Here is a 57,671-nt window from a genome sequence, read left to right on the forward strand (position 1 = left end):
CGATCCTGCTGCTTTTGTTAAATTCATTTTTTATCCTTTTAGCATCGTTAAGGCTTTGATAGTCGCACGAACCACATTTGCCGAATTATTTGAACCTAAAGATTTTGTTAAAATATCTTTAATCCCAGCAAGCTCTACAATAGGACGCGTAGAACCACCAGCGATAACACCCGTTCCCTCACTAGCAGGCTTAAGCAAAATGCGACTTGCATTATACTTAACCTCAACATCGTGAGCTATGGTAGAGCCTTTAGTCTTAACCTCAACCATATTTTTAAAAGCATCATCAACAGCCTTGCGAATCGCATCTGGGACTTCCTTAGCCTTGCCATAGCCTACGCCGACAAGCCCTTTTCTATTACCCACAATCACTAAAGCAGTAAAGCGAAATCTCCTACCACCTTTAACGACCTTAGTAACTCTACCTATATCGACAATGACTTCTTCAAATTCTTCTCTATTATACTTTTCCATAAACTCTCCTTATAGCCTAATGCCATTTTCTCTTAAAGACTCTGCTAAAGCTGCAATCACTCCGTGATATACATAGCCATTTCTATCAAAAACGCCTTGTTCTATTTTCTGTGCTTTAAGAACTTTTGCAAATTCTGCACCGATTTTCTTTGCGCCGTCTTTATTTGCCTTAATGCCTAATTTATGCCCATCAGCTGCTGCTAAGGTAATATTTTTTACATCATCAATGGCTTGGATATATAAGGTTCTATTAGACTTAAACACAGAAATTCTAGGAAGAGTAGCACAACCTGAAATTTTAGCCCTAATTCTTCTTTTTCTTTTAATTCTAAGACTGATTTTTCTCTTTAATACATTTGCTCTCATACCCTATCCTTACTTCTTAGATGTCTTACCAGCTTTGCGGATAATACGCTCATTGGCATATTTCACGCCCTTACCTTTGTATGGCTCTGGTGGTCTAAATTCGCGGATTTGCGCGGCGACCTGTCCAACGACTTGCTTATCGCTTCCTTTAACAATTACATTATTTTTATCTACGCTAATCTCAATTCCTGCTGGAATTTCGTAATCAATAGGATGAGAAAAACCAAGATTTAATTCCAAAACCTTGCCCTTTAAAGCCGCCTTATAACCTACTCCATTAATCTCAAGTGTTTTAGAAAACCCTTCCGTCAAGCCTACAATGACATTATAAGCTAAAGCTCTATAAGTTCCCCAATAAGCCCTACTTTGTCTATCTTCACCTTTTGGAGAAAAAAGAATCTGATTATCTTTAATCTCAACATTAACATTTGCCTTAGTGTCTAAGTCCTTTGCCAAATTTCCTTTTTTAAATTTAAGCAAAGTTCCTTCTAATTTTACCTCTACGCCATTAGGGATAGAGATAGGTTGCTTACCTATACGAGACATATTTTTTCCTTTTTATTTGTCTAGGATATTTCTACTTTTATAAAGAATGGATACCCAATGCCATAAAAAGCAGATTTACCAAATGGTGCATAAAATTTCGCCACCAACACCAGCTTTAAAAGCTTCATCGTTAGCTAAAACGCCACGACTAGTGCTAACTACGATAGTACCATAACCATTTTTAAAGCGTTTAATTTCATCTTTGCCTTTATAAACGCGGCGACCCGGCTTAGAAATTCTCTTAAGCTCATTAATAACGCTTTTGCCTTTTTCATCATATTTCAAAACAACATTGATAAATTTTTTCTTGTCTTCCTCGACAACATTAAAGCTATCAATATAACCCTTAGCTTGAAAAATCCCTACCAAAGCTTCCACAACCTTAGAGTGCAAAAGCTTAGTCGTTTCAAGTCTTCTCATACCTGCATTACGAATTCTTGTAAGAGAATCTGAAATTATATCATTAATCATATTTTATCCTTACCAACTTGCTTTTTTAAGACCCGGGATTAAGCCTTCATTGCCCATTTTTCTAAGGCAAACTCTGCAAATTCCAAAATCTCTATAAACTGAATGCGGACGCCCACAAATTTGACATCTTGTGTAGCCACGAACTTTAAATTTAGGCTTGCGTGCTGCTTTTGCGATCATTGATTTTTTAGCCATATTACTTTCCTTTTGCAAATGGCACACCGATAAGCTCTAAAAGCTTTTGTGCCTCTTTATCATTTTGTGCAGTTGTAACGATAGAAATATTCATTCCGTGAGTGCGTAAAATTTTATCATACTCTACTTCTGGAAACATTAACTGCTCATTAAGTCCAAAATTATAATTTCCCCTACCATCAAAACCATCACGACTTAGCCCTCTAAAATCTTTCACCCTTGGAAGTGCAATAGAAATAAGCTTATCTAAAAAGGCAAACATATTGTCCTTTCTTAAAGTTACCATCACACCCACAGGGAATCCCTCACGCACCTTAAAGCCTGCGACAGACTTTTTGGCTTTAGTAATCACAGCTCTTTGTCCGGCGATTAAAGAAATCGTATCTGCTACATTTTGTAATACTTTTTGATCCTTAGCTAATTCTCCAGCACCCACACTAATCACAACCTTTTCAAGAGCAGGGATAAGCATAGGATTTTTAATATCAAATTCCTTAACTAAAGCCGCTTTAATATCTTGACTATATTTTTCTTTTAATCTCATAGCCTCTCCTAAATTTTTGCCACATTAGAAATATCCATAGGCATTTCTTTATTAACAAAGCCTCCATTTGGATTTTTCTCACTCGGCTTAATAGCTTTTTTTGCGATTTTACAACCTTCAACCACAACCTTAAGTGTTTTAGGATACACCGCTAAAACTTTACCTGTTTTACCCTTATCATCACCTGTGATAATCTTAACGCTATCACCTTTTTTGATTTTTAATTTTATTGCCATTATAATACCTCCGGTGCTAGTGAAACAATTTTCATAAAGCCACCATATCTAACTTCTCTGCCAACAGGTCCAAAAATACGCGTTCCCACAGGCTCTCTTTTAGCATCAAGTATAACAGCCGCATTTTCATCAAAACGAATCAAAGAACCATTATCTCTATGAATTTCTTTTTTTGTTCTAACAATCACTGCTTTAACAACCTGACCTTTTTTCACTTTTCCATTAGGCAAAGCCTTCTTAACCGATGCGACTATCACATCACCTACGGTAGCATAGCGTCTTTTACTACCTCCTAAAACCTTAATACACATTAGCTCTTTTGCGCCACTATTATCAGCTACCGCAAGTCTTGTAAAACTTTGTATCATGACTCAGCTCCTGCTACTAATACAGATTTTAAGCGAAATGATTTTCTTTTTGAAATAGGTCTGCACTCTACTGCCGCAACCACATCTCCCACTTTAGCTTCATTTCTTTCATCGTGAATTAAATATTTTTTAAAGCGTTTAACAATTTTTCTATATCTTGGATGAACGACCTTTCTTTCTACCAAAATACTAGCTGTTTTATCTCCAGCAATTTTCACAACAACGCCTTGAATTTCTCTTTTAAATGTCATACTCAATCCTTATCTTAAAGCGCTAATTGCTGTATTTATTCTAGCAATGTCTTTTTTAACTTGACTAATTTCTTTAGGATTAGTCAATTGCATTGTTTTTAGCTTTTGTTTCAAGGTAAATAAAAGCAACTTTTTTTCTTTTAGCATAGCATTAAGCTCAACAGCTGTTTTATCCTTAATCTCAGTATATTTCATTTTGACTCTCTCTTGTAACAAACTTTGTCTTAAATGGCAATTTATGCATAGCTAAAGTTAGTGCTTGTCTAGCCATATCTTCGCTTACGCCAGCCATTTCGTAGATAATACGACCAGGCTTAATATTCATCACCCATTCTTCAACGCTACCTTTACCCTTACCCATACGCGTTTCTAAAGGCTTTTTTGTCAAAGGCTTATCAGGAAAAACTCTAATCCAAGTCTTACCCTGTCTTTTAACAAAACGCGTTAAAGCAATACGAGCCGCTTCTATTTGACGAGAATTAATACGCCCAGCCTCCGTTGCTTTTAAAGCATATTCACCAAAAGTAAATTCCGTTCCTCTATTTGCGTAACCTCTATTACGACCCTTCATCATTTTACGATATTTTGTTCTTTTTGGCATTAACATAGTTATTTACCCCTTCTTGTGCGTCTTGGCTTTTTCGCAGGTGCATTGTCTTCATTTTTTTCTGCTTGAAAGCCCTTTTGTAAAACTTCGCCTTTAAAAATCCACACTTTAACGCCTATATTTCCATAAGTTGTTCTTGCTTCTGCAAAACCATAATCAATCTTTGCTCTTAAAGTATGAAGCGGAACACGCCCTTCAAGATACCATTCTGTCCTAGCCATTTCAGCTCCACCCAAACGACCAGAAACAGAAACTTTAATCCCTTTCGCTCCAGCTTTTTGTGCACCTTGAATAACTTTTTTCATCGCTCTTCTAAAAGCAATTCTTTTTTCAAGTTGAGTGGCTACACTTTCAGCAGCAAGTTGAGCCGAAGAGCCCGCTTTTCTCTCTTCTTTAATGTTAATATTGACATCTTTTTTAATCAAATCTTGCAATTCTTTTTTCAAAATATCAACATCACTTCCTTTTTTACCAATAATAATGCCCGGTCTTGCAGCCACAACGGTAACGCGAAGTTTTTTAGCCGTTCTTTCTACTAAAATTTGAGAAATTCCAGCATAATAAAGCTTTCTCTTTAAAAAAGCTCTTATTTTATAATCCTCACCGATATTTTCTACCAAATTTGCTTTGGCAGGAAACCATCTTGACTCCCAGTTTCTATTAATTCCTAATCTTAGACCAATTGGATTTACTTTTTGTCCCATTTAGCTTTCCTTTTTTGCTGTTGCTTTTTTAGTGCTTGTAGTTTTCTTCACTACTTTAGCTGGAGTTTTTTTCTCCTCTTTTTTCACTTCAAGCTTTGCTACCTCAACCATAATATGAGAAGTAGGCTTTCTAATGCGACTTGCACTTCCTCTAGCACGCGGACGAAATCTCTTAAGAACCGCACCAGCATCAACACGGCAGCTTTTTACCACAACCTCATTAGCCTCAAAGCCTCCATTTGCCACAGCACTTGATATAGCATTAGCAATATATTTAGCACCCTTATTTGGCATAAATTTCAAACTCGCCATAGCAAGTTCAGCGTTCATACCCTGAACTTCTCTTGCAATGAGTCTTGCCTTAGTAGGAGATAATCTTATGAATTTAATCAATGCTTTACTCATACCGCTTCTCCCTTACTTACCAATTTTCTTTTGCACAGAGCCTTTATGACCCTTAAAAGTTCGTGTTGGCGCAAATTCGCCAAGCTTATATCCTATGTGATTTTCCGTGATATAGACAGGGATAAAAACCTTGCCATTATGGACATTAAAGGTTAGTCCTATCATATCAGGGATTATGGTGCTTCTACGCGACCAAGTTTTGATAGGTTTATTGTCATTAGTCTTTTTTGCTGCGATGACTTTTTTCATTACATGGTCATCTACAAAAGGACCTTTTTTGAGTGAACGAGCCATCTTATTTTCCTTTTCTTCTTGAAATGATTAATTTATCACTAGCTTTTTTACGACGAGTTTTCGCACCTTTAGTTGGTTTGCCCCAAGGCGTTACAGGATGACGACCTGAATTTTTCTTACCTTCACCACCGCCGTGTGGGTGATCGACTGGGTTCATTGCCGAACCTCTTGTTTGAGGGCGAATTCCCCTATGGCGATTGCGTCCTGCTTTACCTATGGTAATATTTGCCCATTCTTCATTGCCCACTTCGCCTATGCTAGCCATACATTCCGCTAAAACCTGTCTCATCTCACCGCTTGCAAGTCTTAAAATGACATATTTTTCTTCCTTACCCATAAGCTGTGCATAAGCACCAGCTGAACGAATCATTTGACCGCCTTTACCCGGTTTTAATTCGACATTATGCACGATAGTTCCCACAGGGATATTCTTAAGCTTCATTGCATTACCCGGCTTAATATCAAGCCCACTTTCTGCCGCCATAATCACATCGCCGACCTTTAAGCCTCTTGGCTGTAAAATATATCTTTTCTCACCATCTTTATAGGAAATCAAAGCAATACGACAATTTCTATATGGATCATATTCTATCGCCTCAACTCGACCTTCAATACCAAATTTACGGCGTTTAAAATCGATAATTCTATAAAGCTTCTTTGCACCAGCTTCTTTATGGCGACTTGTAATGCGACCATAGCTATTACGCCCTGCGTGTGCTGGAAGCTTGATAAGGAGAGAACGCACACTAGGCTTTGCTGTAATATCTTCTGAGCTTACACCAGTAATGTATCTTCTACTTGGAGTATAAGGTTTATAAGTTTTAATTGCCATCTTAAGCCTCCGCACTTTCTAAGCTAACTCCCTCAGGTAGCTTTACATAGAATTTCTTATAGTCGTTTCTTTGTCCCAAACGCCCTCTAAAACGCTTCACTTTTCCATTTATCTTTAAAGAATTAATACTTTGAGGCGTTACACCAAAATATTCTTTTAACACAGCCTTTAAGCCTGTTTTTGTCATTTTAGGAGAGGTTTGAATCACAACCACACCAAGTTCCTGTAAATTGAGGCTTTTTTCTGTATAAAGTATTGTTTTTATATCCGTAATATCTGCCATAATCATCCCTCTTTTGTAATTGATTCTAACGCTGATTTTTCTATAATCACAGCATTAAATACAGATACTAAATAAGCATTAACTTCCGTTACATCAACAACATAGCAATTTGCTAAATTTCTATATGCAAGAAGTGTTTTTTCATCTAGTAAATCTTTAACAATAAGTGCGTCTTTTACGCCAAGCTTCTTAATAACCGCATTTGCGTCTTTTGTTTTACCACTTTCTATATTTAAAGAATCTGTCATAAAAAGGGTGTTTTTAATCGCCTTATCGGCTAAAGCTCTTTCAAGTGCTAGTCTTTTTTGCTTTTTATTAACCTTTTGAAAATAATTTTTTTCATTTTTAGGACCAAAAGCCACAGCACCGCCTACCCAAACATTTGTTCTCGTAGAGCCAGCTCTTGCACCACCACGACCCTTTTGTCTCCAAGGCTTTTTACCTCCACCGCTTACATCACTTCTACCTTTAGTATGTGCGGTATTTGCCCTTAAACTTGCAAGATAAGATTTCACATACAAATAAAGATTATGTGGATTTACCTCAGCATATTTAGCAGGAAGTTCAAGCTCACCTGATTTTTCAAACTTTTCGTTTAAAACAACTACCTTACTCATTTTGCAATCCTTACTCTACCCATAGCACCATTAAAACCCGGCACTGCACCTTTTAAGACCAAAATTTTATTTTCCGCATCGTAAGATACAAGCTCGTTTTTAACGCTTACTTTTGTGTTTCCATAATGTCCAGCCATTTTCATACCCGGTTGCACACGACCAGGCCACTCTCTATTACCGATAGAGCCGTGTCTTCTATGAAATCTACTTCCGTGGCTTGCAGGTCCTCCGCCAAAATTATGTCTTTTCATCACACCGCTATAACCACGACCTTTGGAATTAAAGCTTACTTTTAGAATTTTTGCTTCGTTTAGTGGGCTTTCATCTAAGTCTCCAGCTTCTGTATTTGCAACCTCTAAAGTGGCAAATTTATTAAATTCTGCCGATAAATTATATTTTTTCTGCATACCAGCGATGCACTTATTATTTGCTTTTCCTTTAGAATAAGCGACCAAAGCCTTACCGCCCTCTTGCACTTCACAAACCTTAGCGCCTACAACTCTAAGTAAGGTTACGGCTATGCTTGGATTACTTACGGTTCTACTCATTCCTATTTTCTCTACGATATATTCCATATTTTATCCTTTATTTTCCCATAGCTCTAACTTCGACACTTACTTCTGGCGCTAAATCAAGCTTAGTTAAAGAATCAACCGTATCTGGAGTCGCTGCGACTATATCAAGCATACGCGCGTGAATTCTTATCTCAAATTGCTCACGAGAATCTTTGTTGATATGTGGAGATTTTAACACCGTATAGCGTTTAATCTTTGTAGGCATAGGCACAGGACCTCTTATATCCGCACCTGTTCTTTTAACAGCTTCTACTATAGCTGCAACTGTTCTGTCTAGTACTCGATGGTCATAAGCCTTGAGCTTAAGCCTAATTCTTTCCATAAATTTTCCTTTGTATAAAGAACTCGTTAGTTTGACTAACCAAAATAAAAATGGGAGTATAGTAAAATCGCCCTTCAAAAGTCAAGTAAATTGAGAATTTTTTGCTATTTTTTTCCTTTTATAAAGGATAAAAATCACATTTTAACCCTTTAAAATCCTCCCAAAATTTTTCCTTTGAGCTTATATCAAATTTTTTTGCTTTGTATGTAAAATACAATCTTTGAGAGTGCAACATTAATCTTTTTGCACCTGTAAGTTTAATCCTTTCATCTTGGCTTAGTTTTCCATCTAAAATTTGCTCGATTTGTTCTTTTTTTAAACCATAAAGAGGCTCACCTAAAATTTGATGACCGCTATGAAAAAGATGCAAACGAAGCTGATGTTGCCTACCCGTAAAGGGCTTACAAAGCACCAAACTAGCATTTAAGTCTGGGTAAAATCGCACTCTTTTAAAAAAACTTAAAGCTCTTTTTCCATCTTCACAAATTTGCATTCTTGTTTTAACATCATCATAATTTTGCGTTAAACGCATAGGCAAATCGACCTCAAATTCCTCCTTTATCAAGCCTTGCGTTAGAGCCAAATACTCCTTTTGAATTTCTCTTTTTTCAAACATAGTCTTAAATTCCACTTGTGAATTTTTAGTTTTAGCGACTAAAATTAGTCCGCTTGTTTCCCTATCAAGTCTATGGACCACACAAGCCTCCATTCCCCAAAGCTCCCAAATTTCATCACACAAGCTATACGCACAATGACGACCATTTGGATGGCTCAACACTCCACTTGGCTTTTCAAGCACAGCAAATTCCTCATTTTCATAAACGATTTTAACGCCTTTTGGAGCATTTTCATAAACGATTAATTCCACCACACCCTGCAAAATTTCATTTTTTTTCTTTACCAAATTTCCATTGCAAAAAAGTCTTTTTTTATCGATGAGTTTTTGAGCCTCATTTATGGGAATTTTTAAACTTTGCATAAGAAATAAAAATGCCTTTTTTTCGGCATTTGAAGGAATTTCTAATTTAATTTTTTTATAAGGCATTTTTTAACCTTTTTTAAAACTTGCTTTGCTACAATTTCACTTTTTTTAAATTATAACAAAAAAGGTTTATAGGCTATGGTTGAAAGATACAGCAGAGAGATTATGGCAAAAAAATGGGACTTAAATGCAAAATATGATGCTTGGCTTAAAGTCGAATTAGCCGCTGTAAAAGCGTGGAATAAACTTGGTCTCATCAATGATGAAGATTGCGAAAAAATTCAAAAAAATGCCAAATTTGACATTGCTAGAATTGATGAAATAGAAAAAACAACCAAACACGATGTAATCGCCTTTTTAACAAGTGTAAGTGAAAGTTTAGGCGAAGAAAGTCGCTTTGTGCATTATGCGATGACAAGCTCTGATTGTATCGATACGGCAGTAGCTTTACAAATGAAAGAAAGCCTAGAGCTTATCTTAGAAGATGTCGAGCTTTTACTAAAGGCTTTGAAAAAAAGAGCAAATGAGCATAAAAATACCTTGATGGTCGGCAGAAGCCACGGAATTCACGGAGAGCCTATTACCTTTGGGCTTGTTGTGGCGATTTGGTATGATGAGATTAAAAACGCTAAAGAGCTTTTACTTCACGCTAAAGAAACTATAAGCTATGGTAAAATAAGCGGTGCTATGGGGAATTTCGCTCACGCTCCACTAGAATTTGAAGAAGAAATTTGTAAAAATTTAGGCTTAAAACCAGCCCCCATTTCTAATCAAATCATACAAAGAGATCGCTACGCACAAGTGCTTTCAGCCCTTGCTATTTTAGCTGCAAGTTGTGAGCAAATCGCCGTTGCGATAAGACATTTTCAACGCACCGAAGTGTATGAAGCGGAGGAGTATTTTAGTGAGGGACAAAAAGGAAGCTCGGCTATGCCACACAAAAGAAATCCCGTGCTTAGTGAAAACATCACAGGACTTTGCAGAGTGTTACGCTCCTTTGTAACTCCAGCCCTTGAAAATGTGGCTCTTTGGCACGAAAGAGATATTAGCCACTCAAGTGTAGAAAGATTTATCCTTCCCGATGCTTTCATTACGGCGGATTTTATGCTAATGCGTCTTACAAATTTGATAGAAAAACTTCTTGTTTATCCTCAAAATATGATGAAAAATTTAAATCTTACTGGCGGACTTGTCTTTTCGCAACGCGTACTTTTAGAACTTCCTTTTAAGGGGTTAAGTCGTGAAGAAGCTTACAAAATCGTCCAAAGAAACGCTATGAGAGTATGGAAAGATTTACAAGAAGGCAAATCAGCACTAAATGAAAAAAACGAAAGCTTATTTTTACTCGCCTTACTTGACGATGAAGACTTAAAGGCTAAATTAAGCGAAGAAGATATACGCAAATGCTTTGATTATGCGTATTACACAAAAAATATTGATTCAATTTTTAATAGAGTATTTAAATAAAAAGGCAGATGATGAAAGTTATAAAAAGAAATGGTCGCACAGAAGAGCTTAATGTCTCTAAAATCAAAAAATGCACTATGGACGCGGTGAAAAATCTTGAAGGCGTCAGTTTAAGTGAGCTTGAGCTTGACGCAAAAATTCAGTTTCGTGATGGCATTACCACAGAGGAAATTCAAAAAACTCTCATTAAAACAGCGGTCGATAAAATCGACATTGATTGTCCCAACTGGACCTTTGTAGCGGCTAGGCTTTTTTTATTTGATTTATACAAAAAAGTCAATGGTATGAACCGCTATAATCATTTACGCGAGTATTTTGAAAGAGGTGAAAAAGAGGGGAGAATTTTACTAGGCTTAAAAGAAAAATACGACCTTGACGATTTAAACGCCTACATTAAACCAGAAAGAGATTTACAATTTACTTATCTTGGTATCAAAACTCTTTATGATAGATATTTGATAAAAAATTCTAAAGCCGAGCCGATAGAATTACCTCAACAAATGTTTATGGCTATTGCTATGTTTTTAGCACAAAATGAATTTGACCCTCAAGAATGGGCAAAGAAATTTTACGATCTCATCTCTAAATTTGAAATGATGTTAGCCACGCCAACCCTTTCAAACGCTAGAACAACGCGTCATCAACTAAGCTCTTGTTATATAGGAAGCACAGCGGATAATATTGAAGGCATTTTTGATAGCTATCAAGAAATGGCTTTGCTTTCTAAATTTGGTGGAGGCATAGGCTGGGACTGGTCTAAGGTGCGTGCTATGGGAGGAAGCATTGATGGGCATAAAAATGCTGCGGGAGGCATTATCCCCTTTCTTAAAATCACAAATGACATCGCTGTGGCGGTGGATCAGCTTGGCACAAGAAAAGGAGCTATCGCCGTTTATATCGAGCCTTGGCATATGGACATTAATGACTTTATCGATTTGCGTAAGAATTCAGGTGAGGAAAGGCGTAGAGCGCACGAGCTTTTCCCGGCACTTTGGATTAATGATATTTTTATGAAAAGAATTAAGGCAAATGATAAATGGACGCTTTTTGATCCTGCTGATACACCTGATTTATGCGATTTATATGGAGAAGCCTTTGAAAAGCGTTATGAAGAATATGAAAAAGATGACAGCATAGTAAAAGAAATTATTGACGCGAAAGAATTATGGAAAAAAATTCTTCTTAATTATTTCGAAACAGGATTGCCATTTTTATGCTTTAAAGACAATGCCAATAGAGCAAATCCAAATTCTCACACAGGCATCATAAGAAGTTCAAATTTATGCACAGAAATTTTCCAAAATACAGAGCCAAATTATTATCAAATCAAAGTTATTTTTGAAAATGGGGAAGAATTGCATTATGATGAGGAAGAGAGAGTTGTAATTGACGGCGGATACGAGAAGCCAGCTAAGAAAATTTCAACCTTAGATAGCATCAATGGACAAAAGGTTTTCATCGTAGAGAAATTTAAAAATGACGGAAAAACCGCCGTTTGTAATCTTGCTAGCATTAATCTTAGCAAGGTGCATACTAAGGAAGATTTAGCTAGGGTCGTGCCAATAGCAATTCGTATGCTTGATAATGTGATTGACCTTAATTTTTATCCGCACATTAAAGTCAAAAATACCAATTTAAAATCCCGTGCCATAGGGCTTGGAGTAATGGGCGAAGCACAAATGCTAGCAGAAAATCAAATTTTTTGGGGTAGCGAAGAGCATTTCAATAAAATCGATGAAATAATGGAATGTCTTAGCTATGAAGCCATTTTAGCAAGTTCAAATTTGGCTATTGAAAAAGGCTCTTATCCTGATTTTAAAGGCTCAAAATGGAGTGAGGGGATTTTCCCTATTGATGTGGCGAGTGAAAAGGCTAAGACTCTTACTTTAAGAGACGGACTTTTTGCACAAAGCTCTTGCGATTGGGATCAATTACGCCAAAAAGTCAAAAATGATGGTATGCGTAATGGCTACTTAATGGCGATAGCACCGACCTCAAGCATATCCATACTTGTAGGCACAACTCAAACTATAGAGCCTGTTTATAAACGCAAATGGTTCGAACAAAACTTAAGCGGTATGATCCCTGTTGTTGTCCCAAATTTAAATCTAGAAACTTGGCAATATTACACCCCAGCCTATGAGCTTGATCAAAAAATTCTTGTCAAAGCTGCCGCAGTGCGTGGCAAATGGATAGACCAAGGGCAAAGCCTCAATATCTTTTTATCTTTAGATAAGGCAAGCGGTGGGTATCTTAACGAAATTTATACTCTAGCGCACGAACTAGGGGTCAAATCGACCTATTATCTAAGAAGCGAAAGCCCAGATAGTGAAAAAATCAATGTTGCCGATAGAAGTATAGAATGTGAGGGCTGCCAGTAGGTAGCCTAATGCGTCTCGTTAATATCGACCTTTATTTTCTTCGTAAAAAACGCCTTTCTTCTCTTACAACTTCTAATGAAACGAATTTTAAAATCCCCCAAAGCGTTTTTAAACTTTAATCCGCGTGGCATCATAATGCTCTTTTGCATCATAGTTGTCCAAAAAGGGATATTTCCTCTATAATCACCCTCCTTTTCACATATACTATAATGGATTAAGGCTAGATGATTTCCCAAGTCAAATTCTTGCATTATCATTTCATCTTCTTTTAGCTTTTCATTATGACTGACATTGATGAGGGTGTAACCCCCCCCCCCCCCACATTTTTATCAAATAATTTTGCAATTTTTTGCAAAAATTCACTTGCTTCTTTTAAATCAAAATCTCCACTACGCACAAAAACAACATTTTTAGAAGAGAGAATTTTATCTTTGATAGGTATCCAGCGTTTTCTTGTCTGCTTATTTATTCTTTGAGCTTGAATTTCTAGCTCTTCATTTGAGAAAAAATGGTGAAGTGAAATCATACCATTAAGTCTATCTTTAACCTCCATAGGCTTTCTTTTTTCATCAACAATAAAACAAGAGAGAAAAAAGTCTCTAAAATCGCTTTTAAATAATTCAAAAACGACTTCTAATTTATCATTAATCATCCAGTCTAAAGGAGAGGCTAAATTCCTTAGATGATTTTTCCTTAAATGATGTGCCACTCTACAATGCGACCCTACACTTAGGATAAAATCGGTCTTTATTTTGGGAAATTTGAAATTGTGAAAATGATTGATTTGATTTTGCATTTTTATCCTTTCAATATAGCTTAGATTTTAGTCAAATTCACCAAAATCTAAGCGATTTATGCTCTCTACATCACAAAAAGCGTTGGAACTATGGTTGGATATTTTTTAATCTTTCTAAAAATATGTTTTCTAAGAACGGTGCGAATTTGATTTTCTAAAAATCTTGCGTCATTAAACCACTCATCTTTAGCATTAGTAAAAAACACGCTCAAAACATCAGCCATTTCCTTGCTAAAAGCGTGGTCGTGTTTATCTGCTACAAGTCCATAGCTAAAAACACGCGGCTTATTAATCAAAGTCTTAGTCGCCTTATCAATTTGAGCTATGATGACGACTATACCGCTATCAGCTAATTTTTGGCGGTCGATGACGACATCATCGGCGATTTGCTTGTTGATTTGATTATCTACAAAAATTTTGCCCGTTTTGACCGTTTTGACTCTTTTAATGTATTTTTGACACACTTCTACTTGATCGCCATCACTCATTAAATAAATATTTCTTTCAGGGATACCACACTTCATAGCCGTTTCTTTATGCTTAGTGATGTGATTATACTCTCCATGCACAGGTAAGAAAAATTTAGGCTTTACAAGAGTTAGCATTAGTTTTTGCTCTTCCATACTCGCATGCCCACTCACATGAATTTCGCTAAATTCTTGGTAAGCCACTTTCGCTCCCGCTTTTAAAAGATAATCAAGCACAGCCGAAACGCTAGCCTCATTTCCAGGAATCGCCTTAGCCGAGATGATGACTTGATCACTTGGCTTGATTTTGATGAATTTATGCTCATCTGTCGCCATTCTATAAAGCGCACTCATCGTTTCGCCTTGAGAACCTGTGGTTACGATTAGAATCTCATTATCTTTATACTTACTCACCTCATCGGCATCAATGAAAATTTTTCTATCAAGTTTAATATAGCCTAGCTCCATAGTTGTATAAAGATTACGCTCCATACTACGCCCTATCACACAGACTTTTCTACCATATTTTAAGCCATAAGTGATAGCTTGATAAACGCGGTGGATATTAGAACTAAAGGTGCTCATAATCACCCTGCCCTTAGTTTTAGCAAAAATTTGGTCAAAAGTCGGTCCCACAGAACTTTCACTCTTAGTATAGCCCTCTTTGTAGGAATTTGTGCTATCGCTTAAAAGGCACATTACGCCCTCCTCTCCATAATGTGCCAAGCGATGTAAATCCGTAGGATAGCCATCAATTGGCGTTTGGTCAATCTTAAAATCGCCCGTATGTATAATAGTCCCAGCCCTTGTTTTAACCGCTAAAGCCGAAGCGTCAATAATAGAGTGTGTTATATGTATCCACTCAACCTCAAATTCACCGATTTCATAAATGCGGCGTTTCTCCACAGGGCGAAACCACTTACGCTCCGCCTTTAAGCCGTGTTCTTCAAATTTATTAGAAATCATACCTAAGGCTAGGGGCGTAGCATAGATAGGAAACTGAAATTCCTTGAAAAAATACGGCACAGCCCCAATATGATCCTCGTGAGCGTGGGTGATAACAATACCTCGAATTTTATCTTTAATCTTACGCACATAATCAAAATCAGGTATGATAATATCCACCCCGTGCATAGTCCCATCTGGAAAACTCATACCAAGATCGATAATAATAGCGTCATTATTTGTCTCAAAAACGCTGATATTTCCGCCGATTTCCCCAAGCCCACCTAGAGGAGTAATGCGAATTTTATGCTCACTTGAATTGTTATATTTGAGAGGATTAAGTCTTGTTTCATGTGAAACACGATTTGCATCGATGCATTCTGCTAAAGCAATTTGCCAGTCTTCATTGCCTGTAAGTTTGGAGGGGAGATTGCGATTCCTTTTTTTCTTTTTTGCTTCATTAGGCTTTGCTTGTTCTGCATTTTCACTATTTTTTACGCCTTCTGTTTCTAAAGAATCTGCAAGTTTTCTGCGGCGATTTTTGTATTTGTAACGCTTATTGTTTTTGGAATTAGCATTAGGATTTTCCACATTTTGTTCGTTTTTTTCATTTTCGTTCATATTGATCCTTTAATTTTTCATAAATTTTAAGGTATGAATTAACGCAAAGTTCGTGAGGACGCACATTTTCTTTAAGTCCCAAATCCTCAAAAAGCTCCAAAAGCTTACACTTTTCGGCTTTTAAATTACTCAAAAGTTGTTTTCTTGGAGACTTAAAACAAATTCTAAGAAAGCTTTTAAAGCTATCAAGCTCACATATTTGCTTCAATTCTTTTTGTTTTATCAGTCTCATCACAGATGAAACAACCTTTGGAGGAGGATTAAAACACAAAGGACTTACATCAAAAAGTATTTCCCTTTCGCAAATCATCGCACTCAAAACACCAAGTGCGCCAAAATCACTACTTCCACTTTCGGCACAAAATTTCAATGCCATTTCTCTTTGCACCATTACAATCAAGCCCTTACAGTTTTCATCTTCTAAAGCCTGTAAAATCAGCTTACTAGCAATATAATATGGCAAATTTGCGACTAGAAAATACTTATCCTCATCAAAACAAAAAAGCTCACTTGCATCTTGATGAAGTAAAATAAATTTTTCCTCTTTTAATTCTTTTTGAAATTTATCTCTTAAAAAGCCTATAAGGTCAGCATCTATCTCATAAGCTTTAACAGGAGAAATTTTCAAAAGCTCTTGCGTTAAATCACCTAAGCCAGGCCCAATCTCAACGATTTTATTCACATCTTTGGGTATGGCTTGAGTGATTTTTGTCAAAATTTCCTTATCGTGCAAGAAATTCTGTCCGTATTGTTTCTTTGCTTTAATCATAAAGAACGATTTTAGCTAAAAATTCTTAACTTTAAGTCTTTTTGGCTAAAATTATCACGAAATTTAGGAGAATTCAAAATGATCATTTGTGCAGGTGGAAACGAAAATTTTCCTTTTGCCAAAGCCATAGGCATAGGATTAATAGAAAGTGCGATTAATTTAACGCGAATTTGTTTAGAATTTCAGCCAAAAGAGCTTATTTTTATAGGCACTTGCGGACTTTATGAAAGAGGGAAAATTTTAGAGATTTATGAAAGCTCTCACGCCTTTAACATCGAATTTTCAAAATTAAGCGATTTTTATAGCCCTGCAAAAACAGAACTTTGCCTTGAAAAAAGTGCTTATAAAATCAATTCTTCCAATTATATTTGTGCGGATAAAAATGCCGCTTTAAAATTAGCAAATTTAGGGCTTGATATAGAAAATATGGAAGCTTTTTCTGTCCTAAGCGTAGCGAAAAATTTTAACATAAGTGCCAAATGTTTTCTTTGTGCGACCAATTTTTGCGATGAAAACGCACACGAAAATTTTATGAAAAATCATCAAAAAGCTAAAGAAAAATTAGAAAAATTTTTAAAACAAAAAGCTTTAATTTAAAGGAAAAAATTGAAAGAATTAACGAATATTTTAGACTTTTTACCCGAAGAACTCACACAAAAAATTCAGCCAATGTTTCGCGTGAAACAAATTTGCCAATGGATTTATCAAAAATATGCCGATGACTTTTCTCAAATGTTGAATTTACCAAAAAATTTACGCGAGGAGTTGGCTAAGAATTATCATTTCAAGCCTCTTAAATGTGTCAAAGAGGAACGAAGCAAAGATGGGAGCATTAAATATCTTTTCGAGCTTGAAGACGGCTTGAGGATAGAATCTGTGCTTTTGCCGATGAAGGAAGAAAAATTTGACAAAGAAGGCAAAAGACTTTCTCACGCTAAATTTACCATTTGTGTTTCATCTCAAGTAGGATGTAGAAGTGGGTGTAGCTTTTGTCTTACGGCTAAGGGAGGGCTTAAGAGGAATTTGAGTGCTGGGGAGATTGTGGGGCAAATTTTGTGGATTAAAAGGCAAAATCATATCCCTTATGAACGCCGTGTAAATATCGTCTATATGGGTATGGGAGAGCCGCTTGATAATCTTAACAATGTCGCAAAAGCCGTGCGAATTCTAAGCCACAATGATACTCTAGCCATAAGTGTGCGTCGTCAAACCATTAGCACTAGTGGGCTTGCAAAGCAGATTAAAGAGCTTGGGGAGATGAATTTGGGCGTTTTACTTGCTATTTCTTTACACGCTGTTAATGATGAGCTTAGAAGCAAACTTATGCCTATTAATAAAGCCTACAACATAGCCTCCGTTATGCAATCCGTGCGTGAATTTCCCATAGATATGCGTAAAAAAGTGATGTTTGAATACCTCCTAATAGACGGCATTAATGATAAAATCGAACATGCAAAAGAGCTAGTCAAGCTTTTAAATGGTATAAAAGCTAAGGTCAATTTAATCCTTTTTAACCCTCATCAAGGTAGCATTTACAAACGCCCTAGCCTTGAAAATGCCGTGAAATTTCAAGATTTACTCAGTCAAAAAGGCGTTACTTGCACCATAAGGGAGAGCAAGGGACTTGACATCTCCGCCGCTTGTGGTCAGCTTAAAGAAAGAAGTGAGTGTTTATGAGTATTTTAGATATAGGACAACTTGTTTTTATCGGTGTCGTTGTAATTGTGAGTTTTGTGGGTATGGTTTATGTGATTAAAAATAGTCGTTAAGCTATTTAAGCAAGCATTTTGCTTTTAAATTTCGCTTATTTATCTTGTAACCAAAGAACTTAACCCTAGTTTGCACTCGCTATTGATTAATATAAGCATAAATATTTTACTTTTATAATCCTATAATTTTACAAAAACTCAGCGTATTGAATTTTTTGTATGTAGTTTGACATATATGTGAAATCAATTTCTTTTTTTGCGGTTATGGGTAATTTTATATTGATATTTGGCACCTCTGAAATTGTCCTTCCGTGTCCTATTGTTTTAAAGAGAGTCTCAGAAATTGTGATTGCTAAAAAGTATTTTGCAAATTTGTCCATTTTATCTTTGATACAATTAGCAAAATCGCAAATCATTACAAAATTTGTAGCACAAAATTCAAACTCACAATAATATGTCTTACCGCCTCCGCCATCTCCACCACTAATAATACAAATTTTATCGCTATAAACTTGCTCTATTTCATCTCTTAGTTTTGCACCACCTACGCCATTATTGTCCTTTTTAGCAATAATAAGTGGAATGCCATTTTGTGGATATTTATTTTCTATTTTTCTATCAATGGACTTTTTCTCTCTACCCTTTCCTGTTTTGATGATTAAATCACTGATTGAAAAATCCTCAAAAGCAGTATCCCAAATGGCATTTTTCTTTAAGGTGTTTTTATGTAATTCAAATCCGCATAAGACTTTAGCACTCACCACCTCCCTGATATACCTAGTATAAACCTCTTCTTGTATCATTGCATTTCTATGAGAGCTATATGCCTCAAATAAAAGCTCATCATTAGCTTGTAAATCGGTCTTAATAATTGCCCTATTTTTTGTAAAATCATTTTTTAAATATGCTTTTAAAATTTCATTTTTTATAATGTCCCACTCATCATTTTTACAAATACGAGCCTTATTGACAACTTCAAAGCCATCATTTAAGCAGTTGATTAAAATTGTTTTGTTGTCTTTTATATTTGTTTTGTGTAAAACAATAATGCAAGTATTTGCTCCAACAGGATAAAACAAATTAGTCGGTAAAGAAATCACCGCCTTTAAATTTGCTATCTTAAAAATCTTTGATAAATATCTAACATTTGCTTCAATCGTCCCACTGACACAGGATTTTGGAACTATTGTTGCTAAAAAACCATCATCACGCATATAATAAAGCGTTTCATAAACGAATTTTAATTCAATATCACTTTGTGCAAAAGGCGGATTCATTAAGACTCGATTATACATATTTTGTAGGCTTGGTAATCTTTCAAAACAATCCGCATTATAAATTTGCGAAGCACCATCGCCGTGAAGCATCATATTGATCCCTGCAAGAGTTGCGTTAAATTCGTTTGTTTCTATGCCGATTAAGCGATTTTGCTTGATATTTTTTTGTGTCTCGTGTAAATTCTCTAATTTTGGATCAATTTCATTAAACATATTTGCCATTGCGTTTGTGAGAAAAGTCCCACTGCCACAAGTTGGGTCTAAAATTTCACTATCTTTAGAGCAATAAGCAAGGCTATACATTAAATTTGCTATGTGGTCTGGCGTAAAAACTTCGCCTTTTTCATTGGCATTTACTGAGTTCCATCTGCGAAAAACCTTTAAGAAATTATTCATTATATCGTGTCCCTTATAATCATCAGCAGAGATATGGATAAAGTTATAAATTGTTGAAATTTCTTGAATAATGGTAAATAAATCTTCGCTTCTAGCTCTATTAAGTGAGCTATCATCTAAAATTCTTAGAATAAAACGCTTTTTTTCTTTTTTTGTAATCGGTATATCTTTATCAACCAAAATTTCATTGATACCCTGTTTAATCGATTTTAAAATTGTCGCAGTAGAAGTTAAATCAATATAATCGCTCTCTAAAAATTTCATACATAGCATTACAGCCCCAATAAATGGAACATTCATTTGTTTATCAATTTTAGAATTTCTAAATAGATTTGCTAACTTTAAAGCACCACTATTTACAATTTGCTCATTATTGATTCTTTTTGGGAAATATTTTTCTTTGTAATATTCCTTATCTTTTAAAGTCAGTTCATCTTTTATAAGTTTTCCATTGACATAGCAGCGAAATTCAGTTTTATTGTATTCAAAACCTATAAAATTTTCATTGCTTTCAAGCTCCATATAGTCTTTTAATTGACCTGTAAATTTTTCGTTCGGGGCTTTAGCATCTAGTATAAAAGTAATGCCATCATAAAAATAATAGCCATCAGGTTTTTTTGACTTGCCCTTTTCTCCTTTATAAATAAATAATGAGCCATCCGTTTTATTTGGTAAGCCTAATATGTGTGAAAAGGCTCTCACAACCTCAAATTCACTTTCTTTTTTCAATACACTTCCTTTCAAAACCCTCTCAAAACTGCTCTTAATTTTTCAGCCATTACATCAATATGCTCTTTTTCTATAATCAAAGGCGGAAGAAATCTTAGATCATTTTTAGAGCAGCTTAAAAGCAAAAGGCGATTTTCGCGGCATTTTTTAAGCACATCGGCAACCTTAATTTTTGCATTTAAACGAAGTCCTTGCATAAAGCCAAGTCCTCTTCTTTCTTCGCAAAAGTCAAATTCGCTTGTCAGCTCATCTAGAGCTTTTTCCAAATATGGCGTAAGTTTAGCAACCCTACTAAGTATCTTTTCCTTAGCGTAAATTTCAAAGACGGCATTTACAGCCGCACAGGCAAGTGGATTACCCCCATAAGTGCTTCCGTGATCTCCTGCCTTAAGGGAGTTTTGTGCCACTTTTTCACTCACCGCAAAAGCCCCCACAGCTACCCCGCAGCCCAAAGCCTTAGCAAAAACTGCTACATCAGGCACGATTTGGCTATGCTCATAAGCAAAAAACTTTCCACTACGCCCCATTCCACATTGAATTTCATCGCTTATGAGTAAAATGCCTCTTTCATCACAAAGTTTTCTCAAAGCTTTGTAAAATTCCGGTGTGGCAGGGTTTATCCCACCCTCGCCTTGCACACTTTCTAGCACTATGGCACAAGTTTTTTCATTTAAGAGCTTTTTAACGCTTTCTAGGTCGTTAAAAGTGGCAAATTTAATCCCACTTATTAAGGGTTTAAAGGGCTTTTTATATTTTTCATTAGCCGTGAGAGACAAAGCACCCAAGGTGCGTCCGTGAAAGGAATTTTTAAAGGCAATGAAAGATGGGTTTTTAATACCCTTATTAAAGGCATATTTTTTAGCGACTTTCATAGCACCCTCAACGCTCTCTGTGCCCGAATTTGTGAAAAAAACGCGGGAGAGTTGTGAGGCTTTAGCCAAATTTTTTGCAGCTTTTAGGGCTTCTTCATTAAAATAAAGATTACTCGTATGAAGAAGTTTATCAATTTGTTTTTTTAAAGCCTGATTAAAGAGCTTATGATTGTAACCCAAAGCACACACACCTATACCGCTAGAAAAATCCAAAAATTCCCTATTTTTATCATCATAAAGATAAACGCTCTCGCCCCTTGCTAGAGTGAGTTCAAATTTATTATAAATTTCAAGTAACATTTAAACCACCAAAGTCCCTATACCCTCATCGGTAAAAATTTCAAGCAATAAGCTATGCTTCACGCGTCCGTCTAAAATATGCACTTTTTTCACGCCATTTTCACACGCATCAATGCAAGAGCGTAATTTAACAAGCATACCACCCTGCAAAGAGCTAAGAAGCTCTTTTGCTTCGCTAAGGCTGATTTTTGAGATGAGCGAGTTTTTATCCTCGTAATTTCTATAAAGTCCCGCTATATCGCTTAAAAAAACAAGCTTTTCCGCCTTTAAAGCCTTAGCCAACTCACAAGCGGCGTCATCAGCGTTAATATTGTAAGTGTTTAAATTTTCGTCCATACCCACAGGGGCGATCACAGGCAAAAAGTCCTTCTCTAAAAGCTCGTTTAAAATTCCCACTTTTACCTTAGAAATTTCACCCACAAAGCCTAAATCCTCGTCCTTCTTGACACAATGCAAAAGTCCTGCATCCTTACCGCAAATGCCTATGGCTTTCACGCCTAAGCACTCTAAATTTTGCACTAAATTCTTATTGATTTGCAAAAGTGCCATTTCGGCGATTTTAGTCGTTTCTTGATCGCTGATTCTAAGTCCGTTTTTAAATTCACTTTTCACACCCAAATTTTCACAAAGTCTTGAGATATCCTTACCCCCACCATGAACAATCACAGGCTTTAAGCCCACAAGTTTTAAAAGTGCTATATCTTGCATAACGCAGTGCTTTAGCTCCTCATTTTCCATAGCAGAGCCGCCGTATTTAATCAAAACAATTTTAGAAGCAAATTTGCGTATATAAGGCAGGGCTTCTATGAGAGTGTGTGCTTTTTGTAAATATTCTTGCATGATTTTTCCTAGCGGTTGAAATTTGTTTGATTATCATCATTTAAAGAAAGGTCATAATAATTGGCATCCTCTCTTAAAGTAAAGCCATAATGTCTCCAAAACTCATTACCCAAATCATTACTTTTAAAGGCTATGAGGGCGATTTTATTAATCTTTTCTTTTTTAAGTGCTTCTAGGCAAAATTTTGTCATCTCGTGTGCTATGCCCTTTTTTCTATGATTTTTATGCACGCATACATGGTAAAAGCCGCCCGTGCGTCCATCGTGTCCGCAAAGAATTGAGCCTATTATTTCGCCCTCTAGTTCCGCTACGGCACTTAAATTTGGATTACGCCCCAAAAAAGCACTGATATTTTCAAAACTATCATCAATGCTTCTTAGACCAAATCCCTTAATTTCACACCACAAAGCATACACTTTTTCGTAATCTTCTTCTTGCATCGCCCTAATTTTCATAAATCCTCCTAAAATCCTAAATTTTCATCAAAATCAAACATTAAATTCATATTTTGCACCGCTTGCCCTGCCGCACCTTTGACCAAATTATCCAAAGCACCGATGATGATAAGTCTTTTTGTGCGTTTATCTATGCAAAAATTAATATCCATAAAATTACTATGGCTTACAAAATGCGTTTGAGGGTAAATTTTACCGCTTAAAAGACGGATAAAGGGCTTATTTTGATAATATTTTTCATAAATTTTTCTTAACTCGCCCTCGTCTAAATCGCAGGCTAAATTTGCGTAAATACTTGCTAAAATCCCCCTTTGCATAGGGACAAGGTGCGGAGTGAATTGAATTTTTAGCTCCTCATTTGCTGCAAGGCTTAATTGCTCTTCAATCTCTGGTGTATGGCGATGTGAAGCAATAGCATAAGCCTTGAAATTTTCATTAACTTCACAAAATAAATTCTCTATCTTAGCTCCGCGTCCAGCCCCACTTACTCCGCTTTTCGCATCGATGATAATGGAGCTTAAATCAATCACTTTTTCCTTCACCACAGGATAAAGACTAAGGATAGAGCAAGTCGTATAACAGCCCGCATTTGCCACTAAACGCGTCTTTTTTATCTCCTCACAATAAAGCTCACTAAGCCCATAAACAGCCTCTTTGACAAGCTTTTCATTAGGGTGAGAAAAATGATAATAAAGCTCATAATTTCGCAAATTTTTCAAGCGAAAATCCGCACTCAAATCGATAATTTTCATACGCTTTAATAAAGCATCATTAATAAAACTCGCACTAAATTCGTGCGGAGTCGCCATAAAAAGCACATCAAGCTCGACCTCACTTAAATCCTCGCTAGCAAATTGAAGACTTAAATTTGAGTGCGGATAAAGGGCGTTGTAACTTTGTCCTACATTATTTTTTGAGCCTATGTAAGTAAGCTTTGTTTTGGGGTGTTTGGAGAGAATTTTCACAAGCTCATTACCCACATAGCCACTAGCACCTAAAATTCCTACCTTAAGTTCCATTTTTTTCCTTAATTTTGAGATTTCGATTATATTATTTTAAAATAAAAATTGATTTAAAAAATATTAAGAAAATTCTCATACGCCTAAATCCATACTCATAAGACTTTTAAATGTCATTTAACCTGCTTCACTTCACAAAAGCAACACGCCCCAAACTATCACCTACCAAAACTCTGCATTATGCAGAAAAATGGTGTATTTGAATACTTATGGGTGCTTGAAAAATCAAACTAAGCTTTTTTAACGATATAAAGCTGTTCTTTAATATGTATGGGACGATTTTTAAGATTGCGACTAGCTCTAAAAGCATTGTAATTTTGCTCTAAAATAAAGCATTTGCCAAGCTTTTGAAGTCTTTTTTCAAATTTCTCTTTTTTCACAAAACCCTCGCAATTATAAGAAAGCAAAATGATTTTAGCAGGGGTTTGAAAAATTAGCTCAAAAAGGGCTTCTTCGGCTTCTTTAGCTTTGTTATAAACGCTTCTATTCCAATCTTTTGGTATGCCGCTGATTTTAGAAAGCTCGGTAGGCTTTTTATAAGCGGCAAGAAGATTAAGCATAAAATAATTTGAGCCATAAGGGTGTTGATTATAAGGGGGGTCAAAATATGCTAAATCAAGCCTTTCAAGCTCCTTACTCAAAGCATTTGCATCCTTTTGCAAAACTTCAAATTCGCAATGAAAATTCGAAAAAACAGGCATTTTAAGACTCATCTTCCCCCTAATGCGTGAAAGAGCATTTTCTCCCACCCCACCAAATTTACCCACTCCGTTTTTATCCTTATAAAAGCCTTTAAAAACGCCACTTGTATTAGCGTGCACACTCGCTTCATAAAGCAAGGGTGCTAAGAAAAAATAGCGTAAATTCGTTGGAATTTCTTTTTCTATGGCTTGTCTTAAGCTGTCTAAATAAAGCGCATTTTCTCTAGTGTAAAAAACACGCTCATTTTTTTGGATATTTGCCTCATCTTTGGGAGCGTAAAGCTCACTGATAAAGCCATTTTGCAAAGGGGTGCTTAGGAGTTTTTGATGGAGAGTTTTTAGCGTTTTAAACTCATTTTGATTTAAATTTGCTAGATAACAAGAATTAATGATTTTAGAATAAAGCTCCAAATCATTTGCGATAATAAAGCTACTATGTGCCTTAGCAAAACGGCTCACTATACCTGAACCGCTAAACATATCCAAAAAGCTTAATTTTTCCTTTTTAAGCTCAAATTTAGCGTAATCAAAGCCTTGTTTTAAAAAGCCTAGTAAAGCTCTTTTATTACCCAAATAAGTGATGATTTGCTCTTTTAAAAAGGCGGGATTTTCTTGCATAATTTTCCTAAAAAATGTAATATCTAAGGGAGGTTTCAGCTATCTCTTTGCAAATATGAAACATCTCATCCGCCTCCCATTTTTCTTCTCTAAAATACATACTCACAGGAGAAAAATAATTAAAATTACTATTGCCATCCGTTTTGAAAATGTAAGTTTTATTAAGATAGTAAAATTCGTTAAGGACATTGAGTTTTGCTAGCACCGTTTTTTCGCTGGGAGCAAAATCGCAACCCCAGCCAAAACACACAAAAGGCGTTATTTTTTCGTGATTAAGCATAGCTTTAATGCCTGTGAGATTTTTGCCTAATCTTTCTATAGCGTTATCTGTGGCTTGTTTTTTCCTGCCCTCTTTTGCTCTTTCATCATTTGTGCCTTGTCTTTTAGCTTCTGTGATGAGAAGCACCTTAGCAAAATTTGGCTCATCTTTTTTCTTTAAAAACAAAATTCCTCCATCAGGATAAATCGCCCTATCCATAAAACTCGTATCAAATTCAGCTCTAAGCTTAGAGGCTTTAATATTTTCTATCATAAAAGATAAATCAAGCTTTTTGGTAATTTCAAAATAATACTTGCCTTCTACAAAATTAGCTACCCTACCCCCGAAAATCGCTCCTCTAGGTATTTTTTAGTTTTTCTCATAGCTAAATCTAAATTTAAATCATCATTTTTTGATTTTAAATTTTTCGCTTTATGCTGTTTAATGCTAGATCTTAAAGCTTCTCTAGGCACCCTAAGTCTTTTTCGGCGTTACAAGCATATTGACATAACGCCCCTCAAAAAGCGGCTCTTTATCGCGGTTTGCCTTATCCTCTATGCTTTGCCAAATTTTTTCAAGTAAAGCCACGCCCGCTTCAGGATTTGACATCTCACGCCCCTTTAAAAAGACGCGAAATTTCACATGCTTATCCTGTTCTAAAAATTCCAAAGCGTGCTTAACCTTGTAGTTAATGTCATTTTGTGCGATTTTCACAGAAAGTTTAATTTCTTTGATATCAATAACTTTTTGTTTTTTCTTAGCTTCTTTTTGCTTTTTTTCTTGCTGGTAGCGGAATTTCCCATAATCCATAATTTTTGCCACAGGCGGCTTGGCATCAGGGGCTATTAAAACTAAATCAAGTCCCAAACGATTTGCAATGCCCAAAGCCTCGTCCGCACTGATAATCCCATAAACTTTACCATCATCGCCTATACAGCGAAGCTCGTCTGCTCTTATTTCTTCATTAAGCAACACTTCTTTTTCCCTACTCAAAACGCAACCTCACTCATTTTCTCCTTCACTAAATTGATAAATTCATCTAAACTAAGACTTTTTTGCTCCTTAGCCCTCCTATCTCTTAAAGCCACAGCCCTATTTGACAGCTCCTCATCGCCCAAAACTAAAATCATCGGTAATTTTTGCTTTTCAGCGTTACGAATTTTTTTGCTTAAACTTTCATTTTTGTCGTAAATTTCACTATCCACGCCTAATTCTAAAAGCGTTCTTTGTATACCCTTAGCATAAGCTAAATGCACCTCACTAATTGGCACTATACCCACTTGAGTCGGTGCGATGAAGAAAGGAAATTCTCCCGCACAATGCTCGGTTAAAATCCCCACAAATCTCTCAAAAGAGCCTAAAATCGCACGGTGCAACATCACGGGGCGTTCTTTAGTATTCTCGCTTGTGGTGTATTCTAACGCAAAACGCTCAGGTAAATTAAAATCCACTTGTATCGTGCCACACTGCCATTTACGCTTAAGAGCGTCTGTGATTTTAATGTCTATTTTAGGACCATAAAAAGCCCCACCCCCCTCGTCTATGCCATATTTTAAGCCCTGTTCGTCCAAAGCCTCTTTTAAAGCCTTAGTCGCTACTTCCCAAATCGCCTCCTCACCTATGGCTTTTTTTGGGCGGGTTGAAATTTCCATTTCATAGCTAAAATCAAAAAGTTTCATCAAATGTTCCACAAAGGCTAAAATTTCAAGCACTTGTTCTTTAATCTGGCTTGGCATACAAAAAACATGTGCGTCATCTTGAGTGAATTCTCTCACCCTAAAAAGTCCGTGTAAAACTCCGCTTTTTTCGTGTCTATGCACCACGCCATATTCAAAAAATTTCAAAGGTAAATCGCGGTAACTTCTAAGTTCGCTTTGATAAATCTTAATGTGTCCTACGCAATTCATCGGCTTAATGCCATATTCTTGCTCATCAATGTTTGTGAAATACATATTTTCTTTATAATTTGCGTAATGTCCGCTAATCTTCCACGCCTCCGCCTTCAAAAGCTCAGGTCCTCTTACAGGCTCATAGCCTCTTAAGCGGTGAATTTTATAAAGCATTTGCTCTAATTTTGAACGCAGTCTCGCTCCATTACTTAGCCACAAAGGCAAACCGCCACCAATTTGCTCATCAAAAGTGAAGAGTTTTAGCTCACTGCCTAGCTTTCTATGGTCTCTTTTTTTTGCTTCTTCGATGATGTGTAGGTATTCTTTTAAGCTTTCTTTATCGGCAAAGGCTGTGCCATAAATGCGTGTTAGCATTTCTTTATTTTCATCACCGCCTAGATACGCCCCTGCAATGCGTGTGAGTTTAAAAAAACGCAAGAATTTCGTATTGGGTGCGTGAGGACCACGACATAAATCCTCAAATTCTCCTTGCTTATAAATGCTCACTTCATCGCTTGGAATTTTTGCTAAAACTTCTTGTTTTAAATCATCGTCTTTAAATTTTTCAATCGCTTCTTTTTTACTTAAGGTGTATTTTTGAATTTCAAGCTTAGCTTCGACGAGCTCTTTCATCTTTTTTTCTATTCTTACTAAGTCTTCCTCGCCTAGCTTGGAACTCACACGAAAATCATAATAAAATCCGTCCTCTATCACGGGTCCCACAAAAAATTTCGCCTCAGGATAAAGTGCCTTAATCGCTTGTGCCATTAAATGCGCACAAGAATGCCGAATGACTTCTAAAGCCTCCTTAGAATTGTCAAAATAAACCTTTTCAAAATCCAAATTTTTCACGCTTTGAGTGTCTATGAGAGTGTCTTTATCTTTGTAAGCTATACAAATTTTATCCATTTGACTCCTTATAAAAATAGCGTAATTCTATACTCTTTCAACTTAAGCTCTTTTTAAATTTATACCAATAGCGATAAGATATTTTCTTCCTTAACCTTCATCGCATTATAAAGCATAACGGAACTAAATTCTGTAAGAAGTTGTGATTTAGAAAAATTCGCACTCTCTGCGGCAAAATCCACATCTTTAAGTTGAGAAGCCGCTGCGGAAAGTGAAATTTCTGTGATACTAATATTATTAATGGTCGCATCAAGTTGTTGTTGCACACTGCCTAAATCCGAGCGAATAGAATCTAAATTTTCCAAAGCAGTGTCTGCTACATCCATTAAAGCCATCGCTTTTTTAAGATGTAAGCCCTCTCTACCATCAATATAAGTATCAAAAATAGAATGGAAAAAGCCCAAAGCATTTTCTTGTGCCGAACTCATCAAGCCTTTCATATCCCTTAAAGATACATTTTCTTCCGCAAAGCCTGTCATTGAGGCATCAAAACCTAAGAGAGAATTAATCTCCACATTATTAAGTTTAACTTGCATTTGTATATCTTTAGGTCCTGAGCTTACAAGCTTAAGTCTACCGAAATTTTCATTAAAAGAAGTAAGTTTAGCGCCATCTGCATTTCTTTGTTTGCTACCACCGAAACCGAATTCTCCAGCTCCTCCAGTATTTTGCTGTGGAGGATTTTGAGTGTTAGGATAATTATGTGTGCTTATACCGGTAATAGCCTCCACATCATCAGGCATAGTGAAACAAATGCGTTGTTGATTAGGGTCATTGGGGTTTTCTTCTATAAAGGCTGTGATACCTGTTTTATGACTATCTTTATTAAAACAATCTACAAGATCTTGTAGATAATACTTCCCATCTGCCTTACCCTCTAAAATCGTCCTTTCCGTATAAACCTTAACGCCCGGTTGTCCTCTCTTAATTACCTGTATGGCTATACCATTGTATTCTGGGTGTGCAGTATTTGGCATACGCGTGATAAATTTATCTTTTGTTACCCAATCCCCACGCACAGTGGTAAGTGGCACGCCTAAATTAGGTGTAACTTGATTCCCGCTCATATTGAGTCGCTTCGTAGGGTCTAAAGCCATAAAGAGTATAACTCCATCTTGGATTTTCGCGGAAACTCCTGTTTGTGGGGTAAGGGCATTGACATTAGAAACTAAAGCTTCTGGGGTGGCTGCTGGACCTACATTAATATCATTAATCTTAACGCCGTCTGCTGCGGTAATAGGCTTAAAATCTTCCAACTTCGCTTGAACGCTTTGTCCATTTCTAAGATGTGCTAAACCAAAAAAGCCATTAGAGCTATCCTTTAGCACTATACCCCTACCATCAAGGGAATTTAGCTCCAAATTCCCCGCAGCATTGATACTCGCCTCCACACCTGTGGTAGTTTTAACAGCATTAATAGCTTGCACGAGAGCGCCGTTTTTATCATTATCCTGCACGGAGATAGAGCCGATTAAAGTGCCATTGATACTAAAATCCGCCCCGGTTTTACCTGCTGTGATATTGTCTGTTCCTACGGTGCGGACATCATAACTTGCTTTAATGCCTGTTTGAGTGCTAACATTATTTATTCTTTCCACTAAATCACCCAAGCCATAATTAAGCTTGGTGCCGATTTCCACGCCTGAAAAAGTGAAAGTTTTATTATTAATAGTAGAATTGATTTTTACATCAATGCTACCATAATTACCTGCGACGATATTAGCACCTGTTTCAAAACGCGTATTGCCGACTTTAGAAGAAAGGGTTGAGCCTATACTCGCTCCAACGACTTGATTAGCTTGGGCGCCGATTTGAAATTTTTTATTGATAAAACCACCGCTTAAAAGCTGTATGCCATTGTAAGAAGTCGTGTTGGCAATGTTATCATAAGCTTCCAAAAGTCGGTTAATGTCCGCTTGTATCATTCTCCTTGTTTTAGCACTTTGTCCATCTTGTGCGGCTTGAGTTGCTTTAACCTTAATCATTTCCACGATTTTAATTTGCTCGTCCATAGCTTTGTCGGCTATTTGGAACATTGCTTTTGCATCATTGGCGTTGTTATTAGCCTGATTGAGAGTGTGAGAAGAGCTAAGAAGCTGGGAACTAATAGCACTTGAGGAGGCATCGTCTTTGGCAGAATTGATGCGTAAGCCTGAAGATAGGCGTTGCAAAGACGCTGAGAGAGCGCTGGAATTTGATTTAACACTGGTATAAGCACTAAGTGCTGCAATGTTAGTAATCCTCATACTATATTTGTGTCCCGATTAGAAATTTCTGTAAAATCTATATCGTTATTTTTTAAAAAAACTTGAGAATTGAATTAAAAGTTTTGAGGTGAAAGTAAAGCCGTGCTATAAAGATAAAAGAAAACAAGCCCTAAAATAATACGATAAATCCCAAAAGGGATAAAGTCAAATTTCGCAATGAATTTAAGAAAAAATTTAATCACCAAAACCGCCACCACAAAAGCCACCACAAAGCCTATAAAAAGAGGCGTAAAAGAAGAGGCACTGCTTAAAATGCTTGGCTCTTTGTAAATGCTATAACAAGTTGCTATCATCATAGTCGGCACAGCAAGCAAAAAGCTAAATTCCGCCGCAACCTTGCGGTTAAGCCCTAGCAAAAGTCCGCCTATAATGCTAGCTCCGCTCCTTGAAGTGCCCGGAATCATCGCTAAAGACTGGATTAGCCCTATACAAAAAGCTTGTTTAAAGCTCACTTCCTCCAAAGAATTCACCGCATAATTCTTCCCTTTGTGTAAAAGCTCAATCGCTATAAAAACCACCCCCCCTAAAATCAGCATAAAAACTACCACATAGCCATTAAACAAAAGCTCTAAATGCTTCGCCACAAAAAGCCCAATAAGCCCCGTAGGTAAAAAAGCAAAGGCTAATTTAAGCCACAAAACAAAGCTTTGCAAAAGCTTACGCCAAAAGACAAAAAGCACTGCTAAAATCGAACCAAGCTGGATAATAATGAGAAAAGACCGCCAAAAATCGTCCATTTTAATCCCTAAAATCGTCGTCCCTAAAATCATATGTCCCGTGCTAGAAATAGGCAAAAATTCCGTCAAACCCTCGATAATGCCAAGTATGAAAGCGTATAAATTTTCCAAAGCTTACCCTTAAAATGATTTTGTCAAATCTTACTTTAAATTTACAAACGAAATTTAAAATTAACTTAATTTCATTAAATTTTAAGAACTTTTTATATATCTTTTTACCTTTATCAAAATATAAGGACTACTATGCACACTTCAAAAAATTTACGCGAACTGACCTTTCGAGGCTTGATTTTAGGGAGTATTTTAACTCTCATCTTTACCGCTTCTAATGTTTATTTGGGGCTTAAAGTGGGGCTGACCTTTTCCTCCTCTATCCCTGCTGTTGTCATTTCTATGGCGGTTTTAAGTTTATTTAAAAATTCAAGCATTTTAGAAAATAATATGGTGCAAACAGAAGCTTCCGCCGCTGGAACGCTTTCAGCGGTCATTTTTGTCATACCGGGGCTTTTTATGTGTGGGTATTGGAGTGAATTTCCTCTATGGCAAACCTTTATGATTTGTCTTTGTGGTGGGGTGCTTGGAGTGCTTTTTACCATACCCTTAAGGCGTGTTATGGTAGTGGAGAGTAAATTAGCCTATCCAGAGGGTAGGGCGGCGGCTGAAATTTTAAAGGTGGCAAATAAAGACCAAAGCGATAAAAAGGGCAAAGAGGGCGTGAAAGAAATCGCCTTTGGCTCTTTCATCGCTGCTATAATGAGTCTTTTTAGCAGTGGCTTTAAAATCATAGCGAGTGAAAGCTCCTTAGCTTTTATTTGGAATAAAATGGCTTTTGGCTTTTCTATGGGCTATTCTTTAGCGCTTTTAGGCGCTGGCTATCTTGTGGGACTTACAGGGGCAATCGCTCTTTTTGTGGGAATGTTTTTAGCGTGGGGCGTTTTTACGCCTTATCTTTCAAGCTTTGAATTTAGCAATACAAGCGAGGCGGTAAGTTTAGCAGGGAGTGTATGGAAAGATAAGGTAAGGCTTATTGGCACGGGTGCCATAGCCATAGCGGCACTTTGGACTCTTTTTGAGCTTTTAAAGCCTGTGCTTGAGGGTATGAAAGAGTTAATTAAACACGCTAAACTTAACCCGGAGCTAAGCAAACAAGACCTTTCATTTAAAAGCATTGTGCTTTTATTTTTCATCACGCTTTTAGGGCTTTTTGTGACTTTTTATAGCTTTGTGAGTGAGGCGAATTTAAGCTCTTTTTATACCTTGCTTTTTAGCGTAGGTGGGACGATTTTAGCGATTTTAATCGGCTTTTTTGTCGCGGCGGCTTGTGGTTATATGGCGGGACTTGTAGGTTCTTCTTCAAGCCCTATTTCAGGGATAGGCTTAATCGCTATCATCACTTCTTCTTTAGTGATTTTACTTGTAGGAGCAGATATTTTTAAGGGCGAGGCACTTTCTAAATTTGCTATCGCTTTAGCCATTTTTATCACAAGCGTGATTTTAGCCACAGCAGCGATTTCAAATGATAATTTACAAGATTTAAAAACAGGACATTTAGTCGGTGCGACTCCTTGGAAACAGCAAGTTTCTTTGCTAATAGGCTGTGTTTTTGGGAGTTTAGCTATCACGCCTGTTTTAAATTTACTTTATCAAGCTTATGGTTTTGTCGGAGCTATGCCTAGAGAGGGTATGGATACAAGCACCGCCCTAGCCGCCCCTCAAGCTAATCTTATGAGTACCATAGCGCAAGGTATTTTTCATCAAAATATAGAGTGGAAATACATAGCCTTTGGAATTTGCGTAGGCATTTTTGTCATCATCATCGATAAATTTTTAAGAAAAAGCGATAAAATGCTCCCGCCTTTAGCCGTAGGTATAGGCATTTACCTCCCACCTTCTGTAAATATCCCTTTAGTTATAGGAGGGGTTTTAAAATATTTCATTATGAAAAAAGTTGCTAAAAAATACGCCAAAAATTCACACAAAGATGAAAAACTCGCTAAAAGCGAACAAAGAGGGACACTATTTGCCTCGGGGCTTATCGTGGGGGAAAGCATTTGTGGCGTGATAATCGCTGGGATTACCGCTTTTTCTTTAAGTAGGGGTGGGAGTGAAAGTCCGCTTGAACTTGGACTTAGCGTGCATAATAATGAGCTTTTAGCCCTTATCTTCTTCATAGGAGCGGTATTATTTTTCATCAAAAGAATTTTAAGAAAAGATTAATATTGCAACCCACTCAAAGAGCGGGTTAGCAATAAATTGAAGGCAGTCAAGCCTAGTATTACAAGACTAGCGAACTAGGCTTGTAAAGCTGGGCTTTAAATCCTCGTCATTACGAGCCGCTAAAAGCGGCGTGGTAATTCCCTTTTTACCTTAAGGTTTAGATTGCTTCAAGTCTAAAGCCTTTCGCAATGACGGAGGCGGAGAGTTACTTCACGCTACAATTTCGTCATTGCGAGGCACGAAGCAATCAAACAAAATCTTCACTCAAATTACGCCAAGACGCTTAAGATTAAAGCGATTTTCTTCGCACGGCTGCCACCTTTGAGTTGTTTTTCTCGCAAGATAGCTTCCTCCATCGTTTCAAAAAATTCAAAATAAGCCAAACGACTTACATTATATTTAACGGTAAAACCGCTAAAAGTTTTATTTTTGTGTTGGTAAATCCTGCTTTGCAAATCACTCGTTACGCCCACATAAAGCGTTCCGTTTGGTTTATTACATAGGATATAAACGCAAGGGCGTTTTGGCTTCACTTCGCTTTCCTTTTTGTTTAGTTTGCTTCGGCTCTTTGAGCCTCGCAATGACGCGGTGGGACCCTCACACGACTCGGCTGGGCGGTTATACTCCGCCACTCTTGATTAAGTCGTCATTACGAGCCGCTAAAAGCGGCGTGGTAATCCCCTAAACCTACTGCTTAAGCTGTAAAAGCGTGTTTAGCATTTGGTCGCTCGTGCTTATGGTTTTTGAATTTGCTTGATAGCCTCTTTGCACTACGATGAGTTGGGTTAAGCTTCTACTTAAATCCACATTAGACATTTCAAGCGCTGAGGTTTTCATCTCGCCACGACCGCCTGTTCCTGCCTCACCGACTACGATATTACCACTATTTCCCGTTATTTTAAAGAGATTGCCGCCGATTTCTTCAAGACCTGAATTATTTGCCACACTAGCCATAGCTATCTTAGCCACAGCAAAGGTTTTACCATTTGTAAATTCACCCAAAATATGCCCCTTGTCATCAACGCGTATAGCATCAGGTTTTAAATTCCCTGAAGTGTAGCCATCTGTGGCTTGATTTGTGAGCGTTGAAGCCGAGCTTGAGCTTACAAGTCCGTCATTTGCACCGCTTGTTCCAAAGGAAAGCTTGATTTGCTGATTTGGCGCAGCACCGTTATTTGGACTAAAATTAAGCGTTTTAGGGCTGTAACTTGCTAGTGAGCCGTCATTATTAAAGCGAGCAGAGCCTACGACTATATTACTTGGACCATCGCCTGTTGTATTGATTTCAGCAGGTTCAGGCACACGGATTATCATTTGCCACTCGTTTCCGCCGTCTTGAGTGGTAGTTTGCTTGACAAATTGCACTTCTAAGGTATGCTTATTCCCTAAACTATCGAAAATTTCAAGTCCCGCTGAAAAAGCTGAAAGTTTGAGTTGCTCACTTTCTTTCTTTTGACTTCCTGCAGTTTGCACCCCGTCAAAAGCCTTAAAGATTTTAGTAAAGGCGTCATTTGTGCTAACTTTGCCAAGTGCGTCTGTGTAGGCTGTAACATTAAAGCTTAGGTCTTTTGCCGTTGTCGTTACTGTTTGATTTTGCAAGGCATTTGCTGGGATTGTGCTTTCTTGCTTTGCATTAGACACGGTAAAGCGTCCATCATCGCTTACAGTTATGGTTACTTTTTGATTGATGTCTTCTGCTGCAAAAGCACCGTTACCATTATAATCGACCCCATATCTTGCGTCTCTTTGCAAAAGCTCTCTTAAGTCTTCAGTCGTTCTAAACACACGCACATCGGTATTATAAAGACTTCCTCTTAAAGCGTCCCAGTAGTTCCCACTGGCTGGATCCTGTGGCTTAGTATTTGGATCATTGTCATTATCCGTAAAAGCTGGTCCTCCGTCAGGATTATACATAGGAGGTATATTTTGCGGAGAGCTTGAGTAGGTGTATTTGTGTGCTGTGATGACGGCTGCATTTGTTGGACCTGTGGTTTGATTACCCGTTCCCCCTGTGGCTGTCCAAACGGAGCCGTTTGCATTAACTTTACCATTACCAAAAGTAAAGCTATTATTACCTCCGTTCCAAGTCGCATTCCATAACTCCCCTGCGGTGTTTTGTGCATTAACGATTAGATTAATATTTTTCATATTATCCGTTGTGCCGTTTTCATTTCTATTTGTAAATATTATCCCAGTGCCGCTAGCATTTTTACTCGCTACTATGCCTGTGCCTTCTCTACCTTCCCCAGGATTTGTGAAGGTATTAATGTAAACTATGGCTTGGTCTAAGCTTGTGATGTCGGCATTTTGTATCGCTACGCCGTTTAGAGTGATGTCAAGGCGTGTTTTTTGATTTTCACTTCCCCAAAATACAACATTGTTTTGGTTTGTTTTATTATTAGCATCAAAGCCTGTTCTATTAGTGCCATTGGTTGTAAATTTAGAATCTGCAAAACTTATCCAAATCCCTTGCCCCTCACGCAAATTTAAGCCCTGACCGCTACCATTGAAAAGTGAAGCTGCATCCACGCCCTTTTCAGTAACTTCCATAGAATTTTTAGAAGTGGTGTAAAATTGAGTCGTGCCTGCGTCATTTTCATCTTTTGTTTCGCTTGTCTTTTTATTAAAGCCGTGAACGGAGTCAAGTGCGTAAAGTGGGCGTGCCGCATTGCCGATATTTAGACCACTATTTAAATTTGCCTTGATAGCCACTTCAGTCGATTTAGCCGCTGGTATGTGAAGACCCGGATCGATGAAGAGATTTTTAGGAGACCTTGAAGTATCGATACTTTGATCGCTCCAGTTAATGTTCCAGCCTTGCACGACAAAGCCTGCATTATTGACAAAATTACCCGCCGCATCGAGTTTAAAATCCCCATCTCTTGTAAGATAGCGAGTAAGCCCCCCGTCATCACTTACCATAAAAAAGCCGTCTCCATTAATCGCGACATCGGTGTTTTTATTTGTTGTTTGCACTGAGCCTTGAGAGTGAATTCTAGTCGTTGAATTGATACTTGTGCCAAGACCGATTTGGAGTGGATTTTGTCCGCCTAAATTTTCAGTAGGCACGGTGGCAATTTTCACAGTTTGAGAAAACATCGTGCCAAAGTCAGCTCTTGAGTATTTAAAACCTACGGTATTAACATTTGAGATGTTATTACCCTCAACATCCATTGCGATTTGGTGTGCTTGCATACCGCTAACACCAGACCAAAGAGAACGCATCATAGTGAATCCTTTTTCATAAAATCTTGCTTCAAAATTGCTAAAAGTTTATAAGCAAGAAGTGTTCCAAGTTTAATAGAAGATGAAGAAAGCTTACACAATCATTATTAAAATGTGTAAATAAGATACACAATTTTAATTTAATCTCCTTTGATTTTCAAAAAGCTTAAAAAAAATTCAAAAATTATGTAAAAATTAAGAGTAAAATACACCAATTAAAAAAGGATCGATGATGAAAAAAGCCGAGAAAAATACCTTAAAAAAGAATTTTTTTACCTTAACTTTACTTTCTTTTTGCGGTTCTATTATTTATGGTTTGCCTTATTTTAGAAAATATTATTATGATGATTATATGACGCTTTATCACTTAAATAACTTTGAAATGGGACTTTTAGGAAGTGCGTATGGTTTACTAGGGCTTTTTTCTTATGCTTTAGGCGGATATTTAGCAGATCGTTTTGCGGCTAAGAAATTATTAATTTTTTCCTTGATTGCCACAGGCTGTGGAGGACTGCTTCATTTATATTTTACTTCTTTAAATTCTTTGCTTGTGATTTATGGAATTTGGGGGATTACTTCCTTACTGACTTTTTGGCCCTCTTTAATCAAAATCGTCCGCTCTCTAGCAAATTCTAAGGAGCAAGCTAGAGCTTATGGGATATTTGAGGGAGGAAGGGGCGTTGTGAGTGCTATACATCTAGCAATTGCGACAAGCATATTTGGCTATTTTCAATCTAAAGCTTTGGCGGCTCAAGGCATAGAAATGGTTATTGTGTTTTATTCTCTAGCACCTATTTTCAGTGCGATTTTATTATTTTTTTTATTAAAAGATGAGGTTAAAGAAGAAAGTGAAAAATTAAAAATGAAAGATTTGTTGACTTTATTGAAAAATCACGCACTTTGGCTCATCGTTTGTATCACTTTTTGTACTTATTTTTTTAATATGAGTTTTTATTATTTCACACCTTTTGCAAGTAATATCATTGGCACTTCTGCTGTATTTGCGGCAATCTTAACGGTTTTAGCCTCCTATATCCGCCCAGTTTCATCGATAGTAGGAGGCTTTGTAGCAGATGGTTATGGAAAAGCTAAGGTAATGATGATAGGTTTCATCACTATGGGCATAGGAGTAGCATTTTTAATGCTAAGTGCGTCTTTAAGTGGATTTTTACAAATGGCGATTTTAACAAGTGCTTGTGTCGTTGTTTATGTGGCAATGTATTCAAATTTTGGTATTTATTATTCTTTACTTAGCGAAGGAAAAATTCCTATGCACTTAACGGGAATAGCCATAGGTATCGTTTCTACTTTTGGATATTTGCCTGAAGTGTTTGCTCCACTTTTAGCAGGAGATTTACTCGACCGATATCCAGGGGTTAAGGGCTATCATTATTATTTTAGCATTATGATTGCGATGGCGATTTTAGGCGTAATCTTTTGTGCGATGTGGATTAAGAAATTCAATAAAAAGGAGAAATGATGAAAAAAATTATAAAAGACTTTAAATTTCAAGTCAAAACTATAGAAAATGAGTGGATTAGCTTAAGCGATGGAATTAGGCTTTCAGCACGCATTTGGCTTCCGCAAGGCGATGAGAAATTCCCAGCCATTTTAGAATATATCCCTTATAGAAAAAATGACGGAACAAGAACGAGAGATGAACCTATGCACGGCTATTTTGCGGGAAATGGCTATGCTGTTGTAAGAGTTGATATGAGAGGAAGTGGGGAGTCTGATGGACTTTTAAAAGATGAATATTTAAAACAAGAGCAAGATGACGCACTAGAAGTTATAGAGTGGATTGCGAAGCAAGAGTGGTGTAATGGAAAGGTCGGTATGATGGGTAAGTCGTGGGGAGGGTTTAATTCCCTACAAGTCGCAGCTAGAAGACCAAAACATTTAAAAGCCATTATAGTTGTGGGCTTTACTGATGATAGATTTAATGAAGATATTCATTATAAGGGCGGTTGTTTGCTTAATGATAATTTTTGGTGGGGAAACATTATGTTAGCCTATCAAGCACGCTTTGTCGATCCAAAAATCGATCCAAATGGCAGAGAAAAATGGCTCAATAGACTTGAAAATATGCCTTTATGGCCTACTTTATGGATGGAACATCCCTTAAAGGACGACTATTGGAAGCACGGCTCTGTCAGTGAGGACTATGCAGCGATAGAAGTGCCAGTTTTTGCACTAGATGGTTGGGCGGACTCTTACACAAATCCTGTTTTTACACTTATGCAAGGCTTAAAAGTGCCAAGAAAGGCTATTATCGGTCCTTGGGCGCATGTGTATCCGCACGATGGCTTTCCAAATCCTGCGATAAATTTTTTAGGAGAGGCTTTAAAATGGTGGGATAAATGGCTAAAAGATGTAGAAAATGATACTCTTGACTGCCCTATGATTCAAGCTTATATTGAAAAATCCTTAAAACCAAGTGCAAAAGTTAGCGAAGTGAAAGGGCGTTTTGTGGGACTTGAAAATTATCCAAGCAAGGATATTAATAACACAAATTATTTTTTAAATCCTTATCGCTTAAGCTCTAGTAAAAGTAAAGAATTTATCAAAATTAACACTCCACAAAATCACGGACTTTTAGCAGGCGAATGGATGGGAGCTGGAGTTCTAGGAGAAAGTCCAGCAGATCAGAGGCTTGATGATGGGTTAGCTGTCATTTTTGAAAGTGAAATCTTAGAAAATGATGTCGATGTTTTGGGCTATCCTTTATTAAAGATAAGACTAAGTAGCGACAAAGAAAAAGCTATGCTTTTTGCCCAACTTAGTGAAGTAAGAGAAGACGGCTTCGTGCAAAGGGTGAGTTATGGAGTACTAAATCTAGCTCTCAATCAGGAAAAAAGCGAATTCAAACCTTTAACAAAAAATGAATTTGTGGAAAGGGAATTAAGACTTGATTGCTGTGGACATCGCTTTACTAAAGGCTCTAAATTAAGACTCTCCCTAGCAACGACTTTTTGGCCTATGTTTTGGCCTATGCCAGAAAATGCGACCTTAAATTTGGATTTAAGTGCGTGTGAATTTGCTCTTCCTATTTTTAGCGGAAAAGATAGCAACAAGGTCGATTTTGATGCACAAAGTGCCGCCTTAACTTCCCTTACTATCCTTAAGGAAGGCAAGGTCGATAGGAGTGTAAGCTATGATATTTTAAGCGATACTTTTACCTACATAACAGACGGAGTTGGAGGAGTCTTTGGCGAGGGGGTTTATCGCTTTGACGAAATTGATGTTTTGGTCGAACACAACCTTAAAAGAGAATTAACCCTCCAAAACGAAGACCCACTCAGTGCAAAATATACCATTACGCAAAAAATGAAAATCGGTAGAGAAAATTGTATGATGGATGCCGATATTATCTTAACGCAAACAAGCGATAAAGAGTATTTTTACATCAAAGGAGCAATGCAAGTTAAAGAAAATGATAAGCTTGTCTTTAACAAAAACTACAACCACAAAACTCCAAGAAAAAGTCTCTAAATCAAGGCTAAATTTACAAAATTTAGCCTTTTAAACTCACCCAAGTGCTCACTATAAGTAAATTTTTAAACATTTTTAGCTAAATTTGGCTTTTGATTTATGAAGGTATAACAAAATGAAAAAAGATTTAATCATCGTGGAGTCTCCCGCAAAGGCAAGAACTATAAGCAATTTTTTAGGTAATAAATATGAAGTCATAGCCTCAAAAGGACACATTAGAGACTTGCCAAAGACAAGCTTTGGGATAAAGATAGAAGAAGATCATTTCGTGCCAGAGTATAGAATTTCAAAAGATCATAGTGCCTTAGTTAAGGAGTTAAAAGAAAAAGCGGCTAAGGCGGGGCAAGTTTATCTAGCAACCGATGAGGATAGAGAGGGCGAGGCTATAGCCTATCACATCGCTAAAGCCATAGGTAAAGATGAAAACTCCCTGCCTCGCATAGTCTTTCACGAAATCACTCAAAACGCCATAGAACACGCACTTAAAAACCCTAGAAAGCTCGATATAAATTCCGTCAATGCCCAGCAAACTAGGCGTTTGCTTGATAGAATAGTCGGCTACAAACTAAGCCCCCTTTTAGGACAAAAAATTCAAAGAGGCTTAAGTGCAGGTAGGGTGCAAAGTGCCGCACTTAAAATCATAGTCGATAGAGAAAAAGAAATCCGTGCCTTTGTGCCGCTTGAGTATTTTAGTATCGATATGATTTTTAGTAAAGATTTGGAAGCGGAATTAGTCGAATTTGACGCAAAAAAGCTTGAAAAACTAAGCCTTACAAACAAAGACCGCGCCAAACTCATCTTAGAAGAGTGTCAAAAAGCACAATTTATCGTAGAAAAGATAGAAAGCAAAGAGCGTAAAATCGCCCCGCCGCCGCCTTTTATGACCTCGACACTGCAACAAAGTGCGAGTAATCGCCTTGGTTTCACGCCTAAAAAAACGATGATGATAGCGCAAAAGCTTTATGAGGGCGTGAAAACACATCAAGGCACGATGGGTGTTATCACTTATATGAGAACGGATAGTTTAAACTTAGCTAAAGAAGCTGTGAAAGGGGCGAGGGAATTCATCAAAGAGCATTTTGGTAAGGAGTATTTACCAAGTAAAGAAAACATTTATACGACTAAAAGCAAGGGCGCACAAGAAGCTCACGAGGCTATCCGTCCTACGAATTTAAGCTTTACGCCTGAACTTGCCGCAAAATACCTTGAAAAAGATGAATTAAGGCTTTATACTCTCATTTACAACCGCTTTTTAGCCTGTCAAATGAACCCTGCCCTTTCGCAAAGTGAGGGCGTTTTTGTAAGGGGGGGGAGAGCTTTATTTAAAATCAGTGGGAGGAGAGTATTATTTGAGGGATTTTATAAGGTGTATGGGGATATGGATAAGGACAAGATTTTACCCGAATTTAAAAAAGCAGAGGTGCTAAAAACGCAAAAGCTTTCAATGTCAAATCACTTCACCGAGCCTCCTTCAAGGTATTCTGAAGCAGGACTTGTCAAAAAGCTTGAAAGCCTAGGCATAGGACGCCCCTCAACCTATGCGCCGACAATTTCGATTTTAAGTGCGAGGGATTATGTAGTCATAGAGAAAAAACAGCTCGTGCCAAATGAAATCGCCTTTAGCGTTACCGAGCTTTTAGAAAAAAATTTCAGCGACATAGTCGATAGTCATTTTACTTCAAATTTAGAAAATACCCTTGATGAAATCGCAGAAAATAAAGCCGACTGGCAGGAGACTTTGCGGGAGTTTTACTATCCTTTTATGCGAAAAATCGAAGAGGGTAAAAGCACAATCAAAAGTCAAAAAACCTTCACTAAACTTGATGAAAAATGTCCGCAATGTGGGAGTGAATTAGCCGTGCGTAAGGGCAGATATGGGGAATTTATCGCTTGTCTTGCCTTTCCAAAATGCCGCTATTCAAGGAATTTAAAGGAAGATAACACAGAGAAAAAGGAAACAAAAAAAGCAAATGGCATAGGGGTCAAATGCCCTAAATGTGAAAATGGCGAAGTGGTGGAACGCTTTTCAAGGAGGGGGAAATTTTATGGGTGTAATCATTACCCAAAATGTGATTTTGTCTCAAATTACAAACCAAGCAAGGAAAAATGCGAGAAATGTGGCGAAATGATGGTCATTAAAGAGCTTAAAAAAGGCACTTTTTTAGAGTGCGTGAAGTGTAAGGTTAAGAGGGAATTGCAATGAGTGCTAATGAGCTTTTTAAAGAGCTAAAAGAAAGCTTAAGCTTAAAAGAAATCGCCGAAAAACTAGAACTTCACACGGGCACATTAAAACGCTAGGAAAATCTAAAAAAAAGTGCCTGATGAATATAAGCACGATTTAAATTTCTTACTAGGAAATAAATATACTCTTGAAAAAGAAAATTACAGAAGCCATAACGAATTTTTTACCAAAAAAGAAAGTGCAAAATACTGCTACAAAAAGCTTATGGACTTTTTAAATCAACATAACATTGATGTGGGGGAATATGTGTTTATAGAGCCTAGTTGTGGAGATTTAAGCTTTTATGATTTGATGCCTAAAAATTCAAGGATAGGGATAGATTTAACCTATAAAAATAAAGAAATTCTATGTGAAAATTTTTTAAATTTTACCCCTAAAAAAGAGGGGAAATACCTCATCTTAGGCAATCCGCCCTTTGGATTAAGAGGGAATTTAGCCTTGCGTTTTATTAATCACGCTTATCATTTTGCCGATTTTATAGCCTTTATATTGCCCCCGCTTTTTGATAGTGATGGCAAAGGAAGCCCTAAAAAAAGAGTGCGTGGCTACACCCTAGCATATAGCGAAAAACTACCTTTAAATAGCTTTATTTACCCTAATGGCAAAGAGGTGGAAGTGGCGACCCTTTTTCAAATTTGGGTTAAAAATACGCTTTTGGAACAAAATATTTTAAAATTCAAAGCCAAAAAAGCAAAAACTTGCAAAAATTTCATCAAAATTTACTCCCTAAGTGACGGAGGCACACCAAGTAGCACGAGAAATAAAGCTATGCTTTACAAATGCGATCTTTATCTACCAAGCACCTGTTTTCACTCCAAAAATAAACCCCAAATGAAAAGCTATGAAAATTTTGAAAGTCTGCCTCACAGAAGAGGCTATGGGGTCGTGATACTAAGCACAAATTCAAGCCTTAATCTTCGCAGCTCTTTAATCGAAAAAGCCTTGATAGAGCAAGGAATTTATGATGAAAGCGAGACAAATGGATCTTTATAAAATAGCATAAAGCGTTTTTACTGAAATTGAAGCGGAAGTTAATGAAACTACCAAATGGAAAAGCGATTCTAAATACATTAAAATAAGATATTTGCAAATTGATAAAAGGGGCAATTTTAAAGAAAGGCTTATTAGAGACATTTTTGCAAAGGAAAGAAACATTTCTCTTATCTATAAAGACGGCGATCAAGGTGCTTGGGATATACAAATTAATGGAATTAAAATCGAAATAAAAACCTCCAGCCTTGATGTCAATGGTAAATTTCAAAATGAAAGCATTAAAGACACGCCTGAGTGTGATTATATATGCTTTATAGGTGTAGCTCCTAATGATCTTTATATGAGACTTGAAAAAATTTCTACCATCAATTTTCATCTTTTGCATCCTAGAGGTGAGCGAGGCACAGGAGTAGGCTATAAGTGGGACTTTAAGCCTGAAAATATGCAAAAAATTTGCACGAGAAAAGAGGTGGTTGATATGTTTTACAAGAAAATGAGTATTAATAAAAAAATCATTAAAAAAAATCTAATTCCCCCCAATTATCAACCATAATAAAAAGCCAAAATTTAACCAAATACACTAAAAATAAGAGTGCAAGTATGCTATAATCGAAAAAATGACAAATTTAAAGGAGGCAAAATGCACTTAAATCCCCTAGAAAATAACCAAAATTTGGGACTTTACGACCCTAAAAATGAACACGATGCCTGTGGGATCGCTGCTGTGGCAAATATACGCGGGATCGCCTCTTATAAGGTCATTTGCGATGCTTTGGAAATTTTGATGAATTTAGAGCATAGAGGAGGGGCTGGAGCTGAAGAAAATTCAGGCGATGGTGCTGGCATACTTATACAAATTCCGCACGATTTTTTCAAAACGCAAGATTTAGGCTTTGAATTACCAAAAAAGGGCGATTATGCTGTGGCTCAAATGTTTTTATCTCCAAATTTAGACGCTAAAGAGGAGGCTAAAAAACTTTTCTTAGAGGGACTTAAGGAGAAAAATTTGGAATTTCTAGGCTTTAGGGCGGTGCCTTTTAATCCTAGCGATTTAGGAGAAAGTGCGCTTAAGGCTATGCCTTATTTTTTACAAGCCTTTGTGAAAAGACCTGCGAAAGTGGCGGCTGGGCTTGAATTTGAGCGTTTGCTCTATACGGCAAGGCGTTTGATTGAAAAAAGGGCTTTTAATGTGCCGAAATTCTATTTTTCAAGCTTTTCTTCACGCACCATAGTTTATAAGGGAATGCTACTTTCAACACAACTAAGTGATTTTTACCTAGACTTTAAAGATGTCAATATGAAATCCGCCATCGCTTTAGTGCATTCGCGTTTTTCGACTAATACCTTCCCAAGCTGGGAGAGAGCGCACCCAAATAGATATATGGTGCATAATGGCGAGATTAATACCATTAACGGCAATGTGCATAGTATCAAGGCTAGAGAAGGCTTAATGCAAAGTGATTATTTTGAAAATTTAGAGGAGCTTTTTCCCATTATAGCAAAGCCTAGTAGCGACTCGGCAATGTTTGATAATACCTTAGAATTCCTTGCCTTAAACGGACGCTCTTTAGAAGAAGCTTTTATGATGATGGTGCCTGAGCCTTGGCATAGAAACGAAAATATGCCTAGTGCAAAAAGGGCATTTTATGAGTATCACTCTGTTTTAATGGAGCCTTGGGACGGACCTGCGGCTATTGTTTTCACAGACGGGGTGATTATGGGGGCGAGTTTGGATAGAAATGGCTTTCGTCCGTCAAGATATTATCTTACAAAAGATGATTTTTTAATCCTCTCTAGTGAGACAGGTGCGCTTAAAATCGATGAGAAAAACATCAAGGCTAAGAAGCGTTTGGAGCCGGGCAAACTTCTGCTTGTAGATACAGCAAGAGGCAGAGTCATCGCTGATAATGAGATTAAAGAACAATACGCTAACGCCAAGCCCTATAAAAAATGGCTTGAGAATTTAATCCGCCTTGAAAATCAAGAAGATCAAAACTACAAGCATCATTTTTTAAAACAAGATGAAATTTTAAGTTTGCAAAAGGCTTTTGGCTGGAGTTATGATGAGCTAAAATTAAGCGTCTTAGCTATGGCAAATTCGGGTAAAGAAGCCTTAGCAGCTATGGGCGTGGATACGCCTTTAGCGGTGCTCTCAAAGCAGTATCAGCCTTTATTTAATTATTTTAAACAACTTTTTGCACAAGTAACTAACCCTCCCCTTGATGCCTTGCGTGAGGAGATTGTTACTTCAACAAGAATTTATCTAGGTCGCGAGGGTAATCTTTTAAAGCCTAATGAAAGCAATGCCAACAGGGTTAAAATTCAACTTCCTATTATTAGCAATGAAGAGCTTTTTAAGATTAAAAATCTAAAAAATTTCAAGGTTAAGGAATTTTCTATCCTTTACGATCATAAGAAAAAAAGCCTTGAAAGTGCTTTAGAAGAGCTTTTTGAAAGGGTGGAAGCTGAGATTAAAAAGGGTGTTTGTGTCGTGATTTTAAGCGATAGAGGCGTGAGTGAAAAAATGGCTTATATCCCGTCCTTACTTGCCGTTTCTGGACTGCATAATTACTTAGTAAGAAAGAGTTTAAGAACGCATACGAGTATAGTGCTAGAAAGTGCAGAGCCTAGAGAAATTCATCATTTTGCCTGTCTTTTAGGATATGGTGCGACAGTGATAAATCCTTACTTGGTATATGAGAGCATTAAGGATTTAATCGACAAGAAAGAATTGAAGCTTGATTATCAAAAAGCTGTGGGTAATTTCATCAAAGCAAGTTCGGCTGGTATAGTGAAAATCGCCTCCAAAATGGGCGTTTCCACTCTACAAAGCTACAACGGCTCGGCACTTTTTGAGTGTCTTGGTATCAATTCTAAAATTGTGGAAAAATACTTTAGCTCCACAACTTCACGCATTGAGGGCATTGATTTAGAAGATATAGAAAAAGAAACGCTAAAAATTCACAATGGGGCTTTTAAGGATAAAAGCAAGGCTTTAGACTCGCTTGGAATTCACGGCTTTAGAAGTGAAAAAGAGGAGCATTTGATCGATCCTTTAGCCATTTTTCATCTTCAACAAGCCTGTAAAAATAAGGACTATGAAAGCTTTAAAAAATATTCACGCATTATCAACAATAAACAAATTCACTTAAGATCCTTAATGGAATTTGACTTTAGCGAGGCAATTGACATCGATGAGGTAGAAAGCATAGAAAGCATAGTAAAACGCTTTCGCACAGGGGCTATGAGCTATGGCTCTATCTCAAAAGAGGCGCACGAATGCTTGGCTAAGGCGATGAATCAAATCGGTGCAAAGTCAAATTCAGGCGAGGGTGGCGAAGATGAAAGCCGCTACGAAAAAGAAAATTTGATGAAAAATTCCGCCATCAAACAAGTGGCAAGTGGGCGTTTTGGCGTGAATTTAAATTATCTTAACCACGCAAAAGAATTGCAAATCAAAGTCGCACAAGGTGCGAAGCCGGGCGAGGGTGGGCAACTTATGGGCTTTAAGGTTTATCCTTGGATTGCTAAGGCTAGACACTCAACCCCGGGCGTAACCCTCATCTCTCCACCACCTCATCACGACATTTACTCCATAGAGGACTTGGCACAGCTTATTTATGATTTAAAAAACGCTAATCAAAATGCAAAAATTTCCGTTAAGCTTGTCAGTGAAAATGGCATAGGCACGGTAGCAGCTGGAGTGGCTAAGGCTGGAGCGAATTTAATCCTTGTTTCAGGCTATGACGGAGGCACGGGAGCAAGCCCAAGGACTTCCATCCCACACGCTGGAATTCCGTGGGAGCTAGGACTTGCCGAAACGCACCAAACTTTGATTTTAAATGGCTTAAGAGAAAGGGTAAGGCTAGAAACGGACGGAAAATTAATGAGCGGACGCGATTTAGCCATAGCCGCTCTTTTGGGAGCGGAGGAATTTGGCTTTGCAACTGCTCCCTTAATCGTAATGGGCTGCACGATGATGAGAGTTTGTCATCTTAATACCTGTCCTTTTGGGATAGCAACGCAAGATGTAAAGCTTAGGGAACGCTTTAAGGGTAAGGTCGATGAGGTAATTACTTTTATGCATTTCATCGCACAAGAATTAAGAGAATATATGGCAAGACTAGGCTTTAAAAATGTCGATGAAATGATAGGTCGTGTGGATAAACTCCGTCAAAAAGAAACAAGCACAAAGGCGAACAAGCTTAATTTAGATAAAATCTTAAAAGCCCTCCCAACCTATAATAAAACCGCCGTGCATTTTAAAGAACATAAGGATAATAAGCTTGAAAAAACGATAGATTATAGAATTTTACTGCCCCTTTGTAAAAAGGCAGTAGCACATAAAAAGCCTATAAAACTTAGCCTTGAAGTAGGCAATCAAAGCCGAACTTTTGCCACTATGCTCTCAAGTGAGCTTTTAAAAAGCTATGGAAAAAACGCTTTGAAAGACGAGCAAATTCAAATCACAGCCATAGGTAATGCTGGAAACAGCTTTGGGGCATTTTTGTTAAAAGGCATTAAATTAGAAATCATAGGCGATAGTAATGATTATTTAGGTAAGGGTTTAAGCGGAGGAAAAATCATCGCTAAAACCTCAAGTGAGGCTAGTTTTAGCCCTGAAGAAAATATCATCGCGGGAAATGCTTGCCTTTATGGAGCAACCGAAGGGGAGGTGTATTTAGATGGGATAGCTGGAGAGAGATTTTGCGTAAGAAATTCGGGTGCTAAAGCCGTAGTTTTAGGCACAGGAGTGCATGGCTGTGAATATATGACAGGAGGGCAGGTCGTGGTGCTTGGCGATGTAGGAGCAAATTTCGCCGCTGGAATGAGTGGGGGCGTGGTGTATATCTTAGGCAGACACAATGAAGCAAATGTGAATAAAGAGCTAATCGATATCAAAGAGCTTAATGCAAAAGATGAAAAAGAGCTTAAAACGATGATACAAAGGCACATTAATTACACAAATTCTAAAAAGGCTAGAGGAATTTTAGATCAATTTGATAAAAAAGATTTTTTTAAAATTATGCCAAGAGATTATGAGAAAATGCTCAAGCATTTAGAAAGCTTTAAGGGCGATAAAGATCAGGAATTAAAGGCTTTTGAGAGGGTTATGCAGGAGATGAGGGGCTAATTAACCCTCTTTAAGTGATATAGGGTAAATTCCACTCTTTTGCTGTGAATTTCTTAGGCTTTAAGTCAAATGCTTTTCTAAATTCATTTGCGATGTGAAAGCTCATTAAGGGTGGGACGGCATTGCCTATTTGTGCGTAGGCTGCACCCTTACTTCCATAAAAGATAAAATCGTCTGGGAAGCTTTGAATTCTCGCACACTCTCTTACGCTCAGTCTTCTTTGTAAATTTGGGTGAGGGTGTATTACCGCTCCTCCTCCTCTACTTCCTCTACCTGTAATAGTAGGAGCTTGCTTATCCCAAGATAAGGCTCTATTGCCTATATAGCCATTAATGCGAATTTTATGTGTGCTTCCCGTGTGATTGCTTATATTTTCATCATAATCTTTTGGCAAGTCTCCTATAGCCTCAAAAAGTGTTTTGGCTTTTAAATTTAAAGGCTTAGGAAAGTCAATTTCTTCCTTAATGTCCTTTCTACGCCCTATGATAATCACTCTCTTTCTATTTTGCGGAACTTGATAATCGCTTGCATTTAAAATGCTGTGTTTTAATTCGTAGCCACAACGCTCAAAAGTCGGTAAAATTTGCGTGAAAAAATGCTCCCTAAAAGCCTTACCACTTTGAATTCCTGCGACATTTTCTACCAAAAAATACTTAGGCTGTTTGGCTTTTAAAACTCTAGCATATTCTAAATAAAGGCTATTATAATGCGAATTTAAATCGCGATTTTTACCATTTGCTATGGTAAAGCCAAGGCAAGGAAATCCGCCGATTAAAATATCTGCGTTTGGAATTTCTTTCACATCTAGGGTATAAATGTCCTTGCAAAGTATGTGTTTGCCTATATTTTTCTCATAGCTTTCGCATGCCTCTTTATCAATGTCATTTGCAAAAACGACCTCAAATCCTGCCTTAATAAAACCAAGATCAAGCCCACCACAACCACTAAATAAACTTATCACACTAGGTTTCAATTAAGCTCCTTAAAATGCGTGTCAAAATAGTCAAAAAGTGCCTCTAAGTCCTCAAAAAGCTCATTTTTAGAATTTTTGTCTTTAAAATACTCCACATAACTTTTATGAAGTTTGTAGTCAAATTGATTAATTAAATTCATTACAGAGTGATTAAGATGAGAAAAATCAAGTAGGACACTTCTTTTGCAAGCCTTTATTAAAGCGTTTCTATCTATCCTTAAAGAATTCCCCTCATAACGATTTACAATGCTTAAAAAATTTTCTTTATCTTTGCTCTTTGCCTTAAAAAGTGCGACAATTTCACTTCCTGCAAAAAAATAAAGCTCCATTTTTTCATTATTTTTAATAGCCAAAAGCAAGTCGTTATCATAAATAAATTCCGCCATTTTATTAAATTTCTCTACAAAAATTTCGTAACTTGAAAGCGTTTCTATAAGCTTTAGAAGCTTTAAAAATTGCGGCTTACTTCCTACACCTGCTCCCTCACTTGACTTTCTTTCGCTTAGATAATTATCTACCCTTAAACCATCAAATAAAACGCGTTTTTCAAAACTTCCCATATTAATTTCAGTATTTTTAGCAATTAAGGTTTTGACACTAAAGGCATAATGATTAGCAAAAATGATGTCCGCTTTTTCACGGCGATTACTTGCGATTTTATCTTTCACATTGATAAAATAATCCCCAACGCAAAATTCCAAATTTGAACGCTTTTGATTATCCGCAACCTCTGCATCAAAAATATTAGCGAGTAAATCCTCAAAAACCCTAGCACTCGTCTTTCTCTTTGCCACCTCATCACTACTAATGAAGTGAAATAAATAATTATAAATGTAGAGTGTATAAAAGCTATTTGGATTTTGCTTTAAATAAATAAAAAATTGATAAATATCCTCAATGCTAATAATCTCTTGCTTTAAAACGCCTTTTTCTCTTAAATAAACACTGATGAGCTTTATAGTATGCAAACTTTTTAACATCTCTAACCTTTACAAAATGAATTCTAGCAAGAAAGACTAAATTTAACACTCTACATTTTAAAAATTTAGAGTATAATCAAAAAATAAAGGAGTAAAAATGGGAAATGTGAGAGGATTTTTAGATTTTAAAAAAGCAAATAATCAAAAAATAGCCCCTAGTGAGCGGATTAAGAATTTCAAAGAATTCGTCAAGCCTTTAGACAAAAAAGAGCGTGAAATTCAAGCGGGGCGTTGTATGGATTGTGGGGTGGCATTTTGTCATACAGGTAAAATGAGCGAGGGCAAAGACATAGGCTGTCCGCTTAATAATCTAATACCTGAGTGGAACGACTTGCTTTACCGCTCTTTATGGGAAGAAGCCTTTAAGCGTTTAGAATTAACAAATCCTTTCCCCGAATTTACAGGGCGTGTGTGTCCTGCACCTTGTGAGGATTCTTGCGTGTGTGCGATTAATGGCGAAAGTGTGAGCATAAAGGATAATGAATTAGCCTTAGCGGAAAACGCCTTTAAAGAAGGCTTCATCACGCCTCAAAAGCCTCAAAAGTATAATGGCAAAAAAATAGCCATCATAGGTAGCGGTCCAGCGGGGCTTGCCTGTGCGTATTCTTTAAATTTGTTAGGTTATAAAGTAAGCGTGTATGAAAGAAGTGATAAAGCTGGAGGGCTTTTGATGTATGGCATACCCGATATGAAGCTAGAAAAAAGCGTGGTGCAAAGACGCATAACCCTGTTAGAAAAAAGTGGAGTGGAATTTAAACTTAATCAAAATATCAACAGCAAAGAAAAGGCAAATAAGCTTTTAAAAGAATTTGACGCACTTATTCTTTGCACAGGAGCAAGTGAGCCAAATGCCCTAAATATCAAGGGTAAGGACTTAAACGGCGTAAAATTTGCTATGGATTTTTTAAGTGAAAATACTAAATCTTTGCTTAAAAACTCAAAGCCTGCCACAACGGCTAAGGGCAAAAATGTGCTTGTGATAGGAAGTGGTGATACGAGCGTTGATTGCATCGCAGTGGCGTTAAGACAAGGAGCTAAAAGCATTACGCGTTTTGAGCGAAGTCCTAAAAAAAGTGAGCTAAGAAGCAAAAATAATCCTTGGCCTCTAAAGGCGGATATTTTTACCACAGATTATGGCTTGGAAGAGGCTAAGGCGGTGTATCAAAAAGATGTAAGAGAGTATCAAAAGCTTACTAAAGAATTTATAGGTAAGGATAAGCTTGAGGGCGTTTTGGCGAGTGATTTAAAGCGTGAAAATGGCAAAAATGTTGAAATTAAGGGTAGTGAAAAGCTTTATAAGGCGGATTTAGTGCTTTTGGCTATGGGTTTTAGTGGAAGCGAAAAGGCTATAAGTGCGAATTTTGGAGTGAAATTTGATACAAAAAATAATATCGCAACGACAAATTATCAAAGCTCACACGAAAAAATTTTCTCCTGTGGAGACGCAAGAACGGGGCAAAGCCTTGTCGTATGGGCGATTAAAGATGGGCTTTTGTGTGCTTTAAATGTGCATAAAAAACTTAGTAAAGAATAATTTGCCAATCTATCAAAATTCAAAGAGAACGATTTTCGCAATTTAATTTGCTTTTTGTTCTCAATTTTGCCTTATTCTATTTTTAGCTTAAATTTGACAATTTTATTTGTGTTATTCTAAAAATATTAATCAATGCTTTTAAATTCACTTTTACTTCACTTAATTATTTTATAATTTTTGCAAAGATTTAAAGGAGAAAAGATGAAAAAAACATTAGCGGTTTTAGCGACTTTAAGCTTAGGTTTAAGCGTGGCAAATGCGGAGGATATTTATGGGACGATTATCGACATTAATGACGCCTCAAAAACCATACTTGTAGAGACGACTTACGGACAAAGGCTCAATATGAAAATTCTACCAAATACACAAATTGATATGGACGAGTGTGGATTTTTATGGATGGATAAGCAAGGCACTTTTAAAGATTTAAAAGTCGGCACTTTTTTAGAGGCTGAAGTGTTTCACATTAATGCTCCAACCCAGCCTAATACCCAAGACCCACAAGCCACACCTCAAATGGTAACGGTTAAAAAAATTGACATAGACTGCAAGAAAAAAGCCTATTAATTTAACCAAATTTCATTATAATGCCTCATTAAAAAGGCGTTATAATGAGAATTAATAAATTTCTATCCCACAATACAGCTTACTCACGCCGCGAAGCCGATGAGCTTATCAAGCAAGGCTTAGTTAAAATCAATCAAAAAACCGCCCAATTAAGCGATGAAGTCAAAGAAGAGGATAAAATTTTTCTTAAAAACAAAAGAATTCACAAAAAAACGCAATTTAGCGTCATCATCTACCACAAACAAAAAGGCGAAATTGTCAGCCGTAAAGATGATAGAGGCAGAAAGACTATCTATGAAAATTTGCCTAAAAATTTTTCCACTTGGCTTAGTGTGGGGAGGCTTGATTATGCGAGTGAGGGCTTACTCCTACTCACAGATAGCCCCGTTATAGCTGACGCTTTAATGCATAGTGATTTGGAGAGGGAGTATTATTTAAAAATCAAAGGGCAAATTTCAAAAAAAGTCATAGAAGCAATGCAAAATGGGCTTGAAATTCAAAACTCCACAAAGGGCGCACACGCTAAAACAAAAATAAATTCTATGAAATTTGCACCCTTTTTAGACTTTGAAATTTTTGGCTGGAGCGGAGGCTATACGAAACTTAGAGTCGTGATCAATGAAGGACAAAATAGGGAACTTAGACGCTTTTTTGGTTATTTTGATTTAGAGGTAATGGACTTAAAAAGAGTGGCTTTTGGTATAGTCGAGCTTGGTATGCTAAAAGTGGGGAAATACCGCTTTTTAGAAAGGGGCGAGTATGAAAAATTACGCGATTTTTTAAAAACAAATGGGATAAGATATTAATGTTTTCTCTCTCAAATCGCCGCTACACAGGAGCTAAAACAAGGCTTTTAGATTCTATTGATACAAGCATTTTAAAAAGCTTTGATTATAGAGAAAGGAAAAATCTTAGCTTTTTTGATGTGTTTAGTGGCACAGGGGTTGTGAGTGAGTATTTTGCTAAAAAGAAAGAGTTTAATAGTATTATCATCAATGATTTTTTACACTCAAATTTCATCATTTATCAAGGCTTTTTTACACAAGATTTGTTTGATTTAGAAAAGCTAGAATCTTTTAAAAAAGAATTTGCAAAGCTAAAGCCTAAAGATATAAAAGAAAATTATTATTCAAAGCATTTTGGGGATAAGTTTTTTAGCAAAAATGATAGCAAAATAATAGGCTATGTGCGTGATAGGCTAGATTATCTTTTAGACCAAAAAGCTATCAATGAAAAAGAGTTTTACATACTTTTAAGCTCTTTGCTTTATAGTGTGGATAGGGTGGCAAACACGGTGGGGCATTATGATGCTTACCGCAAAAATGTTATCTTACAAGATAGATTTAGCTATGAGTTAATAAGCCCTTTAAAGCTTGAAAAAAGCATTGAGATTTATAAGGAAGATTCTAATGTTTTAGCACAAAATTTGCTAAAACAAAAAAGACACATTGACATAGCCTTTATAGACCCACCTTATAATTCTAGGCAATATAGCAGATTCTATCATTTGCTTGAAAATCTAGCACTAAACAAAAAACCAGAGTTATATGGCGTAGCCCTAAAACCAAAGCCTACAAATCTAAGCAGATATTGCAAGGTGGAGGCTAGAGAGGCTTTTAAAGACTTGATAGAATCTTTAGCAAAGATATGCAAAGTTTTGGTGGTTACTTATAATAATACTTATAGTGCAAATGCTAGAAGTAACGCAAGGCTAAGTGATAGGGAGATTATGGATATTTTAGAATCTAGGGGCAAAACGCAGATATTTGAATATGATTTTAAGCCCTTTACGAGTGGAAAGGGTAAGTTAGTTAATCACAAAGAGAGAATTTTTATATGTCTTACACAACGCTAAAGAAGCGATTTATCGCTAGTCCGCTTAATTATGTTGGCGGTAAATATAAGCTTTTGACACAACTATTCCCACTTTTTCCTAAAGATATAAACATTGCTTTAGATTTATTTTGCGGTGGGGCAAATGTGGGCATAAATATGAGTGCTAGAGAAATTATCCTTAATGATTCTTTGAGTGAATTAACAAAACTTTATCAAAATTTACAGCAAAAAAACCCACAAATAATTTTTAATACAATTTACAATATTATTGATGAATTTAAACTCTCAAATACCGCAAAATATGGCTATGGATTCTATCAATGTGATAGTGCTAAAGGTTTATCAAGCTATAATAAAGAGCATTTTTTAGCCCTAAGAAACCGCTATAACAAAACAAAAAATCCCTTTTACCTATTTGTCTTAATCGTTTTTGCCTTTAATAATCAAATTAGATTTAATGCTAAGAGAGAATTTAATCTGCCTTGCGGAAAAAGGGATTTTAATCACAATATGCAAGATAAACTAAGGTGTTTTATCGCTAAGTTACAAGATGAAAATATTAAAATCCTTAATAAAGATTTTAGAGATTTTCCTTTAGAAATGCTAGATTCTAAAAGTTTTGTGTATATTGACCCGCCTTATTTTTTAGCCACCGCTCCTTATAATGAAAACAAGGCTTGGGGGAAGCAAGATGAGCTGGATTTATTAGAATTTTTAAGGATTTTAGATTCTAAAAATATTCGCTTTGCTTTGTCAAATGTTATTTTTCATAAAGATAGAGAACATCACATCTTAAAAGAATGGCTAGAAAAACACCAAAAATTTAAAGTGCATTATTTAGATTTTCACTATAAAAACTGCAATTATCAAACAAAAAACGCAGAATCTAACGAAGTGCTAGTTACAAATTACTAAGGGGATAATGATGACTTATGATTATTTTGGTAATACAAGTTTGAGGGTTAAAAATCTGCTTTATAATTTTGAAAGCCAATTGCTTTTATTTGAAGAGCTTTTTCATAATGCAGACGAAGCTGAAACTTGGGCTAATGATTCTAATTTGCAACTGCAATATTTAGAGCTTTTAGAGCAACATAACCTTTTAGAATCTAAAAATAAAACTACACATCTTGGCACAAAGGATGCGAGGGTAAAATCCGCCCCACTAGAAGATTATAATCTCATTAAACGCAAAGATAAGATTATCACAACGCAAGGTTATGAGCTATTAAGCCTTATTAAAAATCAAAGTTATAAAATAGATAATGAATTTTTGCAAATTGATTTAATTTCTTTATTTTTTCTCAAAGTTACACTTAATTTTTCAAAAAGTCCTTTTTTATTGCAAAAATATTTAGAAGTTTTTAGGGCATTTGGCGGGAGTTTAAGCCTTGAGATTTTTATGCTATTGCCGCTGATAAATAATTTTGAAAATACAGCGGATTTTATTAGGCAAATCAAAAATAAAACAATTTTTAAAAGTGTTTTACAACAAAATGCAAATTATTTACAGCTTGATAATTTTTTAAATGATTTGCAAAATAATAGCTTAAACACTAGCTATTTTAAAACTGCAAAGGGCGAAAAAAACTGCCCTAAATATCATTAAGAGTTTGCAAGAAGTATTTTTGCCTTTTAGAGAATCTAAAAACACTGAAATTTTAGAAAAGCTACTTCACTCAAAAGAATATGCGGATTTTAAAAAGCTTTATCTACCTTATCTTACAAAGCACACTAAAAAAGCTGATAAAATCAAAGATATAGAGCAATTTTGTGAGGGAAGTTTGGAGAAATTTGGCGAGAGATTTTTTAACTTCATTTTTGAAGCAAGAATCTTGGCAAATCTTAATGATTATTTAGATTTAAATCGTAGATATTTAAATCTCACAGGCATTTTTGAATTTGATAAAGATAAAGTCAGCCTTAATATGATTTTTACACTTATTTTAAAACATACAAAATATAATGAAATCTTACAAACCATAGCAAAAAGTCAAATTTCATCTAAGCTTTTATGTGAATATTATGAAGATTTTAAAGAATCTTTTGAAAAATTAGGTATTTCAAAACCACAAGATTTAAAAACCTATAAGCAAAATTTAAATAAGAAAAAGCTCACGCATTTATTACAAACTCGTTTTACAAAAGAGCATATCATTGAAATTTTAAGGCTTTTTAGCGATAGAAACAATGATTCTAAAATTTTTGAAAAAGTAACCACAGAAGCAACTATCCCAACAATTTTTGAATACATTATTGCAATGGCTTGGTGCTATATTGATGATAACAATATTGAAAGAATCTTGGAAGCAGGACTTAGTTTAGATTCTAAGCTCTTGCCAAAATCTCACGCAGTTGGAGGGAATGCGGACTTTGTTTATATTTATGATAATCATCATTTGATGATAGAAGTAACACTAACAGAAAAGACAAATCAACGCAGGGCTGAAATGGAAAGTGTTTCAAGACATTTGGGGAATCTTTTGCTAAGTTTAGATTCTAAGCTTCAAGCACAAAGCTATGGCATATTTATCGCACCCTACTTAGACAAAAATGTCCTAAACGACTTTAGAAGTAGGCTAAATTGCTATTTTGAAAATGATAAAACACATATCAAAGGAATGCAGATTCTACCCCTAAGCACAGATGATATAATCAAAATCTTAGAATCTTGCTTAAATTATAACGCCCTTATGCCAAAGTTTAAACAAGCCCTTAGCAGTAGTGAAACTTGGGGTAGCAAGTGGTATCAAAGCTCCGTTAAAACGATGATGAAAAGCTTATTGCACTTTTAATCTTAAATGTGCGGCGTGCGTAAGGGCTATGGCTATGGCGTCCGTGATGTCTAAAGGCTTGATGTCCCTTGAAATGCCTAGCAGTCTTTTTACCATAAAAGCGACTTGTTCTTTACTTGCCTTTGCTTTTCCTGTGATGGTTTTTTTGATTTGTAGGGGGGTGTATTCTGCGAATTCGCCGTGAAGCT

59 protein-coding genes (2 of these 59 only partly in view) are annotated in these 57,671 nt (G+C 36.6%); 18 read left to right on the forward strand and 41 right to left on the reverse strand.

All coding sequences use genetic code 11. The annotated features are described in order from the left end of the window. The 21 genes from rplO to EL158_RS08255 form a co-directional block, all read right to left on the reverse strand. On the reverse strand, positions 1 to 27 hold the 5' portion of the coding sequence (rplO, locus tag EL158_RS08155; protein WP_004275671.1) for a 50S ribosomal protein L15. Its footprint begins 366 nt before the window's first position; 27 of the gene's 393 nt are visible here — the first part of the coding sequence; the start codon lies at positions 25 to 27; its stop codon lies beyond the left edge, outside the window. Positions 28 to 30: 3 nt separating this feature from the next. Next, complete coding sequence (gene rpsE, locus EL158_RS08160; RefSeq protein ID WP_004275672.1) at positions 31 to 474, reverse strand: 30S ribosomal protein S5; 444 nt, start codon at positions 472 to 474, stop codon at positions 31 to 33. A gap of 9 nt (positions 475 to 483) precedes the next feature. Further along, on the reverse strand, positions 484 to 840 hold the full coding sequence (gene rplR / locus EL158_RS08165) for a 50S ribosomal protein L18 (protein WP_004278035.1): 357 nt from the start codon (positions 838 to 840) through the stop codon (positions 484 to 486). A gap of 9 nt (positions 841 to 849) precedes the next feature. Next, positions 850 to 1,386, reverse strand: a complete 537-nt coding sequence (gene rplF / locus EL158_RS08170) for a 50S ribosomal protein L6 (RefSeq protein ID WP_027304204.1) — start codon at positions 1,384 to 1,386, stop codon at positions 850 to 852. Between the two features lie 75 nt (positions 1,387 to 1,461). Then, positions 1,462 to 1,857, reverse strand: coding sequence for a 30S ribosomal protein S8 (gene rpsH / locus EL158_RS08175; RefSeq protein WP_004275675.1), 396 nt, complete (start codon positions 1,855 to 1,857; stop codon positions 1,462 to 1,464). Between the two features lie 9 nt (positions 1,858 to 1,866). Then, positions 1,867 to 2,052, reverse strand: a complete 186-nt coding sequence (locus EL158_RS08180; RefSeq protein ID WP_002779433.1) for a type Z 30S ribosomal protein S14 — start codon at positions 2,050 to 2,052, stop codon at positions 1,867 to 1,869. A gap of 1 nt (position 2,053) precedes the next feature. Then, positions 2,054 to 2,596, reverse strand: a complete 543-nt coding sequence (gene rplE, locus EL158_RS08185) for a 50S ribosomal protein L5 (protein WP_004278038.1) — start codon at positions 2,594 to 2,596, stop codon at positions 2,054 to 2,056. Positions 2,597 to 2,604: 8 nt separating this feature from the next. Next, on the reverse strand, positions 2,605 to 2,832 hold the full coding sequence (gene rplX, locus EL158_RS08190) for a 50S ribosomal protein L24 (protein WP_004275678.1): 228 nt from the start codon (positions 2,830 to 2,832) through the stop codon (positions 2,605 to 2,607). Continuing rightward, positions 2,832 to 3,200: a 50S ribosomal protein L14 gene (gene rplN, locus EL158_RS08195; protein WP_004275679.1), complete on the reverse strand. Its 369-nt coding sequence runs from the start codon at positions 3,198 to 3,200 to the stop codon at positions 2,832 to 2,834. The genes rplX and rplN overlap by 1 nt, the downstream gene beginning before the upstream one ends. Beyond that, positions 3,197 to 3,451 (reverse strand): 30S ribosomal protein S17, encoded by a 255-nt coding sequence (gene rpsQ / locus EL158_RS08200; RefSeq protein ID WP_004278039.1) that lies wholly within the window; start codon positions 3,449 to 3,451, stop codon positions 3,197 to 3,199. Before rpsQ ends, rplN begins: the two co-directional genes overlap by 4 nt. A 9-nt stretch (positions 3,452 to 3,460) precedes the next feature. Further along, positions 3,461 to 3,646 carry a 50S ribosomal protein L29 gene (gene rpmC, locus EL158_RS08205; RefSeq protein WP_004275681.1) on the reverse strand — a complete coding sequence of 62 codons (186 nt, stop codon included), beginning with the start codon at positions 3,644 to 3,646 and terminating at the stop codon, positions 3,461 to 3,463. Further along, positions 3,633 to 4,058: a 50S ribosomal protein L16 gene (gene rplP / locus EL158_RS08210; protein WP_004278040.1), complete on the reverse strand. Its 426-nt coding sequence runs from the start codon at positions 4,056 to 4,058 to the stop codon at positions 3,633 to 3,635. The genes rpmC and rplP overlap by 14 nt, the downstream gene beginning before the upstream one ends. A gap of 2 nt (positions 4,059 to 4,060) precedes the next feature. Then, the gene (gene rpsC / locus EL158_RS08215) at positions 4,061 to 4,762 is read right to left on the reverse strand and encodes a 30S ribosomal protein S3 (RefSeq protein ID WP_027304203.1); all 702 of its coding nucleotides are present in this window, start codon (positions 4,760 to 4,762) and stop codon (positions 4,061 to 4,063) included. Next, positions 4,763 to 5,167 carry a 50S ribosomal protein L22 gene (gene rplV / locus EL158_RS08220; RefSeq protein ID WP_004278042.1) on the reverse strand — a complete coding sequence of 135 codons (405 nt, stop codon included), beginning with the start codon at positions 5,165 to 5,167 and terminating at the stop codon, positions 4,763 to 4,765. Between the two features lie 12 nt (positions 5,168 to 5,179). Next, positions 5,180 to 5,461 (reverse strand): 30S ribosomal protein S19, encoded by a 282-nt coding sequence (rpsS, locus tag EL158_RS08225; protein ID WP_004275685.1) that lies wholly within the window; start codon positions 5,459 to 5,461, stop codon positions 5,180 to 5,182. A 1-nt stretch (position 5,462) separates the two neighbouring features. Then, positions 5,463 to 6,293, reverse strand: coding sequence for a 50S ribosomal protein L2 (gene rplB / locus EL158_RS08230; protein ID WP_027304202.1), 831 nt, complete (start codon positions 6,291 to 6,293; stop codon positions 5,463 to 5,465). A 1-nt stretch (position 6,294) separates the two neighbouring features. Continuing rightward, entirely contained in the window at positions 6,295 to 6,576 is a 282-nt protein-coding gene (locus EL158_RS08235; RefSeq protein WP_027304201.1) for a 50S ribosomal protein L23, read from the reverse strand. Between the two features lie 2 nt (positions 6,577 to 6,578). Beyond that, on the reverse strand, positions 6,579 to 7,193 hold the full coding sequence (rplD, locus tag EL158_RS08240; RefSeq protein ID WP_004278045.1) for a 50S ribosomal protein L4: 615 nt from the start codon (positions 7,191 to 7,193) through the stop codon (positions 6,579 to 6,581). After that, complete coding sequence (gene rplC / locus EL158_RS08245; protein ID WP_027304200.1) at positions 7,190 to 7,768, reverse strand: 50S ribosomal protein L3; 579 nt, start codon at positions 7,766 to 7,768, stop codon at positions 7,190 to 7,192. Before rplC ends, rplD begins: the two co-directional genes overlap by 4 nt. Before the next feature lie 10 nt (positions 7,769 to 7,778). Then, positions 7,779 to 8,090: a 30S ribosomal protein S10 gene (rpsJ, locus tag EL158_RS08250; RefSeq protein WP_004275690.1), complete on the reverse strand. Its 312-nt coding sequence runs from the start codon at positions 8,088 to 8,090 to the stop codon at positions 7,779 to 7,781. Between the two features lie 118 nt (positions 8,091 to 8,208). Next, the gene (locus tag EL158_RS08255) at positions 8,209 to 9,135 is read right to left on the reverse strand and encodes an RluA family pseudouridine synthase (RefSeq protein ID WP_027304199.1); all 927 of its coding nucleotides are present in this window, start codon (positions 9,133 to 9,135) and stop codon (positions 8,209 to 8,211) included. Positions 9,136 to 9,210: 75 nt separating this feature from the next. Here EL158_RS08255 and purB point away from each other — a divergent pair, with 75 nt between their 5' ends. Next, the gene (gene purB / locus EL158_RS08260) at positions 9,211 to 10,539 is read left to right on the forward strand and encodes an adenylosuccinate lyase (protein ID WP_027304198.1); all 1,329 of its coding nucleotides are present in this window, start codon (positions 9,211 to 9,213) and stop codon (positions 10,537 to 10,539) included. Between the two features lie 11 nt (positions 10,540 to 10,550). Beyond that, entirely contained in the window at positions 10,551 to 12,920 is a 2,370-nt protein-coding gene (locus tag EL158_RS08265) for a ribonucleoside-diphosphate reductase subunit alpha (RefSeq protein ID WP_027304197.1), read from the forward strand. A gap of 5 nt (positions 12,921 to 12,925) precedes the next feature. Here the strand turns inward: EL158_RS08265 and EL158_RS08270 are convergent, their stop codons facing one another. From EL158_RS08270 to rsmA, 4 genes are all read right to left on the reverse strand, one after another. Then, complete coding sequence (locus tag EL158_RS08270; RefSeq protein ID WP_027304196.1) at positions 12,926 to 13,177, reverse strand: hypothetical protein; 252 nt, start codon at positions 13,175 to 13,177, stop codon at positions 12,926 to 12,928. 11 nt (positions 13,178 to 13,188) lie between these two features. After that, complete coding sequence (locus EL158_RS08275) at positions 13,189 to 13,716, reverse strand: DUF1796 family putative cysteine peptidase (RefSeq protein WP_174705427.1); 528 nt, start codon at positions 13,714 to 13,716, stop codon at positions 13,189 to 13,191. Positions 13,717 to 13,781: 65 nt separating this feature from the next. Beyond that, positions 13,782 to 15,749, reverse strand: coding sequence for a ribonuclease J (locus EL158_RS08280; RefSeq protein WP_027304195.1), 1,968 nt, complete (start codon positions 15,747 to 15,749; stop codon positions 13,782 to 13,784). Beyond that, positions 15,736 to 16,518, reverse strand: a complete 783-nt coding sequence (gene rsmA, locus EL158_RS08285) for a 16S rRNA (adenine(1518)-N(6)/adenine(1519)-N(6))-dimethyltransferase RsmA (protein WP_027304194.1) — start codon at positions 16,516 to 16,518, stop codon at positions 15,736 to 15,738. Before rsmA ends, EL158_RS08280 begins: the two co-directional genes overlap by 14 nt. 78 nt (positions 16,519 to 16,596) lie before the next feature. On the opposite strand from rsmA, the gene EL158_RS08290 reads away from it, so the two are divergent. Together EL158_RS08290 and rlmN are read left to right on the forward strand one after the other, a co-directional pair. Continuing rightward, the gene (locus EL158_RS08290; RefSeq protein WP_027304193.1) at positions 16,597 to 17,115 is read left to right on the forward strand and encodes a phosphorylase family protein; all 519 of its coding nucleotides are present in this window, start codon (positions 16,597 to 16,599) and stop codon (positions 17,113 to 17,115) included. A gap of 9 nt (positions 17,116 to 17,124) precedes the next feature. Then, positions 17,125 to 18,195, forward strand: coding sequence for a dual-specificity RNA methyltransferase RlmN (rlmN, locus tag EL158_RS08295; RefSeq protein ID WP_027304192.1), 1,071 nt, complete (start codon positions 17,125 to 17,127; stop codon positions 18,193 to 18,195). Positions 18,196 to 18,415: 220 nt separating this feature from the next. Here the strand turns inward: rlmN and EL158_RS08300 are convergent, their stop codons facing one another. The 11 genes from EL158_RS08300 to EL158_RS08350 form a co-directional block, all read right to left on the reverse strand. Then, positions 18,416 to 20,629, reverse strand: coding sequence for an HsdM family class I SAM-dependent methyltransferase (locus EL158_RS08300; protein WP_197718616.1), 2,214 nt, complete (start codon positions 20,627 to 20,629; stop codon positions 18,416 to 18,418). An 11-nt stretch (positions 20,630 to 20,640) separates the two neighbouring features. Beyond that, positions 20,641 to 21,801, reverse strand: a complete 1,161-nt coding sequence (locus EL158_RS08305; RefSeq protein ID WP_027304190.1) for an aspartate aminotransferase family protein — start codon at positions 21,799 to 21,801, stop codon at positions 20,641 to 20,643. Next, positions 21,802 to 22,641, reverse strand: a complete 840-nt coding sequence (gene argB / locus EL158_RS08310) for an acetylglutamate kinase (RefSeq protein WP_027304189.1) — start codon at positions 22,639 to 22,641, stop codon at positions 21,802 to 21,804. Positions 22,642 to 22,649: 8 nt separating this feature from the next. Continuing rightward, entirely contained in the window at positions 22,650 to 23,096 is a 447-nt protein-coding gene (locus tag EL158_RS08315; RefSeq protein ID WP_027304188.1) for a GNAT family N-acetyltransferase, read from the reverse strand. Between the two features lie 8 nt (positions 23,097 to 23,104). Then, positions 23,105 to 24,115 carry an N-acetyl-gamma-glutamyl-phosphate reductase gene (gene argC / locus EL158_RS08320; RefSeq protein WP_027304187.1) on the reverse strand — a complete coding sequence of 337 codons (1,011 nt, stop codon included), beginning with the start codon at positions 24,113 to 24,115 and terminating at the stop codon, positions 23,105 to 23,107. Between the two features lie 230 nt (positions 24,116 to 24,345). Beyond that, on the reverse strand, positions 24,346 to 25,434 hold the full coding sequence (locus tag EL158_RS08325; RefSeq protein ID WP_027304186.1) for a DNA adenine methylase: 1,089 nt from the start codon (positions 25,432 to 25,434) through the stop codon (positions 24,346 to 24,348). Positions 25,435 to 25,441: 7 nt separating this feature from the next. Then, the gene (locus tag EL158_RS08330) at positions 25,442 to 25,966 is read right to left on the reverse strand and encodes an EcoRI family type II restriction endonuclease (RefSeq protein ID WP_225532256.1); all 525 of its coding nucleotides are present in this window, start codon (positions 25,964 to 25,966) and stop codon (positions 25,442 to 25,444) included. A gap of 201 nt (positions 25,967 to 26,167) precedes the next feature. Continuing rightward, positions 26,168 to 26,686 (reverse strand): translation initiation factor IF-3, encoded by a 519-nt coding sequence (gene infC, locus EL158_RS08335; RefSeq protein ID WP_027304185.1) that lies wholly within the window; start codon positions 26,684 to 26,686, stop codon positions 26,168 to 26,170. Beyond that, positions 26,683 to 28,491 (reverse strand): threonine--tRNA ligase, encoded by a 1,809-nt coding sequence (thrS, locus tag EL158_RS08340; protein WP_027304184.1) that lies wholly within the window; start codon positions 28,489 to 28,491, stop codon positions 26,683 to 26,685. The genes infC and thrS overlap by 4 nt, the downstream gene beginning before the upstream one ends. Before the next feature lie 59 nt (positions 28,492 to 28,550). Further along, positions 28,551 to 30,737, reverse strand: a complete 2,187-nt coding sequence (locus EL158_RS08345; RefSeq protein ID WP_051529130.1) for a flagellin N-terminal helical domain-containing protein — start codon at positions 30,735 to 30,737, stop codon at positions 28,551 to 28,553. 74 nt (positions 30,738 to 30,811) lie between these two features. After that, positions 30,812 to 31,606 carry an undecaprenyl-diphosphate phosphatase gene (locus tag EL158_RS08350; protein ID WP_027304183.1) on the reverse strand — a complete coding sequence of 265 codons (795 nt, stop codon included), beginning with the start codon at positions 31,604 to 31,606 and terminating at the stop codon, positions 30,812 to 30,814. A gap of 132 nt (positions 31,607 to 31,738) precedes the next feature. Between EL158_RS08350 and EL158_RS08355 the strand changes: the two genes are divergently transcribed. Continuing rightward, positions 31,739 to 33,712 (forward strand): OPT family oligopeptide transporter, encoded by a 1,974-nt coding sequence (locus EL158_RS08355; protein ID WP_027304182.1) that lies wholly within the window; start codon positions 31,739 to 31,741, stop codon positions 33,710 to 33,712. Between the two features lie 269 nt (positions 33,713 to 33,981). Here the strand turns inward: EL158_RS08355 and EL158_RS08360 are convergent, their stop codons facing one another. Both EL158_RS08360 and flgE read right to left on the reverse strand, forming a co-directional pair. Then, on the reverse strand, positions 33,982 to 34,245 hold the full coding sequence (locus tag EL158_RS08360) for a GIY-YIG nuclease family protein (protein WP_027304181.1): 264 nt from the start codon (positions 34,243 to 34,245) through the stop codon (positions 33,982 to 33,984). Positions 34,246 to 34,399: 154 nt separating this feature from the next. Beyond that, entirely contained in the window at positions 34,400 to 36,940 is a 2,541-nt protein-coding gene (gene flgE / locus EL158_RS08365) for a flagellar hook protein FlgE (protein WP_027304180.1), read from the reverse strand. Positions 36,941 to 37,169: 229 nt separating this feature from the next. On the opposite strand from flgE, the gene EL158_RS08370 reads away from it, so the two are divergent. From EL158_RS08370 to gltB, 6 genes are all read left to right on the forward strand, one after another. Then, positions 37,170 to 38,417, forward strand: coding sequence for an MFS transporter (locus EL158_RS08370; RefSeq protein ID WP_051529129.1), 1,248 nt, complete (start codon positions 37,170 to 37,172; stop codon positions 38,415 to 38,417). After that, positions 38,417 to 40,429 (forward strand): CocE/NonD family hydrolase, encoded by a 2,013-nt coding sequence (locus tag EL158_RS08375; protein ID WP_027304178.1) that lies wholly within the window; start codon positions 38,417 to 38,419, stop codon positions 40,427 to 40,429. Before EL158_RS08370 ends, EL158_RS08375 begins: the two co-directional genes overlap by 1 nt. 115 nt (positions 40,430 to 40,544) lie before the next feature. Beyond that, positions 40,545 to 42,632, forward strand: a complete 2,088-nt coding sequence (topA, locus tag EL158_RS08380; RefSeq protein ID WP_027304177.1) for a type I DNA topoisomerase — start codon at positions 40,545 to 40,547, stop codon at positions 42,630 to 42,632. 111 nt (positions 42,633 to 42,743) lie between these two features. After that, complete coding sequence (locus EL158_RS08385; protein WP_225532257.1) at positions 42,744 to 43,664, forward strand: restriction endonuclease subunit M; 921 nt, start codon at positions 42,744 to 42,746, stop codon at positions 43,662 to 43,664. A gap of 91 nt (positions 43,665 to 43,755) precedes the next feature. Then, the gene (locus tag EL158_RS08390) at positions 43,756 to 44,217 is read left to right on the forward strand and encodes a hypothetical protein (protein ID WP_225532258.1); all 462 of its coding nucleotides are present in this window, start codon (positions 43,756 to 43,758) and stop codon (positions 44,215 to 44,217) included. 87 nt (positions 44,218 to 44,304) lie between these two features. Continuing rightward, the gene (gltB, locus tag EL158_RS08395) at positions 44,305 to 48,798 is read left to right on the forward strand and encodes a glutamate synthase large subunit (RefSeq protein WP_027304175.1); all 4,494 of its coding nucleotides are present in this window, start codon (positions 44,305 to 44,307) and stop codon (positions 48,796 to 48,798) included. A 10-nt stretch (positions 48,799 to 48,808) separates the two neighbouring features. Here the strand turns inward: gltB and EL158_RS08400 are convergent, their stop codons facing one another. Continuing rightward, positions 48,809 to 49,771: a DNA cytosine methyltransferase gene (locus EL158_RS08400; RefSeq protein WP_027304174.1), complete on the reverse strand. Its 963-nt coding sequence runs from the start codon at positions 49,769 to 49,771 to the stop codon at positions 48,809 to 48,811. Continuing rightward, positions 49,768 to 50,751 (reverse strand): hypothetical protein, encoded by a 984-nt coding sequence (locus tag EL158_RS08405; protein WP_027304173.1) that lies wholly within the window; start codon positions 50,749 to 50,751, stop codon positions 49,768 to 49,770. The genes EL158_RS08400 and EL158_RS08405 overlap by 4 nt, the downstream gene beginning before the upstream one ends. A 97-nt stretch (positions 50,752 to 50,848) precedes the next feature. Here EL158_RS08405 and EL158_RS08410 point away from each other — a divergent pair, with 97 nt between their 5' ends. From EL158_RS08410 to EL158_RS08620, 7 genes are all read left to right on the forward strand, one after another. Continuing rightward, positions 50,849 to 52,285, forward strand: coding sequence for a glutamate synthase subunit beta (locus tag EL158_RS08410; RefSeq protein WP_027304172.1), 1,437 nt, complete (start codon positions 50,849 to 50,851; stop codon positions 52,283 to 52,285). 201 nt (positions 52,286 to 52,486) lie between these two features. After that, entirely contained in the window at positions 52,487 to 52,852 is a 366-nt protein-coding gene (locus tag EL158_RS08415; RefSeq protein ID WP_027304171.1) for a hypothetical protein, read from the forward strand. 44 nt (positions 52,853 to 52,896) lie between these two features. After that, positions 52,897 to 53,658 (forward strand): pseudouridine synthase, encoded by a 762-nt coding sequence (locus EL158_RS08420; protein WP_027304170.1) that lies wholly within the window; start codon positions 52,897 to 52,899, stop codon positions 53,656 to 53,658. Continuing rightward, entirely contained in the window at positions 53,658 to 54,707 is a 1,050-nt protein-coding gene (locus EL158_RS08425) for a DNA adenine methylase (RefSeq protein WP_027304169.1), read from the forward strand. Before EL158_RS08420 ends, EL158_RS08425 begins: the two co-directional genes overlap by 1 nt. After that, a complete protein-coding gene (locus EL158_RS08430) occupies positions 54,689 to 55,603 on the forward strand; it encodes a DNA adenine methylase (protein ID WP_027304168.1) in 915 nt (304 codons plus the stop codon). The genes EL158_RS08425 and EL158_RS08430 overlap by 19 nt, the downstream gene beginning before the upstream one ends. A gap of 7 nt (positions 55,604 to 55,610) precedes the next feature. Continuing rightward, on the forward strand, positions 55,611 to 56,297 hold the full coding sequence (locus tag EL158_RS08615; RefSeq protein ID WP_174705428.1) for a hypothetical protein: 687 nt from the start codon (positions 55,611 to 55,613) through the stop codon (positions 56,295 to 56,297). 19 nt (positions 56,298 to 56,316) lie between these two features. Then, positions 56,317 to 57,483: an AlwI family type II restriction endonuclease gene (locus EL158_RS08620; RefSeq protein WP_232008208.1), complete on the forward strand. Its 1,167-nt coding sequence runs from the start codon at positions 56,317 to 56,319 to the stop codon at positions 57,481 to 57,483. Here EL158_RS08620 and ruvC read toward each other — a convergent pair. After that, positions 57,469 to 57,671, reverse strand: partial view of a crossover junction endodeoxyribonuclease RuvC gene (gene ruvC / locus EL158_RS08440; protein WP_027304166.1) — the 3' end only. 277 nt of this gene lie beyond the right edge of the window; the window shows 203 of its 480 coding nt (coding positions 278-480); its start codon lies beyond the right edge, outside the window; it ends in the stop codon at positions 57,469 to 57,471. The genes EL158_RS08620 and ruvC overlap by 15 nt on opposite strands.

Source organism: Campylobacter upsaliensis (assembly GCF_900637395.1).
Lineage (GTDB): Bacteria > Campylobacterota > Campylobacteria > Campylobacterales > Campylobacteraceae > Campylobacter_D > Campylobacter_D upsaliensis.

What these genes read in the sequence shown, in the direction of transcription:
- rpsE (WP_004275672.1), bottom strand. Translation starts at nt 474, where the DNA reads ATGGAAAAGTATAATAGAGAAGAATTTGAAGAAGTCATTGTCGATATA.
- rplR (WP_004278035.1), bottom strand. Translation starts at nt 840, where the DNA reads ATGAGAGCAAATGTATTAAAGAGAAAAATCAGTCTTAGAATTAAAAGA.
- rplF (WP_027304204.1), bottom strand. Translation starts at nt 1,386, where the DNA reads ATGTCTCGTATAGGTAAGCAACCTATCTCTATCCCTAATGGCGTAGAG.
- rpsH (WP_004275675.1), bottom strand. Translation starts at nt 1,857, where the DNA reads ATGATTAATGATATAATTTCAGATTCTCTTACAAGAATTCGTAATGCA.
- EL158_RS08180 (WP_002779433.1), bottom strand. Translation starts at nt 2,052, where the DNA reads ATGGCTAAAAAATCAATGATCGCAAAAGCAGCACGCAAGCCTAAATTT.
- rplE (WP_004278038.1), bottom strand. Translation starts at nt 2,596, where the DNA reads ATGAGATTAAAAGAAAAATATAGTCAAGATATTAAAGCGGCTTTAGTT.
- rplX (WP_004275678.1), bottom strand. Translation starts at nt 2,832, where the DNA reads ATGGCAATAAAATTAAAAATCAAAAAAGGTGATAGCGTTAAGATTATC.
- rplN (WP_004275679.1), bottom strand. Translation starts at nt 3,200, where the DNA reads ATGATACAAAGTTTTACAAGACTTGCGGTAGCTGATAATAGTGGCGCA.
- rpsQ (WP_004278039.1), bottom strand. Translation starts at nt 3,451, where the DNA reads ATGACATTTAAAAGAGAAATTCAAGGCGTTGTTGTGAAAATTGCTGGA.
- rpmC (WP_004275681.1), bottom strand. Translation starts at nt 3,646, where the DNA reads ATGAAATATACTGAGATTAAGGATAAAACAGCTGTTGAGCTTAATGCT.
- rplP (WP_004278040.1), bottom strand. Translation starts at nt 4,058, where the DNA reads ATGTTAATGCCAAAAAGAACAAAATATCGTAAAATGATGAAGGGTCGT.
- rpsC (WP_027304203.1), bottom strand. Translation starts at nt 4,762, where the DNA reads ATGGGACAAAAAGTAAATCCAATTGGTCTAAGATTAGGAATTAATAGA.
- rplV (WP_004278042.1), bottom strand. Translation starts at nt 5,167, where the DNA reads ATGAGTAAAGCATTGATTAAATTCATAAGATTATCTCCTACTAAGGCA.
- rpsS (WP_004275685.1), bottom strand. Translation starts at nt 5,461, where the DNA reads ATGGCTCGTTCACTCAAAAAAGGTCCTTTTGTAGATGACCATGTAATG.
- rplB (WP_027304202.1), bottom strand. Translation starts at nt 6,293, where the DNA reads ATGGCAATTAAAACTTATAAACCTTATACTCCAAGTAGAAGATACATT.
- EL158_RS08235 (WP_027304201.1), bottom strand. Translation starts at nt 6,576, where the DNA reads ATGGCAGATATTACGGATATAAAAACAATACTTTATACAGAAAAAAGC.
- rplD (WP_004278045.1), bottom strand. Translation starts at nt 7,193, where the DNA reads ATGAGTAAGGTAGTTGTTTTAAACGAAAAGTTTGAAAAATCAGGTGAG.
- rplC (WP_027304200.1), bottom strand. Translation starts at nt 7,768, where the DNA reads ATGGAATATATCGTAGAGAAAATAGGAATGAGTAGAACCGTAAGTAAT.
- rpsJ (WP_004275690.1), bottom strand. Translation starts at nt 8,090, where the DNA reads ATGGAAAGAATTAGGCTTAAGCTCAAGGCTTATGACCATCGAGTACTA.
- EL158_RS08255 (WP_027304199.1), bottom strand. Translation starts at nt 9,135, where the DNA reads ATGCCTTATAAAAAAATTAAATTAGAAATTCCTTCAAATGCCGAAAAA.
- purB (WP_027304198.1), top strand. Translation starts at nt 9,211, where the DNA reads ATGGTTGAAAGATACAGCAGAGAGATTATGGCAAAAAAATGGGACTTA.
- EL158_RS08265 (WP_027304197.1), top strand. Translation starts at nt 10,551, where the DNA reads ATGAAAGTTATAAAAAGAAATGGTCGCACAGAAGAGCTTAATGTCTCT.
- EL158_RS08270 (WP_027304196.1), bottom strand. Translation starts at nt 13,177, where the DNA reads ATGATAATGCAAGAATTTGACTTGGGAAATCATCTAGCCTTAATCCAT.
- EL158_RS08275 (WP_174705427.1), bottom strand. Translation starts at nt 13,716, where the DNA reads ATGCAAAATCAAATCAATCATTTTCACAATTTCAAATTTCCCAAAATA.
- EL158_RS08280 (WP_027304195.1), bottom strand. Translation starts at nt 15,749, where the DNA reads ATGAACGAAAATGAAAAAAACGAACAAAATGTGGAAAATCCTAATGCT.
- rsmA (WP_027304194.1), bottom strand. Translation starts at nt 16,518, where the DNA reads ATGATTAAAGCAAAGAAACAATACGGACAGAATTTCTTGCACGATAAG.
- EL158_RS08290 (WP_027304193.1), top strand. Translation starts at nt 16,597, where the DNA reads ATGATCATTTGTGCAGGTGGAAACGAAAATTTTCCTTTTGCCAAAGCC.
- EL158_RS08305 (WP_027304190.1), bottom strand. Translation starts at nt 21,801, where the DNA reads ATGTTACTTGAAATTTATAATAAATTTGAACTCACTCTAGCAAGGGGC.
- argB (WP_027304189.1), bottom strand. Translation starts at nt 22,641, where the DNA reads ATGCAAGAATATTTACAAAAAGCACACACTCTCATAGAAGCCCTGCCT.
- EL158_RS08315 (WP_027304188.1), bottom strand. Translation starts at nt 23,096, where the DNA reads ATGAAAATTAGGGCGATGCAAGAAGAAGATTACGAAAAAGTGTATGCT.
- argC (WP_027304187.1), bottom strand. Translation starts at nt 24,115, where the DNA reads ATGGAACTTAAGGTAGGAATTTTAGGTGCTAGTGGCTATGTGGGTAAT.
- EL158_RS08325 (WP_027304186.1), bottom strand. Translation starts at nt 25,434, where the DNA reads ATGCAAGAAAATCCCGCCTTTTTAAAAGAGCAAATCATCACTTATTTG.
- EL158_RS08330 (WP_225532256.1), bottom strand. Translation starts at nt 25,966, where the DNA reads ATGATAGAAAATATTAAAGCCTCTAAGCTTAGAGCTGAATTTGATACG.
- thrS (WP_027304184.1), bottom strand. Translation starts at nt 28,491, where the DNA reads ATGGATAAAATTTGTATAGCTTACAAAGATAAAGACACTCTCATAGAC.
- EL158_RS08345 (WP_051529130.1), bottom strand. Translation starts at nt 30,737, where the DNA reads ATGAGGATTACTAACATTGCAGCACTTAGTGCTTATACCAGTGTTAAA.
- EL158_RS08355 (WP_027304182.1), top strand. Translation starts at nt 31,739, where the DNA reads ATGCACACTTCAAAAAATTTACGCGAACTGACCTTTCGAGGCTTGATT.
- flgE (WP_027304180.1), bottom strand. Translation starts at nt 36,940, where the DNA reads ATGATGCGTTCTCTTTGGTCTGGTGTTAGCGGTATGCAAGCACACCAA.
- EL158_RS08370 (WP_051529129.1), top strand. Translation starts at nt 37,170, where the DNA reads ATGAAAAAAGCCGAGAAAAATACCTTAAAAAAGAATTTTTTTACCTTA.
- EL158_RS08375 (WP_027304178.1), top strand. Translation starts at nt 38,417, where the DNA reads ATGAAAAAAATTATAAAAGACTTTAAATTTCAAGTCAAAACTATAGAA.
- topA (WP_027304177.1), top strand. Translation starts at nt 40,545, where the DNA reads ATGAAAAAAGATTTAATCATCGTGGAGTCTCCCGCAAAGGCAAGAACT.
- gltB (WP_027304175.1), top strand. Translation starts at nt 44,305, where the DNA reads ATGCACTTAAATCCCCTAGAAAATAACCAAAATTTGGGACTTTACGAC.
- EL158_RS08405 (WP_027304173.1), bottom strand. Translation starts at nt 50,751, where the DNA reads ATGTTAAAAAGTTTGCATACTATAAAGCTCATCAGTGTTTATTTAAGA.
- EL158_RS08410 (WP_027304172.1), top strand. Translation starts at nt 50,849, where the DNA reads ATGGGAAATGTGAGAGGATTTTTAGATTTTAAAAAAGCAAATAATCAA.
- EL158_RS08415 (WP_027304171.1), top strand. Translation starts at nt 52,487, where the DNA reads ATGAAAAAAACATTAGCGGTTTTAGCGACTTTAAGCTTAGGTTTAAGC.
- EL158_RS08420 (WP_027304170.1), top strand. Translation starts at nt 52,897, where the DNA reads ATGAGAATTAATAAATTTCTATCCCACAATACAGCTTACTCACGCCGC.
- EL158_RS08425 (WP_027304169.1), top strand. Translation starts at nt 53,658, where the DNA reads ATGTTTTCTCTCTCAAATCGCCGCTACACAGGAGCTAAAACAAGGCTT.
- EL158_RS08430 (WP_027304168.1), top strand. Translation starts at nt 54,689, where the DNA reads ATGTCTTACACAACGCTAAAGAAGCGATTTATCGCTAGTCCGCTTAAT.
- EL158_RS08615 (WP_174705428.1), top strand. Translation starts at nt 55,611, where the DNA reads ATGATGACTTATGATTATTTTGGTAATACAAGTTTGAGGGTTAAAAAT.